This window comes from SAR86 cluster bacterium, assembly GCA_029268615.1.
Taxonomy (GTDB): domain Bacteria; phylum Pseudomonadota; class Gammaproteobacteria; order Magnimaribacterales; family Magnimaribacteraceae; genus JAQWNM01.
The window spans coordinates 57,672-114,465 of the sequence record JAQWNM010000013.1 but is presented as its reverse complement, the minus strand read 5'-3'; the positions used below and the strand labels follow the sequence as shown (position 1 = coordinate 114,465).

The following is a 56,794-nucleotide window of genomic DNA, read 5'->3' as shown; positions in this document are numbered from 1 at the left end:
TCAGAATATGTTGTAGGTGAAAGCGTCAAAAATATTGATACTAGTATAATATTTATTTTGTTCATAATGATAACTTCTCCTATAGGTTTAATCTTTTAACATTACACACTATTATTTAAAGTCTAGGAAGTGTTATTATAAAATTTTTGAGCGAGCTAGAATGAAAACAAAAATTTGTTCCGACCTTGGTATTGAATATCCTATTTTTGCTTTTACGCATTGTAGGGATGTGGTGGTAGCTGTTAGTAAAGCAGGAGGCTTTGGAGTTTTAGGCGCAGTAGGTTTTTCGGCTGAAGAGTTAAAAAAAGAACTTGATTGGATAGACTCTAAAATAGGTGATAAACCTTATGGAGTTGATGTCGTAATCCCTCAAAAATATGAAGGGATGGATGAAATGGATTCGGATGTGTTAGAAAAGCAAATGAATTCTATGATCCCTGAAGAGCATAAACAATTTACTGAAAAACTATTAGTAGATAATGGAGTTCCACCTTGGCCAAATAAAGAAGAAAAAATGGGTTTGTTTGGTTGGACGCTAGCAACTGCAATGCCACTTGTTGAAGAAGCTTTAAAAAGACCTAATTGTAACATGATAGCTAATGCATTAGGAACTCCACCTAAAGAAGTAATTGATCTTATCAAGTCAAGTGGCAGATTGGTTGGAGCCTTATGTGGAAAACCTAAGCAAGCATTAGCACATAAAGAAGCTGGTATAGATGTTGTAATTGCTCAAGGGTATGAAGGAGGGGGCCATACGGGAGAGATAGGTAGTATGGTTTTATGGCCACAGATAATCGAAGTAGTAGATCCTATTCCAGTTTTAGCAGCTGGAGGTATAGCTAATGGAAAGCAAATGTTAGCAGCTATGTCTATGGGGGCTGCAGGAGTATGGACAGGGTCATTATGGTTGGCAGTAGAGGAGGCATTTGCCCAACCAGAACAAAAACAGTCATACTTTGATGCTGATAGTTCAGATACTGTGAGGTCTCGTTCCTGGACAGGAAAGCCGGCGAGAATGCTTAAAAATTCTTGGACCGAAGCTTGGGATCAGGATAATACTCCTGAACCTCTTGGAATGCCTCTTCAAGGTTTATTGACAGCAGATGCAATGAGACGAACTCATCAATATGCATCTAAAGGTAATGCTCAAGAAGTATCTTTTAATGCAATTGGACAAGTCGTTGGCCAAATTAATGAGGTTGAGACTTCCAAGGCGGTTATTTCTAGGATGGTTAATGAATATATTGATGCCTTAGAAATAGTTAATAATTTAATGCCCGATGTCTAAAGGAATAGATTTATTATTGTCAGAAAGGGATATAACTAACACATTATATAACTATGCCAAGGCGTGCGATGAAAAAGATTGGCTTCTATTAGATAGCGTTTTTTACGAATCAGCTATAGCAATTTATGGAGACCCTGATGGTTATGAGTGCAATGGGTTGAAGGAAATTAAATCGTTTCTTGCTGAAAGTCTCCAGCCTGTAGGAGATGCGCAACACTCTTTAACAAATTTACAAATAAAGATAAGTGAAAATAATGCTTATGTAACAAGTTATCTTGCTGCAATGCAGATGAGCAATGATATTAGTGCAGATCCGACGCAAGTTTGGGGTAAATATCAGGATCATTTAGTTTTAGAAAATGGCGCTTGGAAGATTATTAAGAAAAAATTAAAGATCTTCTTTTCAAAGTAATATGAATTTAAGAAAAATAATTGGCTATGGTTTATTAATTATTTCTGTCCCGCCTTATATTATCCTTTTTTATGTTCCATTTATGGAGATAGAAGTTAAAGAAATGGCATCTTATGCTGCTATCCTTTATGGGGCAAGTGCAGTAGCATGGTATGTAGGATTGGTTTTACTTGGTCCTGAAATAGTAGCTAAACTAAAAGAGTATTATCAAAAATTCAAGAATAAATTAATAAGAAAAAAGATATGATATATAAGTTAGATGAAATCATGAGTGAGCATGAATATGCTTCTCCTAATGAAATGGCAGGGTATATTTTGCATGGAGGACTGGATAAAAATGGTAACTATATTTCTCCAAGAACACTAAAACGCTGGGAGGCTGTCAAGTCATGGAAATCTAATCTTTTAGAGCAAGGCTATGAGCTTATTGATGGCTCTACTGATCTTCTTAAATATGGAAATTATCCAAATATTTCTCAAGCAAAATATCTTTTAAATTTATCTTTTGGGCAGTTTCTTTGGGATAGTTTAACTGTAACTGGAGTTATTGAAGCAAGGGGTCAAGCTCTTGCTGAAATTACTGCTCCTGATTTTCAAAAAATAATAGTAGAAGATATTTCTGAAACTGCTACTGGACATATGAATTCAGGTTTATTTAAAGCTCATGGGTTTGATGAAGGTGGAGATCCTGACAGTGAAAAGGGTGCTCATGATCAGATGTGGTTTGCAGCGAGAGATCTACTTTTTGGTAAGAATGCTTTCCCAGAGCCTGCAATTCCAGAATCGTTGGCTAGACCTCAAGATTCGTGGGAGATGCTTCAAATTCCTAATGAATATGAGGGCATAATTTCTCTTTTAATGAATGTGCTCATGATAGAAATCCGGGCAGAAAGTTTTTTCTCATACACTATGGAATTAGCAAGTTCTCCGGATGTTTTTAAAAATAATAGGGTCAATGCAGATTTAGCTTCTGAAATGATCTCAAGAATTCAAAAGGATGAAGCTATTCATGTAGCATATCTTACTGCAATTATTTCAGAGCTAAGGGCTTTCACCTTTAAAACTCATAATAATCTAGAGATAAAAGGGTCCTTATTTATTGATCCAGTGTGGAAAAAAATGGTAGCTTGGCATGGAAAAACGAATATAGAAGAAAGTAAAATTATCAGTATTAAAAACTTTGAAAATTTATTACAAGAAAATCAAAAATCAGATACTAGAGTCAAGGAATTCCATGCATTAGCAGACTAGGTTTTTCATGCTGAAATCTTTAGATCATATAATAATAGCAGTAAAAGACCTTTCAAAATCTACAGAATTTTACTCTAATTTATTTGGATTTCCTTCAACTTGGGAAGGCTCTCATGCTGGCCTTGGAACTAAAAATGTACTTTTTGTATTTGAAAATATGTATTTAGAGCTTCTCAGTAAATCTGGTGATGGATTGGGCGGGGCTTTTGTAGACAATCACATTAAAAATCATGGGGAAGGCTTGGCTGGTATAGCACTTGAAGTTTCTGGTATACAAGAGGCAAAATCTATTTTAAAAGAAAAAGGAATAAAAATAAATAAATCTATAAATGGAGAAGGTGTAAGTAGTGATTTAAAAAGAATAAGAACTTGGGAAAGTCTAATACTAGATCAAGAGTTAACTAAAGGTATTTTTACTATATTAATAAAGCATACTTCAAAAAAAATGTTGCAGAACAAAAAGGGTCATCCTAGCAACATTAAGAGATTAGATCATTTAGTTATAGAGACGGCTGATCCTGAAAATGCAATTAAGTTGTACAGAGATATTTATGGTATTCGACTTGCTTTAGATCAGAAAGTAAAGGATTGGGGAGGCAGAATGCTATTTTTTAGACTGAATCAAACAACCATAGAGGTTATTGGAAGGCCAGATTCTAAAATACAGGATGATAATCTCTGGGGTCTAGCTTGGTGTGTAGATAATATAGAGGAAACTTATAATCGTTTGATGGGCTGTGATATTAAAGTCAGTGAAGTAAGACCTGGCAGAAAAGCTAATACTTTAGTTTGCTCATTAGAATCGACAAAATCAGTTATTCCGACTTTAATTATTCAGCATCTTTAGACGTTTATCATAAATCCAAAAAGGTAAATAAATTATTGCAAAGCAAATTAATCCAATACCTATCAAAAATGGAATATGCATGGGTGGTGAAGGCAATAGATTCATTATTGTGACGGCATCAGGCCTTGTTCCTAGGTACCAATAATTTGCGGGCGGACCTAAGACCTTATTTACTAAGAGCATAAAGGTCATAACGCCCAGTGAAACCAAGATACATTTTTTTACAGAATCTATGGTTGGCCTATTCTTTAAAGATATGCTGGCAAACCCTATCGCTATTAAAATAGCTCCATGACCCCAAAAGAAAGAAATAAAAAGAGGATGAGGAAAAGCTAATTTTACATCTGGAGTAATTAGAGCCATTGTTCCTCCGGCAGCTGCCCAAAAGAAAGCAATATCATAAAAAATTCTGATCCTAAAGATTAAAAAAATAGCAATACTAAAGGTAGTGAGGTGGCACATATGCATTGGTAGAACTTGCATAAAAGGGTAATCAAAATAGAAGTGAAGATAGAAGGGTTTAAGTAATTGGTCGATGACCATAATTACAGATAAGATATATCCAAAATTATTCTTAATTATAAGGCTAGATTCCTTTAAATATAAAGGAAGAAATACAGATAAAATAAATATCATTAAAAGTGTAAGCAGGTGGCCTGTGCCGAATAATATAAAGGGTTGATATGCCATGAAATAATTTTTTTATTATTATAAATAACTTTATTATATGCATTGTAATTAAAATAGCATGGATGAATAAAAATTTATTTTTAGGTATTAATAGCCAAGAAATTTACCCACTTGTTAAAGCATTTATTTTTTTCTTTTTTGTTTTGGCTTCTTGGTATGTCTTGAGGCCAGTCAGAAATGAAATGGCTCTTCAGAGTGGCATTTCAAACTTGCCCTGGTTGCTAACTACCGTAATGGTCGTGATGGTTATTGCAAACTTGCTTTACTCATTTATGACCTCAAGAATTAAAATTTCTCTAATAATTCCTTACTGTTATGGTTTTTTTATACTAAACCTGTTTATTTTTTTGTTTTTATGGTCTGTCAATGATGATAATTCAAGAATTTGGGTTGGCAGGGCATTTTATGTTTGGTGCCAGATATATAGCTTTTTTATAGTGTCTGTATTTTGGGTTGTTATAATTAATTTTTTTCGAAATGAAGAGGCAAAAAGATTATTTGGTATTATAAGCGCAGGCGGTTCTTTGGGAGCTTTCTTCGGGTCTTCAATTGCTAGATATTTTTCAACCAATATTTGCGGATCAAGCTCCATATCAGATTGGGGTCCTTTTTTATTAATTATTTTCTCAGCTATCTTTTTATTGATAGCTATATTCTTTTCTTATCAATTTAATTCCTCAAAAGAAGAGAGTGAAATAAATGATCAAATAAAAATTGGAGGTTCATTTTTAGATGCTTTTAAAAACTTAATTAATGAGCCCATAATTAGATATCTAGGTTTTTATATAATATTGTGGACAGGATTAATGACAGTTGCATGGATGATATCACTAGGAATAGTAGAAAATTGGTCTTCTGATACATGTGAGCGAACAGCTTTTTTTGCTCGTATTGAACAATGGGTAACTCCTTTGACGTTATTAGTACAACTTTTCCTTACTTCCAAAGTATTGAGATATATAGGTTTGATGCCAGTTTTAGTTGTTTATGGATTAATCTTTATAATTATCTTCTTAGGTTATGGATTATTTCCCAATATTACTTCTGTTTTAGTTTTAACAATTCTCATAAGAGTATTTGAGTATGGTTTCAATAAACCAGCAAGAGAAACTATATATACTGCTTTGCAAAAACAAGATAGGTATAAATCAACTGTAATGTTAGATACATTAATTGCCCGTTCTGGAGATGTAATTGGAGGCTGGTTTGTAAAGGGACTTACTTTATCAGGTGTCTTGATTTTATCCGTGACTTGGGCAGCTTTGCCTTTAGCTTTTTTAATTTCCTTAACAGGCTATAAGATATCAAAAGCTATTAAAATTTAGTTTTGCTCTTAACTTATAAATTTATTAGATGTATTCTGTTTTAATTCAATGGAGAAAAAATGAATAAAAGTATTTTTGAAGGGTTAGATTTGAATTATGAATTATTATGTACGGCTGTTATAAATGTTGATCCGGTAACAACACCTGGACCTATTGGTCCAGCGCCTTGGAATAATAGACTTATAGCTTATATTAGTGAAGGTGAGTTTGAAGGCCCTAAACTGAAGGGCAAGGTTCTTCCAGGTGGAGGTGATTGGATTCGTATGGATCCTAATAGACCTAATGCTCGTATCGCAGATGTTAGAGCTGTTTGGGAGACGGATGATGGAGCTAAATTATATTTGTATTATACGGGTCGTATTATCACTCCTGAAACTCCGCCCGGCCAAGATCCTGTAGACGACTCGACTAGGGATCCTAGCGAATATTATTTTAGAGTTGCACCTAATTTTGAAACAGCAGACCCAAGATATTCATGGTTAAATGACATAATTGTAGTTGGGGTAGGCAGGATGCTTCCAGCAGGTGTTGCTTACAATATGTATCATATTAAATAATTTATTTTTTTATTGGAGGGATTTTATGGCCAGATTAGAAGGGAAAGTAGCTCTTATTACAGGAGCTGCTAAGGGTTTAGGTGAATCTGATGCAAGGTTATTTGTTAAAGAGGGCGCAAAAGTAGTATTAACAGATATAGACTTTGAGCAAGGAAAAAATCTAGCAGATGAGTTAGGTAAAGATTCAGCTTTATTTTTAGAACAAGATGTCAGAGATGAAGATAGATGGAAGGAAGTTTTAGAACAAACCGTTCAACATTTTGGGAAATTAAATATTTTAGTAAATAATGCCGGGATAGTTATTCCTGGAAATATAGAGACTCAATCAACTGATGAATATCGTTTAATTATGTCAGTTCATGTAGATAGTGTTTTTTTTGGAAGTAAATATGCCATTCCACATATGATTGAATCTGGAAGTGGTTCTATAATTAATATGGCTTCAATTGCAGCAATCCAGGGTGAAAGATATGTAGTAGCTTATTGCGCAGCTAAAGCAGCGATTACCGGATTGACAAGGGCTACAGCTGTTCATTGTGCACAAGAAAAACATAATATTCGGGCTAATTGCATTGCACCTTCTGGTATGGATACTCCTATGGTGCAGAATTTTGGAGAGCAAATGCTCGAAGCTGGACTTATATCAGGTAATGAAGCCTCTTCACCATCAGGAAAAGCTGATGATATAGGTTATATGGCTCTTTATCTTGCATCAGATGAATCTAAGTTCGTATCTGGGACTACAATGGTTGTAGATAATTCAATGACAATAACAACTGGGGCTGTACCTAGTTAAAAACCAAATATTACAGTTAGTTTTTTTAGATAATATATCATTATACGAAGGAGAAAATATGCAAACTTTGAAAGGAAAGGTTGCTTTAATTATAGGAGCAACTTCGGATCCTGGAATTGGGTCGGCTATTGCTAGAAAATACGCAGATGAAGGTGCAATTGTAGTTATAAGTGGAAGGAGGCAAGAGGCCCTTGATAAGCTTTCAGTAGAATTAGATTGCCTAGCTGTCAAGGCAGATATAAGTAATGATCAAGAAATTTCTTCTCTTGTAGATCAAGTTATAGAAAAGCATGGTAAATTAGATATTGCAGTTAATTCTGTAGGAATTTATGATCCAGTAACTATAGCTGACATGACAAGGGATTATCTTCAGTTGTATTCAGACCTGCATTTTATAAGTCCTACGTTATTCATCCAAAAATGTGCAGCTGCCATGAAAGATGGCGGATCTATTATTACTTTGTCATCATTGACTGTTGAGCTAACAAGTGCTGGCTTAGGAGGATATGCCGGAGCTAAAGCTGGCGCAGATAAAATAGTACAAATAGCTGCTTACGAATATGGCCCTTTAGGCATCAGAGTTAATAGTTTGTCGCCTGGACTCGTAGATACAGAGATGACTGATGGTCTTTTTTCTATACCTACGATGATAGATGCCTTTATAAAAGAGATTCCAGTTGGTAGAATGCCAACATTAGATGATGTTTGCCATGCAGCACTCTGGTTAGCTAGTGATAATTGTATAAGTACTGGCGATAATATTAGAGTGAGCGGAGGAAGTCATCTACGAAGGTTACCAACAACAGAAGAATTAATGGGGGAATAAAATATGGCTATCAATCCAAAAGATAACTACTTTACAGATACTTCTAAGGCACCAGAGCCAAAGTTAGGTGATAAACCTATTCTTGGTGAACGGTATACGTCAGTTGAATTCATGGAACTTGAATGGGAGCATATGTGGACAAAGGTTTGGCAAATAGGAGGCACCGTTCAAGAGCTGCCTAATGTTGGTGATTATATTACTTATAATTATGGAAGAGAGTCTATCCTAATGACTAAAGGTCAGGATCAAAAGATTAGAGCTTTTTATAATGTTTGTCAGCATAGAGCAAATAGACTCGTTCAAGCTGAAAGAGGAAATTCAGACTCATTTTCATGCGGTTATCATGGATGGAAATATGCTTTAGATGGAGAATTAATACACGTCAGAGATGAAGAAGATTTTCTTCAAGGTAGTCCGTGCGGAAAGTTAAGACTTGCAGAGATACCTTGTGATTTATGGGGAGGCTTTATTTGGTTCAACATGGATGAAGCTTGTAATTCCTTGGATGATTTTTTAGCTCCTCACAATGAACACCTAAGTGTTTATCCTTTAGATAACATGATGAGAACTGATTGGATAACTATTGAGGGTGATTTTAATTGGAAAACTGTTCAAGATAACTTTAATGAGTCTTACCATATTCCAGATGTTCATCCTCAATTAAAATATTTTTTAGATGAACGCTATCAGTCTTGTCAGTTCGATTTATATCCTAATAGCAATGTTAGAATGTTGATGCCTGGTTCTGTTCCAACTCCTAGAGCTCTTGATGAAGAAGATATGATTATCGAGTACATTAAACATGATGCAGAAATGTGGGAACTTAATGTTGAAGATTATCGAGGAAGGTTCGAAGATTTCAGAGTAGACCTTCAGAAGCAAAAAAGAAAGTTAGCCGAGTCAAAAGGGTATGATTTTTCTAAATTTAATGATGATCAATTAACGGATAATTATCATTACGGTTTTTTTCCAAATGTTTATTTTAGTATGAAACCTGACGGAAATATCTTCTTAAGAGGGACACCTCATGCAACAGATCCAAACAAGTGTTATTTTGATATGTGGTACTTTACTTGGTTCCCAGATGCTCAAGAAGAGTATTACTCATTTACTATGGAAGAGTATAAAAGTAAAAGTACTCCAGTCGATCATATTGTTGGAAAATTTGGAGAAGTGTCGGCAGGGCCTGGTATTGATCAAGATGTAGGGGTTTGGGAGAGTCAACAGCAGGGACTGGCATCTAGAGGCTTCAAGGGGGATTATATGCCTAATCAAGAAAGGCGTATAAGGTACCACCACGAGTCTATTGATAGATACATTGATGGAACTCATGAATTTTTACAAAAGAAATAGTTTTTTAAAAGGTTGTGACAGAAAAGGATTTCATACCAGTAGCAGACCTAACAGACATTGAAATAGGGCAATCTGTTTCTATGGAAGTGAATGAAGTGCAAGTTTTGATTTGTAATACAACACAAGGTGTATTTGCTGTAGAAGACAATTGCAGTCATGCCAACTTACCTTTAGAGGGTGGAAGAATCCAAGGTAATCTAATAAGTTGTCCCGTACATGGTGCTCTTTTTGATCTTAGAACTGGCGAAGCGAAAGGCAGACCAGCATCAATTAAAATAAAAACATTTGATTTAAAAATAGAAGGGACAAGTATCTTAATAGATAAACCGATAAAAGAATTAAAAATAGCCCCCGCTTGGGGTCCAGGTTTTGTTCCCCCTAAGCCTAAGAGTTAATTTGATATGAATGATTTTAATTATCTATTAATTGATGAACCCGCTAAAAATGTTCGGAGGATTTTATTAAATAGACCAGAAAAACGAAATGCAATGTTTAATCCCTTAAGGAAGGAATTATTTCAAGCGTTAGAAGAGTCAGATCAAGATAAAGATATAAGGGTTATCATTTTAGGCGGGTCAGGAAGTTGCTTTAGTGCTGGGTATGATCTTGGTTTTAATGTAGCAAATGAATTGCCTTATCATACTAGTACAACTGACGGCTTTTGGCCTAGGCATGTAGTGGAGGGTGCGTTTAAGATTTGGGATTTATCTACTCCCGTTATAGCTCAAGTTCATGGTTATTGTTTAGCTGGAGGAACAGAGTTAGCTACATCATGTGACTTAATTTATACTTCAGAAGATGCCAAAATTGGCTATCCAGTGGTCAGAGCTATAAGTCCCCCAGACAATCAGTTTTTTCCTTGGATAGTAGGTCTTAGAAATGCTATGGAAATGATGTTAACAGGAGACTCTATTTCTGGTAAAGAAGCTGTTGAAATGGGTTTTGCAAATAAGTATTTTGCAGAGACTGATTTATCCGAGGAAGTATTAAAGATTGCAGAAAAAGTAGCCAGAGTCCCACCTGATATTCAAGCTATTAATAAAAGAGCAGTTCACAGACAAATGGAAATAATGGGATTGAGGACTGGTATAAGACAAGGTACAGAAATGCAAGCGCTTGCTATGCATACCAAGGCAACAAGAGAGCATTTAAAAGAATTGTCTGAAGGTATAACAAAGGCATTAACTAGTAGAGATGAAGAGTTTGGAGATTATCGCACTTCTAAAGATAAAGATTAGATTACTAGCTGTAATGATAAGTTTTATATTTAGTAGCTGTTCAGAATATTCTGATATAGATGGAGCTACTTGGTCCGGATCTGCAGATTTTATGGAAATATCTGATGATAAAATGAAAATGTATTATGGAATGAAGATTCCTTCTAATAAAGTTTTTATAGGCGGTTTATTTGAAGTCCTGCAGGCTGGGACTAATCAACATTTTACAAAATTAAAAGTAACAGATATTGAATTTGAAGAAAGAATGGATGGACTTAAATATTGCCGGATATGGGGCAATGTAGAAGGTTCAGATATACCAAGTTACTTTCTAGCCAATGAGTGCAAACCTTTTTATAATTAACTATTAATGATATGAAAAATTCAGGAACTTCAATTGATACTAAACTTTTTGATTGGCCGTCTGATAAACCCCATTTAAAAGGGTCTGAGTGCATAAACTGTGGTGCAATAACTTTTCCTATACAAAATGGATGTCCAAGATGTTGTGGTGTGGAAATGAAATTAATACCTTTAAAGACTAGAGGTACTTTATGGAGTTGGACGATTCAAGGGTTTCCTCCTAAATCTCCCCCATATGGGAAAGTAGAAACACCAGAATCTTTTATCCCTTATGGAGTAGGTTATGTTGAATTAGAGGGTCAGGTGAGGGTTGAGAGTAGATTAACTGAAAATAATCCTGAAAAACTTTCAATTGGCATGGAGATGGAATTAGTAATCGAGAAATTTATTGAAGATAAGGATGGCAATGACATAATGATATATGCATTCTCACCTATAACAGGAGATTAAAAGATGACAGAAGTAGCGATAGTTGGAATAGGAATCCATCCTTTTGGAAGAACTGAAGGGGTTAGTGGACAAGAGCAGGGTATATTTGCTGTAAGAGAAGCATTAGAGGATGCTGGAATTGATTGGAGTGATTTACAGTTTGCTTATGGAGGAAGTGCTGCTGCAGGTTCTGCTGATAGCATGGTCAGTAAAATGGGCTTAACAGGCTTACAGTTCATCAATGTAGCTAATGGTTGTGCAACAGGAGGAAGCGCACTCCAATCTGCTTATATGGCAATTAAGTCAGGAGCATTCGATGTAGGAGTAGCTGTAGGTTTTGACAAACATGAACGTGGAGCTTTTAGGGTTGACTCTCCAGATTGGTATGGTCAGTCAGGTTTAGCTCTAACTACTCAATTTTTTGGTATGAAAATCCAGAAATATATGTCAGATTTTGGGATAACTGATGACACACTGATAAAAGTAGCTGAAAAAAGTTTTAAGAATGGATCTTTATCACCGACAGCTTGGAGAAAGAAACCCCTTAGTTATCAAGAGATAAAAGATTCACCAGTATTGAGTCATCCACTAAGAAAGTACCAATTTTGTTCACCAGCTGAAGGAGGGGCAGCAATAATACTTTGTAGAGCTGATATGGCTGAAAAATATACCAATAAACCTTTGTACCTCAAAGCGGCAGTTATGAGAACAAGGAGGTATGGATCATTTGAAGTTTTTACCCAAGGACAAGCAGTAGAGCAAGCAGAGAGTCCAACTGTAGATGCATCAAAGGCTGCATTTGAAATGGCTGGTTTAGGCCCAGATGATATTGATGTAGCTCAACTTCAAGATACAGAGGCAGGTGCAGAAATTATGCATATGTCCGAGAACGGCTTCTGTAAAGATGGAGATCAAGAGGAATTGATACAAACTGGAGCAACTCAGATTAATGGTAAATTTCCAGTAAATACTGATGGAGGTTGTATAGCAAATGGAGAACCTATAGGAGCTTCAGGGTTAAGACAAGTGCATGAAGTGTGCACACAACTTCGGGGTGATGGAGGTAAAAGACAAGCTTCAGGAGACCTAAAGACAGGGTATACTCATGTTTACGGTGCACCAGGATTAAGTGCGGTAACGATTATCCAAAGATAGATATTTATATCAATCCATAATGATCTAAAGGGTGATGCAGCCAACTTACCAATAGGCCCTGATTTAATGATCAGAAGTTTGTAGTCTCTATACATTTATTTCTTTAAGTTTTTCGTGCATAGAAGAAATTTGATTTCCTCCTGTAATTTCTGCATCAAGATCCTTCAAGCCTTTTTCTAATATTGGGTGTGAATGATTAATTAAAGCTTCATTAAAGCTAAGCCTTTTTTTTGCTCTATTATAATAATTAACAACATTTTTCTTTTTGTTGGTTAACAAATGAAGTAGTTTAAGTTCTTCAAGTCTGTGGAGGATAGTTATCCAGATTACGTCTGCTAAAGTATATTGATCTGCGATTATCCATTCCCCTTGATGGTTAGCTAAAAGAATTTCTAAATCATTTAAATGTCTATTCATAATTTCAAATGATTTAATGATCACTGTTTCAAGGGTACTTTTCTCTTGAAATAATTTTACACCTAAGGCTTTCATTACTAGAAATATTATGGCTCTTTGTTTTATGGGATGAAATAAAAGACCTATTATAATTTTTTTAAGTGGGACGTAACTTATCATGCAGGTAAATAAAGGGGGAGTAAGGAGGGCAACACAGTTTCCCGCATATTCTAATAAATTTTCATCTGGCTTACCTTTAAGAGATCCTTTGTTTATCCAGTATTTCATATCACTTAGATCTTTATCGCCGGTAGGCATTAATTTTCCACCAGTCTTTAAGTTTTCCGCTAAATATAATAGTTGTTCATGAGATTCATAAACTGGTCTTCCAAAATGCAATAAAACAGGAACAGTACCTTGCGGATTTATTTTCAAGAATTTTCTTGAAAGAGTTTCATAATTTCCGGTTTCAATTAAATTGATATGCTTAGATTGATAGCTAATGTTATATTCAGCCAAAGCAATTCTTATTTTACGAGAGCATAAAGAAAAGTTATTGTGGTAAAGGACCCATTCCTGGTTTGTTATTTCTACAATATCACTTCCTATTCCTGGGCAAGTTTTAAAAGTCTTTCTGTTAGATTTTTCATAAATAAACCATAGAAATGGTAAAAATAAAAGAATCATTAAGAGCAAAGAGATTATATTCACATTTAGGTAGCTAAATGCCATCCTCCATCTAAGATAAGTGTTTCACCAGTAACTACTTTGGAACCATTAATGAAAGAATCTATTGCTATTGCAACATCTTCTGGGGTGCAAGTTAGCTTTAAAGGAGTAGTTGTTTCAAAATTCTTCATGGCTGCATTATATATTTCTTCGCCTAATCCATTTTTTAACCATTCTCCTTGAATGAACCCTGGGCACACCGCATTTACTCTTATAGGCCCAAGATTTCTAGCCATAGAAAGAGTCATCGTATTTAAAGCTCCTTTTGAAGTAGCGTATGCAAGTGAGCTACCTACTCCTTTCACTCCAGCTATGGAAGAAACATTCACTATGCTTGCATCTTTACTCTCTAATAAGGCCTTTTTTGCGTGCTTTACCATCTGGAAAGGGCCAATAACATTTACAGAATAAATATACTGAAAATCTTCAGCAGTAAGAGCATCTAAGTCAGCATGGTGAGCAAATTTAGTAGTACCAGCATTATTCACTAAGCAATCAATCCTTTCCCATTTATTTAAAGTTTTATTTATAGTTTCTTGGCACGCACTTTCATCAGAGACATTTGCAGATATTGCTAATCCATCTACTCCTATTGATTTACACTCATTTATCACTCCTTCTGCTTCATCAATAGAAGATGTGCAAGTTACAACAATATTCCATCCTTTTGTTGCTAGTAATTTAGCAGTTGCTGCTCCTACTCCACGACTGCCCCCAGTTATTATTGCTACTTTATTTTTAGATGAGGCCATTCTTATTTCCTTATTTCATTAAAAACTATTAATTATTTTTTCTTTTTTCCTTTTTACCATTTTCTCTAAATATTTCAACCTAGGGAAGAATAAGTAAATATATTAATGTGCCAGAGAGTTAATGCTTTCATTCTTATTTAAAAGATTGTGACAAGTTTGTTACAACAATTTATTAGTTAACATTTTATCTAAATTTAATGACATAATGTCGAAACTTATGAAATTAGTCACCTATACACACAAGAATTTTACTGGAATAGGGTCGTTATTTGAAGGGAGTATAATTCCTTTTTCACAAAATAGTACTCTTCCAAATAACATGCTTGAATTCATAGAAGGAGGAGATGATTTAATAAAAAAAAGTCAGGAGCTATGTGCTAATCCAAAAGAACTAGTGTCTTTAGATGAAGTTATTTTAAAGGCGCCTATCCTTAGACCTCCTAAAATAATTGCTGTAGGCTTAAATTACAAAGATCACATAGAAGAAGTTCAGGCATCAGGAAGAGAGATGGCAACTCCTGAAGTGCCAATGATTTTTAATAAACAGTCGCTTTCTGCAACTGGACCATACGATGAAGTACATGATCCCAAGGTATCTAAGATGCTTGATTACGAAGGTGAGTTAGCTATGGTTATTAGTAAGAAGTGTCGACATGTCCCTAAAGAAAATGCGACTGATGTCATTGCTGGATATTGTGTAGCAAATGATTTAAGTGTTAGAGATTGGCAACTTAGAGTCCCAACTTTTACTATTGGAAAATCTTTTGATACTCATTGCCCTTTTGGTCCAGCAATAGTTACCTCTGATGAAATCTCTGATCCTCATAACTTAAGTATTATTACTTCTGTAAATGGAGAGGTTAGACAAGATTCAAATACCAAATATTTATTATTTAATTGCTTTAATCTTATAGAGCATATATCCACTGCTTTTACTTTAGAACCTGGAGATTTAATTCTAACTGGCACACCAAGTGGTGTAGGAGGGCCAGAAGGTAAATTTTTAAAAAAAGGTGATGTCATCAAGATTTCAATATCTGAATTAGGATTTATAGAAAATGAAGTTATAGATGAGCCAAGTTCAACAATTATTTATTAGTATTAAGAGACAATGTCAATTATTAAAATTAGAGATGTAGCGTATCCCATCTTGCAAGTTCCAGATCTAGATTTACAGGAAAAATTTTTAGTAGATTTTGGAATGAAGAAAGTTTTACTTGAAGATAATTTTCTTTATATGAGAGGAGCAGGAGATCAACAATTCCTTCATTTAACTCGCAAAGGAGATAAGAAATTTATTGGTTTAGCTTTTTATGCTCAATCAGAAGAAGACCTTCAGACATTAAGTGAATTAGATAATTTTTCAGGTATAGAGGATTTAAAGTCTCCGGGTGGTGGGAAAATGGTGTGGACAACTGATCCTGATAATATAAGAATCGAAGTTGTATTTGGAATTAAAAACCGTCAGCCGGATATAGATCAGTTTTTGTCTGCAGGGGATAATATTGGAGGAATTAAAAAAGAGAACCATAGAAGATTTAATCAAACAAAACGCGTTGGAAAGTTAATTCCTTCAAAAATAAAGAAACTAGGCCATATAGGTATAAATATATCTGACGTAACAAAAAGTTTTAATTGGTATAACCATCATTTTGGTATTTTAATTTCTGATAAGATTGAAATAGAAGAAGGTTTTTATGGAGCCATGTTTTGTAGGTGTGACTTAGGAGAAGAGCCTACAGATCATCATTCTCTTTTTATTTCTTCAAATCTTACATCGGGTCTTCTTAGCGGTTTAAATCATCTATCTTATGAGGTTATTGATATAGATGATATTTTTCTTGGGCATGAGAACTTAAAACAGAATAATTATAAACATGAATGGGGAATAGGAAGGCATTATCTGGGTAGTCAAATTTTTGATTACTGGAGGTCACCGTTTGGCCATGTACATGAACATATGACTGATTCAGATGTTTATGATAACACTATTGAGGCAGGTATTTCTTCAATAGCAGAAGCAGCTGGTATGCAGTGGGGGCCTGATATAACTGCAACTTTTGGTAATGAAGAGGGGGTCTGACATGACTATAAAAAAAATAAATAAAAAAGTAATTAAATTGAAGCCTTTATCAACAAGAGATAAATTGGTAAATGCAGCTATAGAACACTTAAATACTCATGGCAGGGAAGGTATGACAGTTAGTAAATTAGCGGAAGATGCTAATGTTGGTTATGGTACTTTTTACCATTATTTTAAGTCGCCTGAAGATATATTTATAGCGGCTCTTGAAGGTTCGGTATCAGAACTAAGTATTCAATTACGTGATTATTTTAAAGATGAAGAAGATAAGCTTTATGTAATCATGAAAAGCTTCCAGGTAATGTTTCGGAATCTTATAGATAATCCAGCTACTCCGTGGCTTTTAACTAATCCATCACATTTAGTAGATGTCATATCAAATGCTAATGCAGAGCATGTTTATAGAGACGTTGGAGATATCATTCAAAAAAATAACATGGTTTATGGTGACTATTTAAGATATTTTGATACTAAATATCGTGTGATGATTTGGGCTATTCTTGGAGGCATAGATGAAGTTTATAGAGGTAAAGATAGATTAGAAGTTGAGATAACAGTTTATAAGCATCTAGAATATACTTTGGATTTATATGGACAAAAGGCTATTGAAATAAAAGAGAGACTATCCTTAGATGCTTGATCCTTATTCATTCTTTTTAAAGTTAAAAACTTTATAGAATTTTTGTCCTTTTTATTTAGGTAAACTTATATGACCGCTACTTATAAGTTCTGAGTATTCCAATTTCCATGCATGAAATGGATCTGAATGACAGTCTAAAACATATTTATTGAATGAGCTGTAAGCATCAATTATTTTTTTTTCTTTTATCAAGGGATTGATGTTGATGCTCTTTCTGTAGCTATCTTCTTGAACTATCAGGCGTGAGCATAAGAAGGAGTTGTACCAATCATTTGTGACTTCATAGTCTTTCAAAGGGGTTCTTAGGCCGTTCAAAACTTCATTGTACCAGGAAGCTGTATACATCCCAAGGCTGACTAATGATGATACTTGCTCAGATGAATTATTTTCTTCAAAGGATTCACCTAACAATCTATTTGTTATACATATTTGCTTAAGGTGTTCGTATAATTCTCCTGAAATACCTTCTTCATTGATCCAATTATTAGAATCATTATTTTTATTTAAAAGAAGTATCTCATGTTCGGCTCTGATATTTGTTGTCTCACTAATATGTCTCCTTAGCGCAGAAATTTGAGCAAGAGAGTCTTCTTGGGAAGCAATAGAAGTTATCATTTCTTCCATTTGAAGCCAGATTACTTTAAGTGTTTGTTCATCAACATGCTTTGAAAAGTTTTGTAAATTTTTCTCTAAAAAATTTTCCGCTAATTCTTCTCCCAAAGAGTAAATTGAATTATTGCTAAGCTTATTTTTTTTAAACCAATCTTTAATGGGCATTGACTAATTGTCTGGCGTCCAGTCTTCAAATCTTTCTTGTAATCTCTGCATTCCTTTAATCCATCTATCAGGATCAGCACCTTTTCTTTTTATGTATTCAAGTACCTCTTTATGGGGGGTGACTAAGAATCGTTCATTTTCTATAGAATCCATAACACATAATGCAACTTCTTTAGGTTCCATCATGCCATCTACTCCAGCCACGCCAGGACCTCCTCCTGTCATAGCTGTTCTCACAGCTTGAGGGCACAAACAAGATACACCTATACCTTTAGAGCCATAAGTAATTTTTATCCACTGAGCAAAACTAACTGCAGAAGCTTTAGTTACACTATATCCTGCTGCACCTATTTGAGTAAGCAGGCCTGCAGCTGAAGCAGTATTCATTAGATATCCTTCGCCCCTATCTAGCATTTGTGGCAACACATGCTTGGCAGCTAATATATGGGATAAAACATTTACTTCCCATATATTTTGCCAATCATCAATCTCAGCTTCAAAAAAACCTGGAGTTCCCATGATGCCGGCATTGGAACAAAATATATCTATTCCTCCGCAGTAGTCCTGAGATGCATCAATAATATTTAAAATATCAGATTCTTTGCTGACATCTGCAATTATAGAGATTCCTCCTACAATATTACTTGTTTCTTCAACATCTTTGTTTAGATCTACAGATATAATCTCATTTACTCCTGCTTCTTTAAAAGTTTCGCATAAAGCTTTACCTATACCGCTAGCAGCTCCTGTCACAACAACTCGTTTTCCTTTGATTTGCATAATCTTATTTACTTAAACCTAGTTCTATTATTGCATCTTCCCTCATTTCTTTTTTTGCAGTTTTACCTGATGCGATCTTAGGTAAAGAATCTATTTGTAGCCATATAATCTCTGGTACTTTAAAAGATGCAATTTTACCCTGTAAGAAATTTTGCAAGTCTAATTCATTTATCTTTTCAAGATCACTTACCGTGACCCTAGCTACTAACTTTTCTCCTAATCTGTCATCTGGAACACCAAAAACAGATACTTCTCTAACATAGGCATTTTCATGCATGACTGCCTCTACCTCTAAACAGGCTATATTTTCTCCGCCACGAATTACGATATCTTTTTTTCTGTCTTTTATAAAAAGAAATCCTTCATCATCAAGATATCCTATGTCACCAGATTTAAACCAACCTTCCTTGCTTAAGACTTCATCTGTTGCTTCTTTATTTTTCCAGTAACAAGTAAAGTTAGATGCTGTTTTTATTTCAATCTCTCCTTCCTCTTCAGCATTAAGAACATTATTTTGCTCGTCTACAATTCTAATTTCTGTTATTAGAGGCATTGGAAATCCAGCAGTAGAAGGTTTGTTAAGAAGAAATTGACCGCCGGCATTAGTTCCTCCAGCATTAGTTTCGGTTAACCCATATCCAATTAGAGCATTTTTGTCAGGAAATTCTTTCTTATGCTGTGCTAGTTGTTCAGGAGGTCTAGGAGCTCCTCCTGCACCTAAATCTTTTAGACTTGAAAGATCTTTTTCTGGATATAATTTAGAAGCTTGAAGAATTTCATGAGTCATTGTTGGTACACCATTAAACATTGTAATTTTTTCTTTTTCTATAATATCTAGAGCACTAACCGGATCCCATTTGTACATTAAGACTATTTTTCGCTTAATCAATAGAGACATCAAGAAAATAGAGTGTGAACCTGTAACATGAAAAAGAGGAACGGCAGCTAAAGTAGATGGATTTTCTGGCATTGAAGGGCCAGCCCCAGCATCTACTTTTGATGCCAACATTCCTAACATTATCCAAGTAACAGGAGCCATGATGATACTTCTATGAGAGGAAAGAACTCCTTTTGGATAGCCTGTGCTTCCTGAAGTATACATAATGCTCGCATTATCCTCAGGTTCAATCTCCACTTCTGGAAAAGAATCTTCTGGTTTTATAATATTTTCAAAAGCTAAAGAATTATCAGGCAAATACCCTTCGGTCCTTACTGCGATTCTAGATACTTCCGGAATTAGCCCTTCTATTTCTTTTAGACGCTCTTTGTCTCCAATAAATATTTTTGATTCACTGTGAGTAATCCCATACTCAAGTTCATCTCTTTTCCACCAGGAATTCAAAGGAACAGCTATCGCTCCTATGCAGGTCGCAGCTATATAAGTGATAATCCATTCAGGGTAATTGCGCATTGAAAAGGCAACACTATCTCCTTTTTTTACTCCAAAATCTTTAGAAAGCTTATGAGCCATTCCAGCTGAAAGTTTATAAATTTCATTAAAGGTATATCTTTCATTTTGATATATTAAGAATTCCCATTCTCCATGTACTAATCCAAAATCAAAATATTCTCTTAAAGTTTTTGGAGCATTAGCATAAACAAAATATTCATTATTCCTTATGTTTACTTTTTCTAGTTGAAATAGACCTTCACTGGTCATTTCTTTTACCAATTCTTCTCTAACTTGAGGTTTATTTAAATCAGGCATATTTATTTTCCAGTGAATTTAGGATCTCTTTTTTCAATGTAATGAGCAACGCCTTCTTTGAAATCATCGCTGTCAAAGCTCAGTCTCATTTCTTCTACAGCACTCGCAAGACTCACTTCAATATCTTCTGTTTGAGAGCTATATATTTGTGTTTTCATAACCCTAAGGGATCTAGGAGATACTAATTTAGAAAGATCTTTAGCATATTGTAAAACTTCCTCTTCAAATAACTCATCATTAATTGCTCTGTTCACTAGACCCATCCTTTCAGCTTCAATGGCATCAAACTTTCTGGATGAAAACAATATATCATTAGCATGAGCTAGACCTACCAATCTAGGCAGTATCCAAGCGGAGCCATATTCAGCAATTAATCCACGTTTAGCAAAAGCACTCGAGAAGACTGCACTTTTTTTAGCAAATCTAATATCACAGAAAAGGGACATCACAAAACCTACGCCAGCAGCTGGTCCATTTATTGCTGCAATGATTGGCTTGGGAAGTGAAGGAAAATAATTATAAGTACCTTCCCAATTAGACAACCCGTTGGATTCGTAGTCTCTTTCCTCGGGAGTGAAAGTAGTCCTACTCCCACCTTTAGTTACATCAGATAAACCTTGCATATCTGCACCAGCACAAAATCCTCTTCCTGCTCCCGTTAGGATAATAACTTTAACCATTGGATCTTTACATGCATCATCTAGACTTTGTTTTAATTTCCCTGTCATCTCCTGAGTTACTGCATTTAACCTATCAGGCCTATTTAAGGTTACTTTTGCAATACCTTCAGAAACTTCATATAAAATTACTTCATCACTCATATCCTAAACTCCCCATTATATTATGCTCCCCCCATCGACAACTAACGTGTGACCATTTACAAAACTTGCCGCTTTAGAGGCTAGAAAAACAGCTGCCCCTGCTATTTCATCTGGTTCTCCTATCCGCTTCATGGGACATCTAGCAGTTGAGGCTTTTAAGATATCTGGATTTTCCCAAAGAGCTTTAGCAAAATCAGTTCTAAAAAGGCCTGGGGCAATAGCATTTGTTCTCACATTGTGTTGGCCAAACTCAGCAGCTAAGTTTTTTACAAGCATTATATCTGCAGCCTTAGTGACATTATATGCTCCTATAACAGTACTAGCTTTAATACCTCCAATGGAAGAAATCATAGTAATACTTCCTTCTTTTCGTTCAACCATCTCTGGAATTACCATCTGACAAAGTAAGATATTGGATTTTATATTATTATCCATAACTTTATCTATAGCTTCTTCAGGTATATCCTTGATAGACCCAAAGTGTGGGTTTGTTGCAGCATTACAAACTAGGATATCTATTTTTCCAAGTTTAGCTTTTGTTTCATCAACTAGCATTTGTAACGCAGCAGTGTCAGATATATTACAAGGAATTACAATTGCTCCTCCTTTTTCTTCTTTGTATTTTTCATTTATTTCATCTGCAACTATTTTACAAGCATCAGCTTTTCTACTCGAGACAACTACTTGAGCTCCTTGTTCGGCCATAGCAAAAGCAATAGATCTTCCAATTCCTTTAGAGGATCCAGTTATAATTGCTGTCTTACCTGATAAATCAAACATTTTAAAATCTCCTTTTTAGTAAAAATAAGTCTACCGATATAATTACAAACATCAACAGACTTACTTTGATATGATATTTTTATAATTCTATGATAAAAAAAGTTTTACTTACCTTTGGGCTATGCATATCAATTTTTTTTGTTTATATTTTTTTAATATCAAATGGAATACTAGGAAAATATGAATCTTCTGGGGTAATAACTGAAGTTAATTTACCTTCTTTCTTTACAGAAAGTAAAACTATTAATCAAATACAAGCTTCACAAGAATTAAACTTGAGTAGTAATAAGCAAATCTTATTTGGAGATTTTCACGTACATACCACTTACTCTGGCGATGCTTTTTTAATGAGTCTACCTATGCTATCTGGTGAAGGTACGCATCCTCCAGCTGATGCATGTGATTTTGCAAGATTTTGTTCTTCTATAGATTTTTGGGCAAATACTGATCATGCAGAAGATCTTAATACCAATGCTTGGAATGAAATTATAAGTAGTGTGAGGACTTGTAATAAAGTAGCAGAAATGTCAGGAGTGCCAGATGTAGTTGCTTTTTTAGGCTGGGAATGGAGTAATGTGGGTGGATATGATTTACCACATTATGGACACAAGAATGTAATTTTTAAGGACTTAGAGGATGAAAATATCCCTAGTCGACCAATTGGTTCTGAAGGTTTACCAGGACTCTTAGAAATGGATAAAGTTGGTAAAACTATTTTATCAGCAACCAGGCCCTTTGATACGAGAGTTCATGATTTAATGCGTTTTATAAAAGAAAGAAATGGTCCAAGATGTTCTAAAGATATAGCAGTTAGAGAATTGCCATTAAATTGCAAGGAAACAGCTTCATCGCCTGGAGAACTTTTTGATAAGCTTAATGATTGGGGTCACGAAGCCATTGTAATACCCCACGGGACAACTTGGGGTAATTATACTCCTGAAGATTCAGATTGGAAATCTCAGTTAAACGATGATCAACAAGATCCTTTTATGCAGATTTTAGTAGAGGTTTATTCCGGCCATGGAAATTCAGAAGAATTTAGAAACTGGAATCATTTTAATATAAGTGCATCAGGCAAAAAAACTTGTCCAAATAAAACTTCAGATTATTTACCAGGCTGTTGGCGAGCCGGTGAGATTATTCAAATGCGCTGCTTATCAGAAAATTTGCCTTCAAATACTTGTGCCCAAAGAGTTAAAAAAGCTAGACAAGATTATGTGAATGCTGGCATAGGCGGGCATTTTACTATACCAGGAGAAAAGCCATCTGAATGGTTAGATGCTAACCAATGTAAAGATTGTTTCTTACCATCTTTTAATTACAGACCAAAAGGTTCTGCCCAATATATGCTGGCTTTAAGAAATTTTGATAAAGATGAATATACAGATAGATTCAAGTTTGGTTTCATAGGTTCAAGTGATTCTCATACAGCAAGACCTGGAACAGGATATAAAGAATTTGCTAGAAAAGGCATGACAGAAGCAGTCGGGCCAGCAGATATAGGAGCATATATTCTTGGAGTTCCTGATAATGATCCTCCCGTAAGTTCGTCGACTACAAAATTATATACTTTAGATAATGTGCCAAGGGGTACTGGCCTCATAGAAGTTGAAAGAATTTCATCTTTTTTTCAAACAGGAGGATTAATGGCCGTACATTCAGAAGGAAGGACAAGAGATAGTATCTGGAGAGGTATAAAAAGAAAAGAAGTTTACGCGACAAGCGGACCTAGAATACTTCTTTGGTTCGATCTGATTAACTCTCCTTCTGGAGATCCAGTCGCCATGGGTTCTGAGATAAAAATGAATCAAATCCCACGTTTTTTAATAAGAGCTATGGGTTCTTTTAAACAAAAACCTGGATGTCCTGATTATTCTATAAATGCTCTAGATCCAGATAGGCTGGAGTCCTTATGCAAAGGGGAATGCTACAACCCAAGTAATATAAGGCATAAAATAACTAGATTAGAGGTTGTAAGAATCAGGCCTCAGATCTTAGAAGGAGAGAAAATAGAAATTGGTAAGGGTAAGTTAATAGAAGATCCTTGGAAGATAATTGACTGTAACCCATCAGAATTAGGATGTATTGCTTCTTTTTCAGATCTAGATTTTGACAAAGATAAAAGAGACACTGTTTATTATGTTAGAGCCGTAGAGGAATCAAACATGATTATAAATTCAAGAAATTTAAGATGTGAATACAATAGTTTAGGTGAATGTATTCAAGTAAATATTTGCAGTGGAAGTGTTTTAAATACACCCAAAGAAGATGACTGTCTATCTAGAGGTGAAGAGAGAGCATGGTCTTCACCTATATTTATAGACTATGATGATTTATAAAAAAAGATGCTTTATTAGTGCATCTTTTTTTATTGAGTTATTTTCCTTTCCAATTAGGCGGTCTTTTTTCAGCAAAAGCCACAGGACCTTCTATAAAATCTTCACTTTTAAATAAGTCTGCTACTGCTGGGTATTGGCTAGTCATAGATTTCTCTAAACTCGCTTCAGAAAGGCTATCATAGGCCACTTGTTTAGTAGCTCTTATAGACATGGGTGAGCAAGCTTCAATTTGTTTAGCCCAATCATTTGCCGTAACTATCAATTGTTCTAAAGGGACAACTTGATTTACTATCCCTAATTCTTTGGCTTCAGCAGCTTCTACATGTCTACCAGTTAACATCATTCCCATTGCATTTTTCATTCCGATTTGTCTTGGAAGTCTTTGCATCCCTCCTGCAAGAGCAGCTAAACCTACTTTAGGCTCCGGTAAAGCAAATCTAGCATTTTCTGATGCAATTATTAAATCACAAGCAAGTGCAATTTCCATACCGCCGCCCATAGCTACTCCATTCACGGCAGCTATGACTGGCTTCGTCAAGTTAAAACGACTAGTTAATCCTGCAAATCCACTTTCAGGTATAGCTGCCATGCCACCGCCGGCAGCCTGATATTTTAGATCATTACCAGCAGAAAAAGCTCTTTCACCTGAACCTGTAATAATACCAACCCATAAATTCTCATCAGCATGAAATTCATTCCAAACTTCATGGAATTCCTGTTGCGAAGGTGGGTGCAAGGCATTCATAACTTCTGGCCTATTAATTGTAACTGTCAACACATGGCCTTCTATTGATGTTGTTAAAAATTCGTAATCTGTTCTCATTATTTCTCCTAAAATTTTAATGGTGAAGGAAATATTTCTTAATCTCTCATATTGAAGGTATAGAATATAATGCATAATGACAAAAAAGTTAACTATAGGAGTACTAGTTGCCGATAGTGTCCCCGATAAACTAAAAATTCAATTTGGGGATCAAGCGTATTGGTACCGAAATTTGTTTAAAAAGATAGATCAAAATATAGATTTATTTTTTTATGATGTTTATCAAAATAAATTTCCAATAAATATTGATGAATGCGATGGTTATCTCATTACCGGGAGCAGAAATAGTGTCTATGATAATGAAGAATGGATTCATCAACTGTTTAATTATGTAAAAGAACTAGCTATTAAAAATAAACCCTTAGTTGGTGTCTGTTTTGGGCATCAGATGATTGCAGAATCCTTAGGCGGAAAAACAGAAAAGTCATCTAAAGGCTGGACTGTTGGAATGCAAAAAGTTGTTCTTAAAGAGCCTGAAAGATGGGGAGCAAAAGTCATTAATTCAGTTTCGTTATTACATAGTCATCAAGATCAAGTTACTAAGCTCCCAATAGGTGCCGAAGTAGTAGCTGGAAATAAACAAGTTCCTTTTGCTATCTATAAAGTTGGTGAAACTATTTTCTCTCATCAGGGGCATCCAGAATTTTCTCATGAATACGCAGCTAGTGTTTATAAAATGAGAAAAGAAATTTTAGGAGACAAAATATATAAAGAAGCATTAAACAGCATCAAAGAATATCAACAAGATGATCTTCTGCTTGTTAATAGATGGGTAGAATTCTATCTGAAAGCCCAAGCTTAGAATTTATATCATTGATCGCATTTTAAATTACTTGAATAGAATTTTAAGTTGTTATATTATTTCAAAAATCGTGATTTGATCCTATTGCCGCGATTTAAAATAAAGAGCTAAAACGGAATTAAATACTCCCAGGATTTAATTTAACTTGAGGTTCAATTATGAAATTCTTTGTAAATGTACGTTATTTACTGGTGCCTGTAATGTCTTTAGTAACTATTTATAGTATTTTCTTAGGGAGTGTATTTTCTTGGTTAGGGGTCTTACTTTTTGGAATTAATACTATCATTGATACTCTAACTAAAGATATCCATCTTAAAGCTGATTTTGATAGAGATGGAAATTCATATGGAATAAAAATATTTCAATATCTTGTCATGTATCTTATGTTGCCTATTTTTATTTTGTTACAGATAGTCCTAGCTTGGAGGTTATTTCACTACACTTCTGCAGTTCCAGTAGATAGTGCAATTTATCTAGGAATTGTTTATCAGGCTGGGATATCTGGATTTAATTTAGTTGGAGCTATTTTATCAACAGGATTATGGGCAGGCCTAGGAATTATTTATGGTCATGAACTTTCTCATAATAAGAAGGAAGGTTTTCTTACTTCAAGACTAATTATGGCCTTGAGTGGTGCATCCCATTTTACATATGCTCATGTTTATAATCACCATCTTGATCTTGGTCATGAGGATGATCCTGCAACAGCGCCTCGAGGTAGAAATGTTTATGAACATGCTTGGCTTTCTCATATGGGCCAATCTAAGTTCTCTTATGATTTAGAACATAAAAGATTAAAAAGACAAAATAAATCACTTATGAGTTTTGATAATAGGTGGATCATAGGCTATCTTTATAGTCTCCCTAGCATATTTCTTTTTGTGTGGTCTGGAGGCGCAGTTGGAGTTTTATCGCTTTTGATAGTTTGGGCTATCTCCAATTTCTTACTTGAAGCTCTAAATTTTATGGGCCATTATGGATTGATTAGAAAAGAAGGGCCTGTTGAGCACAGGCATTCCTGGGATAATGATAACGTATTTACAAGTTGGTTTTTTATAGAAATTGGAAGGCAATGCGATCACCATGTCAGAGGAGAAACTTATTTTTGGGAACTTGATGATGTCAAGGGGCCTAATTATGGAATAGGGTATTTTTCTCTATTTATTCTTACATTAATACCTAGTTTATTTAGAAAATTTGTTCAAAAGCATCTAGATGATTGGGATAAAAATTATGCTACAGAAGACGAGAGACATATAGCAAGTTTGTTTCCTAAAGTACCAGTAAAACCTTAAGTTATTGTGTTTAGTATATTTAAAAAGAAAGACAGAAATTTTAGTGTTGAGCTTTTAGAATCAGATATCAAATTTCAAGTAAGTTATGGAGAGAATTTATTAGCTACAGCTTTGTCAAGGGGCATTAATTGGCCCTATAAATGTAAAGTTGGAAGCTGTGGTACTTGTAAATATCAACTTATTAAAGGAAGTATAAAAAAGGAACTTGATTTCAGTTATGTCTTAGGTTTAGAAGAAATAGAGGGTGGTATTAGCTTAGCTTGCCAGACAACACTAAAGTCAGATATCCAAATTAAAGTAGCTTTATTAAAATGAAAGAGGAAAAAATGAAAAATTTAAAATCGATATTATTAATGTCTATTTGGACTTTGAGTATTATTTATATATTGTATTTATTAGGAGCCCATTTGTATTATCAGAATGTATTTATAGCAGTATTGATAGGAGCCATATTGTTGCTCACACATATGGTAAATATGTTGATATATTTTAAGATAGCAGGAAAAGAACCATATAAGTGGTTTATTGGATAAAGATAGATGAATAAATTTTATATCTCAATTAGCTTGTTACTTTATCTAGGAGGTCAATATATTATGGCTTCAGATATATTAAATATTCCAGATCATGAAGTTTTAGTAAACCCTTTACCTTTGCCATACGAGCGACGGGAAATTAAGGAAACACAAGTCCTTGATTTTATTAATCAAAGTAGAATTGGCAATCAGTCTATCATTATTTTCGGGGCTAATTGGTGCCCTGATTGTAGAATCCTTCAAGGAACATTGAGCCTCCCAACTGTTCAATCTTTTATTGAGGATAATTTTTCACTAATTCATATAGATGTTGGGAAGTATGACATAAATATGAATCTATTAGAGTTATTAGGCATTCCAAGACAAGAAGGTATACCAAGAGTAGTAATTTTTGGAGAGAAAGATAATATCCTCAATTTAGACTCAACAGATAAATGGAGATCTGCAAGACAGAATAAATCACAGGAAATTTTTGAATATTTTCAATCTTATGTTCTAAGGAAATAACATTTCCCCTATTTAGGAGAAGAAATGTCATCAATGGTAATTCTTTCCATGCGTCTTAATTGCGGCCAGTAGTCATTCTCTGGTTTGTGAATAACGGATCTATTATCCCAGAATGCTATTGAATTATTCTTCCATTTAAATCTGCAAACGTACTCTTCTTTTTTAATATGATTACAGAGAAATTCTAAGAGTTCATTGGATTCTTCAGTTGTTACACCATTAATTTTTTCAGTAAATAAAGAGTTTACAAATATCAATTTATTACCAGTTTCGGGATGTGTTCTTATCACTGGATGTATCACAGGAGGATTATTTTTTACTGCTTTTTCAAGTTTTTTCTTACCTTTAGCTTCTTCCAAGCTCTCTTTAAAACCGTAGGCAAAGCTATGTGTCGCAGTTAATTTATCTAGCCTTTCTTTTAGCGTATCTGGTAAATCATTATATGCTGCTGAGAGACTAGCAAATAAAGTATCTCCACCTAATTTTGGGATAATTTTTCCTATAAGAATACTCCCTAATGGAGGGATTGATTTAAATGTCATATCTGTATGCCACTCTTCAATCTTAGAAGGTCTGAGCTTATCATTTTCTAAAATAGTGATTTCTGGAAACCCTTCAATGGTAGGGTATACAGGGTGAGATTGAAGGGCACCAAAGATATTGGCAAAATCTTTGTGTTGTTTAGGGGTGATATCTTGGTCTCTAAAGAATAAGACTTGGTATCTTGCTAGAGCTTCTTTAATAACTGTTTGGTCTTCAGGTGGAATTTCTTTTGAAAGATCTATATCTTTTATAGTTGCTCCTAATGGAGAAGGTTCTTTAATAATTTTTACCATACTTTTAAATTTTCTTTAGAATAAATATTATTTGACCACAATATTACCTAATAATGAAAGTATGTTATTTCAAATATTATTTATCTTTGATAAAACTAAGACCAAAAGTAGTACTTCTTTTTATAGGATTTAGTTTTATTTCTTGTGGAGGTGGTGGAGGAGAATCTTCTTCAGAAATATCAGTTATATCAACAAACTCAACTATTCAACAATCAGGACCAAATGTATCTCAGCCTACTACTGAAACTTGGCCAGGGTCTACGTGGAATGAAGTTGATCCGGAAGAAGTGAATATGGATCAAGCTAAGTTACAGTTAGCATTAGATTATGCATTTGAACCAAAAAGAAACACTCAAGGTGTAGTAATTATAAGACATGGAGTGATAGTTGGAGAGCAATATAAAGATGTAGAGGACAAAGAAACAATTGCTACAAGTTGGTCAAGTGCTAAAAGTATTTCCAGTGCTTTAATAGGAATCGCTATTGATCAGAAGTTGATTAACTCTGTTGATGATAAGGCCTGTGAATATTTAACTGAGTGGAATTGTAATCTAAGAAATCTTATGCCATTAATCTCTATACGTGATCTTTTGGAGATGCGTTCTGGCCTATCTAGCAGAAATGGAATATCAATATATGGGGATGCTGATGATCAACTGGCATATAGTTTAGATAGAAGTGCTGGTGAGTCAGGTGTAATTTTTTCTTATTCCAATGAAGACTCCATGATACTTTCAGGAATTATAGAAACAGCAACTGGATTATCTGCACAGGAATATGGCGAAAGAGAATTATTTTCAAAAATAGGAATGACTGCTGATTGGTGGTCTGATAAAGCTGGACATACAATGACTTATTGCTGCATAGATACTACGTCTAGAGATTTTGCTAGATTTGGACTTTTATATGCTCGCGAAGGAAATTGGCAAGAAGGGCAACAAGAAAGATTAGATTCAATTGTTAGCAAGTTGTGGGTAAATGAATCTACAAAACTAGCTCAAGGTTTAAATGACTATGGCCTTCATTGGTGGGTTTTTCCTGATATAGGATTCATAGGAGCCCTAGGTTTACATTCAAATGATATATGGGTATCCAAGGAATTAGACCTTGTGGTGGTTAGAAATAGTGAATATCAAAGATACGGAGAGGATAGCATCAGATCTGGTATCAATATTCAAGTCACCCAAGCCCCTGATTCATGGGATAATAGGGAATTCTTAGGTCTCATTGTTAATTCAATAAAAGAATAATAAATTAGTAGATTCCGTTATAAAATATTGAATATGAAGAAAGGAATAACTTTTGGAGCTTTTGATTTATTTCACGCAGGACATGTTTTGATGATGGAGGAAGCTAAATCAGTTTGTGATTATCTCATAGTCTGTGTGCAGACAGATCCAAGTTTAGATAGAGAAGAAAAAAATTCACCTGTTCAATCTATCTTGGAACGCCAAATACAAGTAGAAGCATGTAAATATGTTGATGAAGTAATTATTTATGATACCGAAGCCGATCTGATAGAGATTTCAAAATCAATAGAATGGGATGTCAGGATTTTAGGTGATGAATACAAGGATAAATATTTTACTGGAAGAGATGAATATTTAGATAAATGTTATTTCAATAAAAGGCCTCATGACTTTTCGAGCTCAGAGCTTAGAGAAAGGGTTGCACTTAATCAATTTAAGATAAAAAAATAATTCCTTTTGATGAACTTTTTTGATCTAAATCAGTATGAAGGAATTAGTGATGGATTTTATACTGAGGAAATCAGAAGATTGCAAATAGAGTTTCTAAAATTTCAAGAATGGGTTATTAAGAATAAAAAGAGAATTGCTATAGTTTTTGAAGGACGAGATGCTGCAGGTAAAACAGGGATTATTAATACAATTAAATGACAGAACATATTCTTATTATAGAAGACGAAAAAGAGCTAATTCCTAAACTTAGGTATATTTTTAGAATAGGGCAAAATGGTAATTAAAGGTTTTGCATTACTTGTATTGATTTGTTTAGGGATGTCTCTAAGCTCTGAACCTAAGGTGTATGGAAAACTTTGGATAACAGTTGAATCTCAAAACAAGGAATCTGGCTCTAAAATAGATATGGTAAGCAATGCATCACGTTTAGGCATGAAGGGTAATATGGGAATTGGAGAAGACATAGAAGCTATTTATCAGGCTGAATATGAAGTTGATCCAGTAGATGGGACTGCTGATGAAAAAAAACAAAGAACATTCAAACAAAGGAATAGTTTTGTAGGAATAAAAGGTTCTTATGGTACTTTTTTTATAGGCACGCATGACACTGCTTTTAAAGAATCAGGAGCTAAAATAGATCTATTTAATGATTTAGCAGCTGGGGATATTAGAAATATCTTACAAGGAGAGAATAGGATGAGTGATTTTATAGGATATAGAACTCCATTGTTTGGAGACATTATTTCTGCAACATTTAATGCCATAAAAGGGGAAAAAGGATTAGGAGACAATAGTATATTTGGTTCTAGATCTATCTCAGTAAACTATAAGACAAAATCATTTTATGCTGCTCTATCAGTTGATTCAGAAATAAAGGGATATGACAGTATTCGTCTTTCTTTAAAGATGCCTTTTAATAGGACGCAAATAGGTTTTATTTATCAAGACACAGAAAAGATCAATACAGGAGAAAAAGAAGATGGTTATGTTGTAAGCTTGTCACAAAAAATAGGAAATAAAGGAATCTTTAAACTCCAAATTGCAGAGTCTGATATGAAGTTGCAATCTGGTAAACAGGCTTCTATAGGTTATGATTATAAATTAAGTGCTAAATTCAAAGTTTTATTCTTCTTTACTGATCTTTCTTTAGATACAAGGTTAAAACAACAGGAAGTTGGAGCGGTAGGTTTTGAGTATAAATTTTAAAAAATTACTAAATGAATAAACTCATTTTTTATTTTTTTATATAGTAAGTTAACTTAATCATTTTGTATTTGTAACTATCTTGTATAACTAAGTAAATAAAATAAAAATATTATTAATAAATTAGAAATCATTGAGTTAAAATTTTTAAATTTGATATAGGTATAAATATGAAATCTACAGGATTCCCAGATTTAATTAGAAAATCTCCATTTGGTCCAATACAGCAACATATGGAAAAATCTAGATTATGTGTAAATGCATTATTAAGTTTTCTAGATGCTGTATCTTTATCTGATTGGGATAAGGCGATTCTAGCAAGAAAGACTATATCAGATCTAGAAAATGAAGCTGATGCATTAAAAGCAAAAACTAGAGAACTTCTTCCTAAAAGCCTATTCTTAGCTGTCCCCAGAGAAGATATTTTAGATTTAATTAAGTTAGCTGATGATATACCAAATACTGTTAAGGATATTTCTGGTCTTATGCTTGGACGAAGAATGGAAATACCTTCTGAAATTTGTTCTAGTTTTTTACTATTTGCTTCTGAAGCTTCAAATATTGCTAACGCTGCTTTTGATGCTATTAATCAACTTGGAGAGCTTTTTCAATTTTCATTTGGAGGTAATGCTGCTGAAAAGATGCAAGATCTTCTTAATCAACTCGATGGATTAGAAGGTCAAAATGATCAATCTGAGGTAACTCTAAGGGCTGAACTATTTACGATAGAAAAGGATCTTCCGCCTATTAATGTCATGTTTCTTTATAACATTATTAATAAGATTGGAGAAATTTCAGATAGATCTGAGCAAGTTGGTCATAGAATATCATTAATATCATCTAGATAAAGAGGAAGAGTAAGCTATGGATGTAATTATTCAATATGGTCCTTATTTACTAATTAGCGGATGCATGTTTGGCTTTTTCATGGCTTGGGGAATAGGAGCTAATGACGTTGCCAATGCAATGGGTACCTCAGTAGGTGCTAGGGCCCTTACTCTTTCACAAGCTATACTTGTAGCATGTATTTTTGAATTTGCTGGCGCGTATTTAGCAGGTGGAGAAGTAACTTCAACTATCAGGAAAGGCATTATAGATCCTAATTTATTCGTAGCATCTCCGGATTTGTTAGTTTATGGAATGTTAGCTTCCTTATTGGCAGCAGGCACTTGGTTATTGGTAGCGTCATATAAAGGTTGGCCAGTTTCCACGACTCACTCTATCGTAGGTGCAATAGTTGGATTTGCTGCAGTTGGAATAAGCGTAGACGCAGTGAGTTGGTCTAAAGTAACTTCAATTGTATCCAGTTGGGTAGTCTCTCCTATTATGGCAGGTACTATCTCTTTTATTATCTTCAGAAGTGTTCAAAAATTAATTCTTAATACTTCAAACCCTTTCGATAATGCTAAAAAATATATTCCAGGTTATATATTTTTAGTTGGCTTTGTTCTATCGATGGTAACCTTGTTAAAAGGTTTAAAGCACGTAGGCCTTAGTCTGAGTTTTGAAGAAAGTATTTTTTATTCTATTATTATTGGCCTTGGTATTTCTTTGCTAGGATCTTTAATTTTACGAGGAGTAGATAATACTTTTCAGCAAAGAGGAGACGTTGTTTTCAATGGGGTTGAAAGAGTTTTTGCCGTGCTTATGGTCTTTACTGCCTGTGCTATGGCCTTTGCCCATGGCTCAAATGATGTTGCGAATGCTGTAGGTCCTTTAGCTGCAGTAGTCAGTATTGTTCAAACTGGAGGAGAGGTTGCCAGTAAGTCTCTTTTGCCATGGTGGATATTACTATTAGGCGGCTCAGGTATTGTAGCTGGCTTGGCTATGTTAGGTTATAAAGTAATTGAGACTGTAGGACGAAATATAACTGAGTTAACCCCTAGTAGAGGTTTTGCAGCTGAATTGGCAGCAGCTACAACAGTTGTTTTAGCATCTGGTACAGGTCTACCTATTTCTACAACTCATACACTTGTTGGAGCTGTATTAGGAGTAGGGCTGGCAAGAGGACTTTCCGCCATTGATTTAGGTGTTGTGGGAAGGATTATTATTTCTTGGGTTATAACTCTTCCTGTAGGGGCTGGGTTATCAATTCTATTTTTCTTTACCCTTAAGGGGATATTCATATAAATATTATTTAATTTTTTCTTAAAAATAATTTATTCAATTAATTGTTAAAGGCATAATCAATATACAAGAGATTGCTAAAAAAGTTCCAAAGGGTATCTCCATGTTTAGACTTTCATTTAGACTTTTTTTGTTTATCATTAATAAAATTATAAAGAACAGGATACCTAGAAAGGCGGCCAAAAAAATAACTAAAGGTAAGTAATTAATACCCACCCAGGCGCCGATAGCTGCAACAAGTTTTGCATCCCCTCTGCCTAAACCATCTATTTTCTTTATCATGAAGAAAGCTTTTTCTATAAACATGAAAAGTAAGAACCCTCCAACACAGCCTAATATTGAATATCGTAATATTGTCATCTCAAAGAAGTAATTAATTAACAATCCTAAGCAAATTAAAGTATATGTAATGGAATTTGGAATTATAAAATGCTTAAAGTCAATAACGGCTATTACTATTAATGTGCTTGAAAGAAAGCACATAAAAATAAGAAAGTTTGAAAAACCTAAGAGTAGAGTTAACCATAAAAAAGTAACTCCTGTTAATATCTCAAGAGTTGGATATTCTAAAGATATAAAAGATTTACAATGGTGACATTTACCTTTTAAAATAAAATAGCCTATAACAGGAATGTTGAAGTAAAAAGGGATGATACTATTGCAGTTTCTGCAATGGGATCTTGGTTCGCCTATATTAAACCTTTTAAATTTATCAACTCTTTCAATAATACCCAGCATGATAGGCAATCTATAAATAACTGTATTCAAAAAGCTTCCAATTATTACCCCCAACAGGAAAGTGAATATCAGTATAGCGATTTGATTATTGTTAATAATAAAAGAGTACATATTGATTAAAAGACAACTAAGGTTATCTTTACTTGCATGTAGGATACAATATGTGATCTAAAAGTTGTTAAACTAGTTTTAGAGTCAATGTGTTAAGAGCATGAATAAATTACAAAATAATTATTATCTTATTTCTTTTAAAGCCTATCTTGATAGCAGAAAAGATAAACTATTAGAGATTAATAATCTTATTAAACCTTTTTTAATAATTATTCTTCTTCTTCAATTTCTTAATATTGGTTTTAATCTAATTATAGATAGAAATTTTGATATTAAATTTACAATTAGTCCGGAAGGCTCAGAAGAACTAACAGAGGTGCTTTTTAGTAAAGAGATAGATCCGTTTAAACCAAAAAATAAAATTATAGGTAACATAAATCTGGATCAAGAAGTTCCGCCAACTTCGTTACCTTTGCACCTCTATGGAATTCGATATTCAGATCAAGGGGTAGCAGATGCCGCTATTTTAGGGTTTGATAAGGGCAAACAAGCAATTTATTCAGTCAATGATGTGATAGAAAGAGACACAATTTTAGAGTCTATCTTGAAGCATAAGGTAGTTATTTCTAGAAATGGAGTTAGAGAAAGTGTTGCTTTTAATGACACTTCATTAATTTCTAGCATTGCATCTTATAATCCTAAGTCAGTGAATTTTGTTAAAACTAAGCCAATAAATATATCTTCACAGGATGTAGTTTCTTTCGAACCTTATTTTTCTAATGGATCTATGAAAGGATTTAAAGTATTTCCTGGCCTGAATATAAAAGCTTTTGAGGAGAGCGGACTGCAGTCTGGAGATCTACTTATAGCTGTTAATGGAATCTCAGTAAATGATCCTATTATGACTGTGGAGATGTCCAATTTCTCGAATCAAGTAGATCTAGATATCTTAAGAGGAGAGAATAGTATGTCTTTGCGAGTTGAACTTAATTGACATGAGATTCATAACTTCACAACTTAAGATTAGGAGTATTTTAAGCCTCATTCTTCTTTTACAATTAAGCATCTTATCTTCAGCTACAATTAACCTGAGAGATGCAGATATACGAGCTTTCGCATCAGATATTGCTAAAATTACTAATAAAACAATAGTTTTAGATCCAAGAATTAAAGGAATGGTGACGGTTGTCTCAAATCAAGATCTAAATAATCAAGAGGCCTATGCTGTATTTTTATCTGTTTTAAAGGTCCATGGTTATTCAGCTATTGAAAATAGTGGAGTTGTAAAAGTTATGCCTGAATCAAGTGGGAGGCAAGATTTTTCGTCAGGAAGACCTGACTTAGACAGCCTGACAACTGAAGTTATACGTTTAAAACAAGCTAATGCCAAAAATTTAACTCCTCTATTAAAGCCTTTAATCAATAAACAAGGTCATATTGCAGCTTATGAGGCAACTAATTCCCTGATCATTGCTGACTATGTTGGGAATTTAATTAGAATAAAAAATCTTCTAAAGGAATTAGATAAAAGTCCAGCTGATTTTTTTGAATTAATTCCGTTAAAAAATACTTCTGCAAATGAGATTTCAAGGATACTTAATTCCATGTATCAGGGATCAAATTCTTCCTCCTTAAATTCATACAGTGTTATAGCCGTAGATGGAAGTAATTCTTTATTACTTAGGGGTCAAAAAGCTTTAGTTAATCAATTAAAAGACGTTATAAAAGATCTAGACAAGTCAGATTTTGAATCTAGCAATTTAAAAGTAGTATATTTAAAATATGCTCAAGCCGAAGAAGTTGCTAGCATCCTTAAGGATGTAGCAAAAAATTTAGAAGGTCAAAAAGAATCTTCAGGAGAATTAAAAGGTTTTAATGCTAGTATTAGCTTTCATCTGGATACTAATTCATTAGTAATATCAGCTCAACCAGAGATACTAAAAACCTTAGAATCAATAATTTCACAATTAGATATCAGGCGAGCACAAGTTCTAGTAGAAGCTTTGATAATTGAAGTTTCTGATAAACTTGCTCAAGATCTTGGAGTTCAGTTGCTTTATTCTGGAGATGGTAAAAATTCACCAGCTCTGGCCCAGAGGTTTGGTAGTCCAAACCCAGACCTTATTGCCATTACTGGATCTCAAATTAATGATGATAATATTTCTTCGAATCTGTCTTCAACTGCATCTAACTCTCTATTAGGCTTAGAAGGTATGGCTGCTGGTATAGCAAGAGTAAAAAATGATAGTGAAAGCTTTGCAGCCATATTAAATATTGTGACAAATGATGCAGATTCAAATGTCCTCTCCACACCTTCTATTATGACTATGGATAATGAGCAAGCATCCATAATAGTTGGGCAAGAGATACCAATCACAACTGGTGAGACTCTTAGTACAAATAATTCTAATCCTTTCAGGACAGTTCAAAGACAAGAAGTGGGAGTTAAACTCACTGTAACTCCTCAAATTAACGAAGGAAATGCTGTTAAATTGTTAATTAACCAAGAAGTTTCAAGTGTTGTGGGTCCCATAACCGCAACTACAACTGACTTAATAACTAGTAAAAGACAAATTCAAACAACAGTTTTAGTAGAAGACGGTGATACGATAGTTTTAGGGGGATTGATTGATGATGATGTGCAAGAATCAGAAAAGAAAGTACCAATTCTAGGGGATATTCCATTAATAGGAAGGTTATTTAAATCAAGTTCAACTTCAAGATCAAAAAGAAATTTAATTGTCTTTATGAGGCCAAAGATAATAAGAGATACTGCTTCATTAAGAGCAGTTAGTAGTAGAAAATATAATTATTTCCAGGCTATTCAAAATAGTTTAAAGAAACAAGGGCGTATCACCCCTGAATTAAGTATTATGCAAGAAGTCATAGAATCAAAAGATCCTAGTAATTAGCCGATGGATGAATTATCTCTAGATACAACTACTCCAGAAATACCTTATAGGTTTGCTAAAGATCATCAAGTGGTTGTCTTTAAAGTTTTGACTACGGAAGTGAAGCTTAAATGTACTCAAAATACATCACTTCAGGCACTTTCTGAAATAAATTCCTGTTTTGCTAGGCCACTAATTATTGAAAGAGTGAGCATAGAAGAATTAGATATAATTATTTCAGATATCTATGGTAATTCTTCTACGGCTTCCTCTGCTTTAGCTGAAAATATAGATGATAATTATGATTTAACTGCTTTAGCTGAGAACTTACCTCAGACATCTGATTTATTAGATACAGATAATGACGCGCCTGTTATCAAGTTAATTAATGCTATTTTATCCGAGGCAATAAAAGCGAGTGCTTCAGATATACACATAGAACCTTTTGAAAATTATCTTTCAATAAGGTTTAGAGTAGATGGTGTACTGCAAGAGATCCTCAAGCCTTCAGAAAAGATGGCTCCAATGATAAATGCTCGGATTAAAGTTATGTCACAGCTGGATATTGCTGAAAAAAGGATTCCACAAGATGGACGAATGTCATTGCAATTAGGAAAAAAATGGATAGATATAAGAGTTTCTACCTTACCTTCTAGTTTTGGAGAAAGGCTAGTCTTAAGAATTTTAGATAAGGCAGAAACTCAATTAGGGTTAGAGCAATTAGGTATGTCTTCAAACACATTAAGTCAAGTTAAGAAAATCCTAAAGAAGCAGAATGGAATTGTTTTAGTTAGTGGCCCAACTGGATCAGGAAAAACTACTACTCTTTATTCAGCTTTAAATATTTTAAATGATAAGACAAGAAATATTTTGACTGTTGAAGATCCTATTGAATACGGTCTAGAAGGGGTTGGGCAAACTCAAGTAAATACAAAGGTAGGCATGACTTTCGCTAGAGGTTTAAGGGCTATACTAAGGCAAGATCCTGATGTTGTGATGGTGGGAGAAATTAGGGATTTAGAGACTGCAGAAATATCAATTCAAGCAAGTCTTACAGGTCATCTTGTTTTATCCACTGTTCATACGAATGACTCAGTAGGAGTAGTAACGCGCTTAAGAGATATGGGAATAGAATCTTATTTACTTTCTTCATCTTTAAAAGGAGTCTTAGCACAACGACTAGTGAGGAGATTGTGTGTTAAATGTAAAAAACAAGAAACTGTATCAGATAATGTTCATCTACCTGATTCGTCTGAAGTGTATGTAAGTGTTGGTTGCGAAGAATGCCATGAAACTGGTTATTTGGGTCGAATTGGTCTTTTTGAATTCTTTAGTATTGATGACATGGTAAAAGAAGCAATAAATAGTAATGCTTCAGAAGAAGAATTAACTGAATTGAGCTTTTCAGAAGAAAATAGGTTGTTTGAATCTGGACTAGAACTAGTTATGCAAGGTCTTACTTCGCTTGACGAGGTTTTAAGGGTAACTAAAGAGTTGTAAATGGACGGATATAATTATGTTGCCATAGATCAAGATGGCAATCAAAAAAAAGGAATTATGTCTTCAGATAATCCTGATGCTGTCAGAAGAGATTTAATAAGCAAAAACCTTTCCCCCTTAAGTGTGGAAAAAATAAATAATAGATTTATATTTAAAATATTTAAAAAAGGAATAGGGCTTAAGAATACAATCCTTATGACAAGGCAGCTATCAGCTTTATTATCGGGCGGCGTTCCATTAGATGAAGCCCTGCGGGCAATAGCTGACCAATCTTCTAATCAGAAGGTTAAAGAATTATCTTTAGTCTTATCGTCAAAAATTAAAGAAGGCGTAAGCTTTAAGCAATCTTTAAAAGAATTCCCGGAGACTTTTGATAATTTATATGTTTCTTTGATTGCCGCAGGAGAAGAAAGTGGAGAATTAGAGGAAATACTAGAGAATACTGGGAATTATTTAGAACAAAGGAATAAAATACAACAAAGCATTGTAGCTGCATTGATCTATCCTCTGGTGCTAATATTTATGGCTTTAATTATAGTAGGTCTTTTACTCGTATTTGTAGTTCCAAGTATAATTGATCAATTCTCTAATACCGATCAAGCTTTACCTGTTTTAACCCAAGGATTAATTTCTTTTTCTAGTTTCTTGACTGGAACCGGCCCTTGGCTTTTAGTAATTCTTGTTATATTTATAGTTATTATTACTAGGTACTTTGGAAAAGAAATCTTTGTTAGTTTTTTTGATAAAATTCTACTTAGATTACCTTTAATTAAAACTTTTATAATCAATTCTAATCTTACTCGTTTTACTAGTTCCTTGAGTATTTTAAGATCTAGTAATATACCAATATTGCATTCAATAAATATTTCTTCAGAAACATTAACAAATTCAGAGTTGAAGACAAAATTAATAAAAAATTTAGTAAAGGTAGGAGAAGGTGAGTCCTTATCAGCATCTCTTGCTTCAGTAAAAGAAGTTCCGCCTATAGTAATCCAAATGGTAGCAAGTGGAGAAAGAAGCGGAAACTTAGAAAAGATGTTGGTAAAAACTTCTTCATATCTAGATCAAGAGTTTGAACAGTCCACTAAACTTATGATGAGTTTCTTGGAACCTTTAGTTGTAGTTATCATGGGAGGTATAGTTGCAGTAATAGTGGCAGCCATCCTTTTACCTATGATGCAAATGAATAATATTTCTTTAATAAGTTAAAAAAGTTATGAAAAAAAAATATAAGATCTTAAATAAGTTTGAACATGGATTTAGTTTAATAGAAATCTTAGTTGTACTAATGATTATTGGACTCTTAACAAGTTTAGTTGCTGTGAATGTTATGCCTAGTCAAGAGAGGGCTCGTATAGAGAAAGCTAAAGCAGATATAGTAATATTAGAGAACGCCCTAGAAATGTATAAATTGGAAAAATATACCTACCCCTCTGAAGATCAAGGCTTAAGTTTCTTGGTTTCATCTAGCCAAGATAAAACAAATAATTCTTCAAGAAGATATATAAAGAGACTTCCTGATGATCCTTGGGGTAACCCATATCAATATAATATTCCAGGAGAAAATGGAGATTATGATCTTTTTTCCTTAGGGGCTGATGGGGATATAGGTGGCGAAGGCGATAATTCGGATATAGGTAATTGGTAAAAGTGATCAAGCCATTAGAAAAAGGCTTTACTTTGGTTGAAGTGCTTGTAGCTTTTGGAATCTTATCTTTTGCTTTAATATCTGGATTGAAAATATTTTCTTCCAATGCAATTTTTTCTGGTTTTATGGAAGAAGATTATTTAGCAGGGATAGTGGCTGAAAATATCTTAATTCAAACAATGCTTTCAGAGGACGGATTAGTATATGCATCTGGTACTTCTATGCAGGCAGATAGAGAATTTTCGTGGATTAGAGACATTGATTTTTCTGAAGATGGGAGAGCTGCTCAAATTAATATTACTGTTAGTAGACAAGATGGCAAAGAGATTGCCTCCCTTTTAGGCTATAAAACTTTGTAATGGGAGAAAAAGGTTTTACTTTAGTAGAGGTTTTAGTTTCTATCTCATTATTAGGTCTTTTAGGTGTTTTATTATTTTCAGGCCTTTCTACTAGCCTTAGTTATAATGCTGAAGTTTCTGAAAGATCTAAATTAATCAATAGATTAGAATTAACAAATACGCAACTTAGCCAAGATCTCATACAGTCCATCAATAGAAGGGCCAGAGACAATAAAGGAGATTATATTGATTATTCCTTTAAAGGTAATAATCAGAGTGAATTAGATGATTCACCTTTCCTATCATTTAGTATTAATACCCTCACAGTAGATAAAACAAAAGGAGCGGTCAGATGGATAGAGTATTTTTTGATAGATGGTAACATTCAAAGAAAGGAATATTTTTATGCAGATAGAACAGAGGATACCCCTGTCTATAGCCAGATTTTATTATCTCAAGTTGAAGAAGTAGAGGTGAGGTTTTATAAAGATACTATTTGGACCGATCGATGGCCAGATGTAACTGACTTAGATAACAATAAACTTCCTAAGATAGTTGAAGTTATATTTAGAGTTCAATCTATAGGGGCCATAAAAAAGTTGTTTATTTTATCTAATACAACTTTATGACTATTTCAGTCAAGGAAAGAGGCGCTGCTTTGATTCTTGTTCTAATGGTTGTTGCTATTATTACCTCCGTAGGTGTTTTTTCCTCTAATAATCTTATTAATTTATCTAAATTTTCTAATGATCTGAAAAATAGGCAACAAGCCCAATGGTATGCAGTGGGAGTTGAATCAACTGCTTCTAATTTCTTAGAGCAAAGAGTAAGAGAAAAAAATAGGTCTAAAATTATTGCAGATAATGATTTACCTGTAATTAAAGTTACCCTGGAAGGGGCCCAAATAGAAGGAAGCCTTAAAGATTTAAATGCATGCTTTAATGTGAATAGCCTGATTAGAAAAGACGAAATAAGTGGAGACTCAATTATTAATCAGGGTGGTGTAGATCATTATAAGAGGTTATTAAAAGTTTTAAGTTTTAATGATTTTGAGATAGGAGGTTTAATATATCCTTTAGTGGATTGGCTAGATAGTGACGTTTTTTATTCTGATTCTTTAGGTGCTGAAGATGATTATTATATTAGGAAAGACCCCTCTTACAGAACAGGAAATCAACCTATATCGGTATTATTAGAATTAAACAGCATTAAAAACTATTCGATGGAAGTTGTAAAAAATTTATCACCTTATCTTTGCTCTTTGCCATTAATAGGTAATACGAGCGTAAATATTAATGCCATCCCTGAAGATAAACCGGCCTTATTAGCAATGTTTTTTGGAGAAAATTTTTCTTTAACAAGTGCAAAAAATATTTTGAGAGATCGTCCAGAAGGTGGTTTTTTAGATATAGCTGAATTTTGGGCGCACCCAGAACTTGAAGACGTTATAGTATCAAAATCTGTAAGATCGCAATTGAGAGTAAATTCATATTTTTATCTTTTAAAAACTAAGGTCCTGGCTCAAGGATATCCTTATTACATGGAATCCGTTATGAGCCTAGAAGACTCAGGATTTGTTTCCATCTTATCAAGGAATATAGGAGTCTACGATGGATAATTTATTTCTCATTTTAGATACACATGATCATGATTTCATTGATTTCTTAATAGATGATGGAAACAATTCGTACAAGAGAGTTTCTTTTGTAGAAGAAAACTTTCAGGGATATGACCAATTTAAAATTCATCTGATTATTTCTAATTCTGGAACAAGATTTAAGAGAATAAAAGTTCCGCCAGTTAATAAATCTCAATTAAATAAAATGATACCTCATTTAATCGAAGATATAACTTTAGGTAATATGAGTGATTACCATTTAACTTTTACATCAAGAGATGAAGATGGCTTTTTATTAGTTTCAATTACTGCAAAAGCTGTCATTGAGAAATGTTTATCTTTGATGCAAGGCATTTACTTGCATCCCAAATCTATAATACCAATAGAATCTTTCATATCTAGTAAAACCAATGAAGGTTTTCTAGTCTCATATAAGGATTCTTCTTTTGTTAATTATGGAAATAAATGGAGGTGGAGCTCAGATAAAGTAACTATATCTTCTCTTGTTCAAGAGGGTTTATCTGAGTATGGAATTTCTAAGATGTCTGTATATCATGATGGTAATCCTAAAGTAGATTTTGGAGATGTAGTTTTTCAGATTAAGCATCTGGCAGATTTTATTAACTTAAATGTAGATAACTTCTTTTTTGAATTAAACTTATTGACAGGCAATTTTCTACCAAAGGTTTCATGGAATAAGCTAATAAAAAGTTGGTATATAGTTATTCTTTCAGTTTTTAGTATTTTTCTTTTACAGATATTAAATATGACTATCTCAGCTTATAAAAATGAATCTTTAACTAACAATTTTAATAATTTGTCTATCAAATCTTATCAAGAGCTTTATCCAAATGAACCTCTTACTGGCAATACTACACGTCAAATTAAGAAGAAGTTAAAGGGTATCGAAGAACAAGGAATAGGAAGGTTTATGGATACTTTTTTAATTTCTTCAGAAATATTATCTAATAATTTAGATGCTTCTATTTTCTCAATAAATTTCGATAAAGAAAATAATTTATTTTTACTAGAAATTGAGAGCCCTGAATTTGAAAATTTAGAGGAAATTAAGCGCGAATTCATTGATCGAGGTTTTGTAGTTGAAACCGGTTCCTCTAGAAGATCAGGAAGTTCTGTAATCAGCGAGATATTAATTAGACAGAAATGAAATATTACAGAAATAAATTAGATCGAAATCAAGAAATTTTAGTTGTTTTTACTATATTTATGGCTTTAGTATTAGTCTTAGGAGGTCTCTATCAAGGAGTTTATTCTTGGAAAGAGAAGTCAATTCAAGATTTAAATGATGAAAGAATTCTTTTTTTAAAAATCAAAAAGGTAATGGAGTCATCACCCATTAGTACATCTGGAGAGCTAACTGCTGAAAATTTTGCTTCTAAAGTAGGTACTATAGCTCGTAAAAACGGGGTTCTAATAGACAGATTGCAACCTATTAAACAAGGAAGTTTATCTATTACTATTAAAAATGTGAATTTTATTGATTTATTAAATTTACTAAGAGATTTAAAAAGTCAGGGCTTGGTATCAATTTCTAATGCTTCATTAAGACGTAACATATCAGGGGGCAAACACATTGGACTAAAGGCGCAGATAGTACTATCACTGTAAGATGAAACTCAGATATGCAATTTTATTGATTCTTACTTTCTTGATGACATCAAGTTATTTTATTCCTATGAAATCTTTAAGTAGCCTTCTTCAATTGAAGTATGAAGATATACATATAGAAAATGAAAATGGAAAGTGGTGGAGTGGATCGTTACAAGGAGTTCAATATTTAGATACCGATCTAGGAAATATTATGCTTATCTATGATCCTAAACTTCTTTTTGAAGGTAAGTTAGGCTTTAGTGTTATAGCTAAAAACAAGAACTATGATTTTAAAGGTATATTTGCTTATAACCATTCTCAAAATTATCTTCTAGAAAAAGCATTTTTAAGAATTAAAATAAATAAAGCATTTATAAATAATACAAAATACCCTTTAACTTTATCTAATATATCCATCGACCTTCCTATTTTAAATTTCAATAAGTTAGGCTGCAATCATGCCAATGGAAAGATGACAGGCAACTTGTTAGATGTATATGGTTTTTTTAATCAAGAAATAGGTCTTAAAGCCTCAATCGAATGCAAGAATAAAGAGTTAACTTCTACTTTTAGATCTACACCAAAAGAAAACCTATTGTTTGGAAAATTTACCTTAAATACTCATCTGGATTATTACGTTGAAGTCTCTTCAGGTAAAGTAGTATCTAAATTACAAAGATTTGCTAAATTTAATTTTTCTTCTGAGCCGTCTATTAAATTTTCAGGAAGTTTAAAAGATCTTTTAAATTGAAATAACGGCTAATGCAGATCTTTTAGCATCATTTATCGTTCTTGAGTCAATCAAACCTTTAGACCTTAAACCATGACCTAGAACAGCAAAAATTATTTGCACAGCAATCATTATTTTTTCCCCATCAAATTTAATATTTTGTTCGTTTAATAATGTGGAAAAGGAAATTGCTAAATGTTCTTGATGATTTAATGACCGCTCAATTGAATGGAAATTCATATTTAGATTAATAAATAGAAAAGATAGGTAGCGTTGTTTATTGAGAAAGATAGATGATACATCTATGAAAATTTTAAGATAGTATTCTAGTTCTTGGGATTTAACTTGGTTAAAGTTACTTTTAATTAAATTAAGAAGTTCTTTAATGTAGAGTTCGCTTAGGGAAAATATTATAGATTCAACACTAGGAAATAGTTTATATAAAGAAGGTCTTTTTAAGTTTGCTCGTTCTGCAACATTTTTTAAAGTTAACGCATCTGGACCAAGATCTTTTATGATTCTTTTAGATGTCTCTAAGATCAAAGCCCGTTTTTTTTTACTTCTCTCTTGTTGGGGTATCTTTGGAAGTTTCTTTAAAAGATTCATTATATTTTATTATAGAATAATTAGTTCTAACTTTTTTATTGTTTTAAACTAGACCTAATAAAATGAAAAATTCTCTTAACCTAGATAATTACTGGATGCCTTTTACCGCCAACCAGTTATTTAAGGAAAATCCTAGATTACTTGTCGAGTCATCTGGTATGTATTATACCTCTCATGATGACAGAAATATTTTAGATGGTGTAGCTGGGCTTTGGTGTTGCAATGTAGGTCATTGCCATCCTACGGTTGTTTCAGCTATTCGAGAACAAGTTGGAAAGTTAGATTATTCCACTATCTTTAATATGGCTCATCCAAAGATTTTTGAACTTGCAGAAAAGGTTTCGTCTTTAACACCAGAAGGCTTAGATAGAATTTTTTTTGGAAATTCAGGATCGGAAGCTGTTGAGACTGCAATGAAGGTTGTGCTCGGCTATCATGCTCTTAGAGGTGAACCTAATAGGACTAAATTCATAGGTAGAGAAAAGGGTTATCATGGAGTAAATTTTGGAGGAACTTCAGTTGGAGGCATTCCTTTGAACAAGGATATTTTTGGCTCTCTTTTCTCAGATGTAGATCTTATTCCCCATACTTGGAATCCAGCCTATATGGCATTTTCTAAAGGAGTGCCTTCATGGGGAGGGCATTTAGCTGATATTCTAGAAGAAAAATTACTAGTTCATGATCCGTCTACAGTAGCAGCGGTTATTATTGAGCCAGTTACTGGTTCAGGTGGGGTAATTGTTCCGCCGGAAGGTTATTTAAAAAAAATAAGAGATATTTGTGACAAATACAATATCTTGCTGATATTTGATGAAGTAATAACTGGCTTTGGTAGACTTGGCCACTCCTTTGCTGCTGAACGATTTCAAGTTAGACCAGATATAATAACAATGGCCAAAGGACTTACCAGTGGAGTAATACCCATGAGTGCTGTAGCTTTCAGGAATGATATTCATCAAGAATTTATGAGTGCCTCTCCCGATTCAATAGAATTATTCCACGGTTATACCTATTCTGGGCATCCTGTTGCTTCTGCAGCGGCTCTAGCTGTATTAGAGGTATATGAGGAAGAAGATTTATTCAATAGAGCATTATCGTTAGAGACTCTTTTTGAAGATACTCTTCATTCTCTAAAAGGTATTAATGATTCTGTTTTAGACATAAGGAACATTGGCCTGATGGGAGCAATTCATTTTAATGATAACAAAGGACCTGCTAATGCAACTTCGATGAAAGTATTTCAAGAATGTTATGATCAGGGACTTCTTCTTAGATCTTCTGCAGACTATTTAGTTATTTCTCCTGCTCTGATAGTCCAAGAGGAGCAAATATTAAAAATAGGTGAAACTTTAAAATCTGTAATTAATAAATTATAAAATGGATATTCCTAGTTGGTTCAATGATTTAGTTGCTATTAAGTCTTCACGCCATAGCGTGAGAGTAGATAGTGCAAATATATCTTATCAAAAATGGGGAAATCCAAACAAGCCTGGCCTTTTATTTATACATGGATATGCTGCTAATTCGCACTGGTGGGACTTTATAGCTCCTTGTTTTTTAGATGATTATTCTGTTGTTGCTATGGATTTATCAGGTATGGGAGATAGTGACCATAGAAGTAATTACTCTCAAGATATATATGCATTAGAAATTAAGAGCGTTATTGAAGACATGGGCTGGAAAGAGGCAAAAATAGTTGCGCATAGCATGAGTGGACCAATATCAGTTAAAGCTGCAAGTCTTTATCCGGAGTTGATTAGTTCTCTTTATATAATAGACTCAATGGTTGTCTTACCTCCTGATAAATTAGATGCTTTTAAAAATAGTGGACGAAGCATGATAAGAGCAGATTTTATCTATAAAGATTATGATTCAGCTATAAAAGCATTTCGGCTATTGCCCCCTCAGCCTGTTCGTCATAATTTTATTCTTAATTACATTGCTGAACATTCTTATAAAGAAGAGCATGGAGGTTGGGTTTTAAAATCTGATGGCAAGATTATGAGTACTTATGAGGCAGAAGATTTAACTGATATTTTTATGAACCTAAAATGCCCAATTTACATAGTTTATGGTTTAATGAGCCAAATTTTAAGTGCTGGGATATTAGAATATATGACTTATGTTGGTCAAATACCTAAGTCTAGGCAAGTTGGTATACCTGGTGCTATGCATCATCTTTTCCTGGATGAGCCTACTATTTTTGCAAAAGAACTAAGAAAATTACTTGGAGATAAATAATGATAAAGGGACCTTCTGAAGAAATTTCAGAGATTAAAAAAGGCTTTCAAAAACTTAAATATATTTGTAACGACCAAATAGCAACAGCAGTTTATCTAGCAAAAGCTTTAGATAAACCTATTTTAATAGAAGGCCCTCCTGGAGTTGGAAAGACGGAATTAGCTAATACAGCGTCTCTTTTTTTTAATAAAGAATTATATAGACTTCAATGTTATGAAGGGCTTGATGAATCTAAAGCGCTGTATGAGTGGCGATACGGAAAACAACTTCTTTATACTCAGATTTTAAAAGAACAATTGGGTGATGTATTAAAAGGAGCTAAAGGTTTAAAAGAATCATTAAGTAAACTTATGGATTTTGAAGATATTTTCTTTTCAGAAGATTTTCTTGAATCAAGACCTTTATTACAATCCCTATCAAATAGAGATGGTTCAGTTCTATTGATAGATGAGATAGATAAATCAGACGAAGAATTTGAAGCATTACTTCTAGAAATATTATCTGAATTTCAAGTTTCTATTCCAGAGTTGGGAACTATTAAAGCAGAGCAGCGACCTTTAGTTTTCTTAACAAGTAATAATAGTCGAGAAATTGGTGATGCTTTAAAAAGAAGATGTTTGCATTTATATATTCCATTTCCTGATGCAAAGTTAGAAAGAAAAATTGTAAAGTCTCGAGTTCCAGATTTAAATCAAAATATACAAAAACAATTAGTTAGTTTTGTGCAAGGTTTGAGAGATCTAGATTTAAAAAAAGTTCCTGCTATTAGTGAGACAATAGATTGGGCAAGAACTCTTATTTTATTAAGTGCTGAAGAGTTAAATGAAGATTTAGCTCGAGAGACATTAAATGTTCTGCTGAAATATCAGCAAGATATAGAGGTTTCCCAGAAAGAAATACCAAGACTTATTAAAGAGTCTACCGCTCGATAATTTTATGGATAGAGTTTTAACAGACTTTATTAAGGTTTTAAGAAATTCTAACATACAGGCATCTCCAGCTGAGACAATAGATGCTATTGAAGTTATAAATAATATTGGTCTAGAGGATAAAGAGCTTTTAAAAAGGTCTTTATCTCTAACTCTTTCAAAAACTCCTCAAGAAAAAGATGATTTCTATAAATGTTTTGAAGATTTTTTTAATTCAGAAATGATTCTTGATAATTCTAAATCAGAATTACCAGAAATAAAAAATAATCAATCAATAGAAGTTAATTCAGATTTAGGCAATCTCTTATTAAAATCTGATCAGGCTGAAACAATGTTAGCTATAGCAGAAGCAGCTGAAGATGCTAATATTTCAGAAATTAAATATTTTACTCAAAGAGCTGTTTTTACTAGAAGAATACTTGAAAATATGGGTGTTTCTGTTTTAGAAGATGAAGTCAGGTTAATGTCGGGTGTAGGGCAAGATGGACAGCCTTCAGCTTTAGAAAAAGAACTTCGTTTAAATCTTTCTAACTTGAGAGAAAAAGTTTCAGATTATGTAGAAAAACAATTTTTATTACATGGCGATGTTTCTGGAGAGCATTTAAGAGAAAAGATATTTAAATCTCTCAATATGGGTCAAATAGATAAATCTTACATGCATGAAGTTCACTCATTAGTTAGAAAGATGGCAAAAAAGTTAGCAAATCTTCATTCTAGGCGAAAGAAGAATCATAGAAAGGGTAAGCTAGATATCAGGAAAACATTGAGAGAGAATTGGTCAAATCAAGGAATTTTATTTGGACTTAATTGGAAATATAAAAAAGTAGACCGTCCAAAAATCTATGTCATTTGTGATGTCAGTGGTTCTGTAGGGGCATATGCAAGGTTTATGCTTATGTTCCTTTTTAGTCTTACGGAGGTTGTATCTAAGATACGAGCTTTTGTTTTTTCATCTGAACTCGGTGAAGTAACTGAAGACTTTAAAAAACAGCAGTTAGAGCCAGCAATAGAGCATGCTTTATCTAGACATGGGGGTGGTTCTACAGATTATGGTCAAGCTTTATCTGATTTTGTAAGTTTATGTTTAGAGGATATTGATAGAAAAACTACTATTGTTATTTTAGGAGATGCTCGAAATAATTTTGGACCTGATAAATCAAATTTACTAAAATTAATATATGAAAGATCTAAGCAAGTTTATTGGCTTAATCCAGAAGGAGAATATAGGTGGGATACGGGCGATTCAGTAATGACTTCTTATTCTGCTCATTGCACTAAGGTTATGCAATGCGGAACTTTAGATCAATTAGAAAGAGTTATATCGACATTGTTGAGGACCGCAATTTAAGCAGTTGTGTAACCCCCATCTATTGGAAAAAAACTACCTGTGATGAATTCAGCATCTTCAGAGCTAAGATAATAAATAAGATTAGCTACTTCGCGAGGTTTTGCTACCCTACCAATGGGAGTTTGTGAAGACAGCATTTCCTTAGTCTTAGGATCTGCCAATATTTCTTTAGTCATATTAGTCTCAATAACACCTGGACCTACGCAATTAACTCTTAAACCCTGTTGGGCATAATCTAATGCTGTCGCTTTAGTAAGACCAACTATCGCATGTTTACTTGCTGCATAACCAGAGGTTGTAGCATTTGCAACGACTCCTAAGACTGAAGAAATATTGACAATAGAACTATTGCTATTTTCAAGAAGAGCAGGTATCAGATATTTCATCATATAGAAAGATCCATTTAAATTTATATCAATTACTCTTTTCCATTCTTCGATGTCATATAAATGAGTTGGCATAGGGTTAGGGCTAATTCCTGCGCAGTTTATTAGTGCGCAGGGAGAGCAGAGATTAGAAATTAAATTCTGGGATATTTTCTCTACTATCTTATAATCACTTACGTCAACTTGGTATGCTCTGCCATCACTATTAATTAATTTAAGGGTATTTTTAGCTTCCTGAAGGTCAATATCTAGGCAGGCAACTTGGTATCCATTTTCTTGGAATTTGATTGCACAAGCTCTTCCAATGCCTGATCCTGCTCCAGTAATAACAACGAGTGGTTTATTCATTTTATTTTCCTTACAATATATTTTTTAGAATGATAACTTGATTCTTAATTTTACCTAAATTCTATGAATGAAAAAAATATTTTAAGAGCTAATTTTGACTTAGGATTTACTTATACTAGGTCTACAGGCCCAATAGTTGGGCATTTCCTTACATGTCTTCAATCTTGCCAGATTATGGGCATCAAAAATAGCAAGGGTAAAGTGCTAATGCCTCCAGTAGAATTTGATCCTGATACAGGAGAAGAACTATCTGAATTCGTTGAGTTAGGTAACATAGGAACAGTAAAATCTTGGTCTTGGGTTCATTCCCCTCTAGATAAGCACCCAATACAGGAATCGTTTGCCTGGGCATTAATCTTATTAGACGGCGCTGACACTAATTTTTTACATGCTATTAAAATCTCTTCAGAAGATGAGATGAAAATAGGAATGAGAGTTAAGGCTTGCTGGGCACTTCCTCCAAAGGGATCTATCAAGGATATTTGTTATTTTGAAAAAATATAATTAGATGAGTGAAGACAATAAAATAATTGGATTTGAAGCACCTATTCATTTTAATTATAGCTATACAGCTGGAGCTGCTACGACATTATTCTTACAAAAAATGTTAGAAGGTAAAATAGTTGGACAACGTTGCCCCATATGTAAAGGGGTTTATGTTCCGCCAAGAGGCTCTTGTCCTAGAGACGGAGTGGCTACAGAAGAAGAGGTTGAAGTAGCTCATACAGGTACGGTGGAATCTTTTACAATTAATTATATTCCGATTCCAGGTGGTGCTGTAGATCCTCCATTTGTTTCCGCTAATATTGTCTTGGATGGAGCAGACTTGTCTTTTATGCATCTTATAAGCGGAATCCCTCATGATCAAGTAACGATAGGTATGAGAGTAAAAGCTTTATGGAGACCTAAAAATGAGTGGAAACCTAGCCTGGAAAATATAATTTATTTTGAACCAACAGGAGAACCAGATCGAGATATAGATAATCTTTGGGATAAATTTAAAAATGCATAAAGTTGGAATTATAGGTTACGAACAGACTCCTATGATGAGAGATACAGGAGCCCAGAATGAAGTTGAACTCATTATGTCCGTTATTCATAAGGCTTTTGCTGAATTAAATATTACTCAATCTGATATTGATTTTACTTGTTCTGGAAGTTGTGACTATTTACAAGGAGTGTCGTTTGCATTTGTGGATGGCTTAAATGCAGTAAGTGCAGTTCCTCCTATTAAAGAATCTCATGTTGAAATGGATGCAGCTTGGGCTCTTTATGAATCCTGGTTAAAAATACAATCAGGTCAGGCTGAAGTAGCTTTAATTTATGGTTTTGGTAAATCCTCACCAGGGCAAGTTAGGGAGATATTAAGTTTACAGTTAGATCCCTATTACATGGCTCCTTTATGGCCTGACAGTGTAAGTCTTGCTGCTTTACAAGCTAGATTACTCCTAGAAGAAGATATTATTTCAGAAACAGAGATGGCTCATGTAGTAAAAGAAAGTAGAAGTTATGCTTTAAATAATCCCAATGCACAGTTATCTGGTAATATTTCAATTAAGGATCTACTTAATGAACCATATTTTGTATCACCACTCAGAAAACATGACTGCCCACCTATCACTGACGGAGCTTCGGTTATGGTTATTGCTTCAGAAAAGAAAGCAAAGGAGCTTCATAAAAGACCAGTTTTTATAACTGGTTTTGATCACAGAATAGAAACGGGACAAATTGGAATGAGAGATCTTACAAAATCTCCTTCTATCCAAATATCTGCAAAAGCATTAAATCTTGATAAAAAACTCATACAGGTAGCTGAATTACATGCACCTTTTTCACATCAACATTTATTATTAAAAAAAGAATTAAATTTATCTGATGATGTTTTAATAAATCAGTCAGGTGGACCATTAGCAGGTAATATAATTATGACAGCAGGACTCGATAGGGTAGGGTCTATTTTTCAACAACTTCAGTCGTCCTCACTAAATTGTGGTCTTGCACATGCAACTTCAGGGCCTTGTTTGCAGCAGAATATGTTGGTTCTTTTAGAGGCTACTTCATGACTGCTTTAGCAGCTGTAGTGGGAGTTGGTCAGACTCACCATAAATCAAAAAGAGATGACGTATCTATGGCCGGATTAGTAAGGGAGTCAGCTGATAAGGCTTTAAAAGATGCTAATTTAGATTGGAAGGATATAGATGCTGTCATACTTGGAAAGGCGCCAGATATGTTTGAAGGAGTAATGATGCCAGAATTATATTTATCTGATGCTTTGGTTGCTAACGGCAAACCTATTATTAGAGTCCATACAGCAGGTAGTGTAGGAGGTGCTACAGGTATAGTTGCAGCATCGTATATACAAAGTGGTCTTTTTAAAAGAGTTTTAGTTTCTACATACGAAAAGCAATCAGAATCTAATGCCATGTGGGCATTATCTACTACTGTGCCTTATGCTCCTTTGATTAATGCAGGTGCGGGTGGCTACTTTACTCCCTATATGAGGGAATATAAACGAAGACATAATGTTCCAGATAATATCGGTAGACTTGTTGCTGTTAAAGATAGATTAAATGCATTAAAAAACCCAAATGCACATTTAAAAATAGAAGGCATAAATGAAGAAATGGTAGAAAAATCACCTATTTTATGGGATCCACTAACTTTCTTAGAAAGCTGCCCATCATCAGACGGTTCCTGTTCTTTAGTCATCTCATCTGAAGATTGCGTAGATTCTAATCAAACTCCTGCCTGGATCTTAGGTACGTCAGCAAGATCAGAGCCTACTATGTATGCAGGTAGAGATGTTGTGAATCCTGTAGCTGGCAAAATGTGTGCTCAAGATGTTTATAAGCAGGCTGGAATCTTAGATCCAAGGAAAGAAATTGATTGTGCTGAAATTTATGTTCCTTTTAGTTGGTATGAACCAATGTGGCTAGAAAACTTATTACTTGCTGACGAAGGAGAAGGTTGGAAGATGACTGAGAATGGAGATACTGCTTTGGAAGGAAGATTTCCAGTAAATATGTCAGGAGGTGTGCTTTCTTCTAATCCTATAGGTGCTTCTGGGCTTATTCGTTTTGGTGAAGCTGCACAACAAGTTAGACAAAAGGCTGGAGAGTATCAGGTTTCAAATGCTAAGATTGCAATGGGACATGCTTTTGGAGGAGGAGCACAATTCTTTGCGATGTGGATAGTGTCATCAAAAAAACCTTAATTTGCAGAAGTATACCTATAAAAATTATATAAAATAAATAATAACGAGACGATAATATGAAATATATAAACGTAAAAAGACTTTCAATCTTTCTCTGTTTTTTTTGCTTAAACCTTTACTCGTATTCTTTGCAAGATGCTATTGAGAGTGATTTGAGATCTAGCGTTAATCAAGAAAGAGATATCTTCAGACATCCATATGAGACTCTTTCTTTTTTTGGAATTTCTTCTGATATGACTCTTGTAGAACTATCTCCAGGGTCGGGTTGGTATACAGAGATATTAGCTCCTTATATAGGAGCTGGCTCAGGAAAGTTCATAGCAGCTGCACATGATGCAAGCAAGGGTTCTTATCAAAAAAGATCTAGAGAAAGATATGAGACTAAATTATCTACCAATGGGGCATTTGATAAAGTTAGTATTGTGAATTTAGGAGAAGTTTTGGCTGAAAAAGGCTCAGTTGATGCTGTTTTGACATTTAGAAACCTGCATAGCTGGTTAGGTCCAAATATGGGTTCTATATTTAGTCAATCTTTTGACGCTCTAAAGTCGGGCGGTATTTTTGGTATAGTTACACATAGAGCTAATCCTGGGACTTCTGTTGATGAGATGAAAAAAAGCGGTTATGTGACACAAGAACTTGCTATAGAAGAAGCTAAAAAAGTAGGTTTCATTTTAGTTAAAACTAGTGAAATTAATGCTAACTCTAAAGATACTAAAAATTATGAGAAAGGGGTCTGGACTTTACCTCCAGTCTTAAGGTTAAAGGAAGAAGGTAGGGCTAAATATATAGAAATAGGTGAAAGCGATAGAATGACTTTATTGTTTAAGAAACCTTAATAAATACTTGTAATTAATATAATATTTTATGGAATTATCTGATCAACATGCAATTATAGAAAAAAAAGATCATATTCTCTTAGTCCAATTAAATAGGCCTGAAAAGAAAAATGCACTCAGTCCTGACATGTTAATAAATGTATATGATGCTTGGCGAGAACTTGATGAAGATGATAATTTAAGATGTGCAATTATTACTGGAACAAAAGATGTATTCTGTGCAGGAGCTGACTTAACTGCAATGTATAGCGGTGATCAAGGCAGTAAGGAAATTATTAAAAGAATGGAAACTGTTCCAGATCTTCATTGGCAAGCTCTACTAAGACACAATAGACCATATAAACCTATCATAGCTGCTGTAGAAGGATTTGCTCTAGCTGGAGGCACTGAATTCTTGCATGGAACAGATATAAGAGTAGCAGCTGAAACAGCTACTTTTGGTTTAACAGAAGCTAAAAGAGGTTTATTTCCGTTAGGTGGAGCAACTGTTAGAATTAGGAGGCAAATTCCATATACTCTGGCTGCAGAAATGTTATTGACAGGAAGACGAATAACCGCAGATGAGGCTAAGGAGTATGGTTTAATTGGTCACGTTGTCCCTGAAGGAAAATCATTAGATAAAGCCTTTGAATTGGCTAGACAAATAGTAGAAAACTCTCCAGTGGCAATTAAAGCAATTATGAAAAGCCTAAGGGATCTAGGCGAGGGAATACCAGAGGAAGAGGCTTTAAAAAAAGAGCTAGAATTAGGTTGGCCAGTATTTGAATCTGATGACTCTAAAGAAGGCTTAGCTGCTTTTGCAGAAAAACGAACACCAAAATTTACTGGCAAATAAATGGCCTCTTCAAGATGGGAATGTGTCATTTGCGGGTATATATATGATGTAGAAAAGGGCATACCTGAAGATGGTATTCCTCCAGGTACATTATTCGAAGATATTCCTGATGATTGGTGTTGCCCAGATTGTGGTGTTAGTAAATTTGATTTTGAACTTATTGTTTCTTAACTTAAGTTAAATACTTTGGTAGCATTTTCTGATAAAAATTTAGGCCATACCTCTTCTTTGAAAGGAACCTGAGGCATTTCTAAAAAAATCCTCTCCAAGGTCAATCCCATAGGAAAATATCCTGCATACATTATTTTTTCAGACCCTCTGCTGTTAGCATAATCTATTATATCTTTTGGGTAATATTTTGGCGTAAATGCACTTGTCATATAGTAAAGATTAGGATATTTAATCATTAATTTTACTGCAAGGGCGGTCCATGGCTCTCCACCATGCTTGATTACAAATTTTAGTTCCGGAAAGAACCAGCAAACTTCGTCTATTAATTCTATTTTTTGAGGCTCCATTGGTAGTCTTGGTCCTGGTACTCCTGCGCAACACGAAAAAGGAATGTCTAGTTCTACACACGTTGCATATATTGGATACCATTTTTTATCATTAATGGGAACTTGAGGACAAAGGCCTGATGGGAAAGCATCAACTCCTTTAATTCCATATTTCTTATGAAGCCTTCTTATATTCCTAACTTCTTCCATTCCTCTGTTAGGATTGGCTGGATAATTAAAGAAGAATCTATCTGAGTGGTCCTTAAAAGCTCTTTGAAACTCC

66 protein-coding genes (2 of these 66 only partly in view) are annotated in these 56,794 nt (G+C 34.0%); 51 read left to right on the top strand and 15 right to left on the bottom strand.

Annotated features, from left to right (window positions below; translation table 11 throughout):
* Positions 1-65, bottom strand: partial view of an NIPSNAP family protein gene (locus P8J93_07235; GenBank protein MDG2061591.1) — the start only. Its footprint begins 628 nt before the window's first position; the window shows 65 of its 693 coding nt (coding positions 1-65); it begins with the start codon at positions 63-65; the stop codon falls past the left edge of the window.
* Positions 66-160: 95 nt separating this feature from the next.
* Between P8J93_07235 and P8J93_07230 the strand changes: the two genes are divergently transcribed.
* From P8J93_07230 to P8J93_07210, 5 genes are read left to right on the top strand one after another with little or no spacing between them, the layout of a single operon-like run.
* Positions 161-1,288: a nitronate monooxygenase family protein gene (locus P8J93_07230; protein MDG2061590.1), complete on the top strand. Its 1,128-nt coding sequence runs from the start codon at positions 161-163 to the stop codon at positions 1,286-1,288.
* Entirely contained in the window at positions 1,281-1,700 is a 420-nt protein-coding gene (locus P8J93_07225; GenBank protein MDG2061589.1) for a nuclear transport factor 2 family protein, read from the top strand. The genes P8J93_07230 and P8J93_07225 overlap by 8 nt, the downstream gene beginning before the upstream one ends.
* Position 1,701: 1 nt before the next feature.
* On the top strand, positions 1,702-1,947 hold the full coding sequence (locus P8J93_07220) for a hypothetical protein (protein ID MDG2061588.1): 246 nt from the start codon (positions 1,702-1,704) through the stop codon (positions 1,945-1,947).
* Complete coding sequence (locus P8J93_07215) at positions 1,944-2,951, top strand: hypothetical protein (GenBank protein ID MDG2061587.1); 1,008 nt, start codon at positions 1,944-1,946, stop codon at positions 2,949-2,951. Before P8J93_07220 ends, P8J93_07215 begins: the two co-directional genes overlap by 4 nt.
* 7 nt (positions 2,952-2,958) lie before the next feature.
* Positions 2,959-3,798: a VOC family protein gene (locus P8J93_07210; GenBank protein MDG2061586.1), complete on the top strand. Its 840-nt coding sequence runs from the start codon at positions 2,959-2,961 to the stop codon at positions 3,796-3,798.
* On the opposite strand, the gene P8J93_07205 is transcribed toward P8J93_07210, so the two are convergent.
* A complete protein-coding gene (locus P8J93_07205; protein ID MDG2061585.1) occupies positions 3,778-4,488 on the bottom strand; it encodes a TIGR02206 family membrane protein in 711 nt (236 codons plus the stop codon). The two genes, P8J93_07210 and P8J93_07205, sit on opposite strands and share 21 nt — an antisense overlap.
* Before the next feature lie 62 nt (positions 4,489-4,550).
* Between P8J93_07205 and P8J93_07200 the strand changes: the two genes are divergently transcribed.
* From P8J93_07200 to P8J93_07155, 10 genes are read left to right on the top strand one after another with little or no spacing between them, the layout of a single operon-like run.
* A complete protein-coding gene (locus tag P8J93_07200) occupies positions 4,551-5,813 on the top strand; it encodes an MFS transporter (GenBank protein MDG2061584.1) in 1,263 nt (420 codons plus the stop codon).
* 59 nt (positions 5,814-5,872) lie between these two features.
* Entirely contained in the window at positions 5,873-6,370 is a 498-nt protein-coding gene (locus tag P8J93_07195; protein MDG2061583.1) for a DUF3237 domain-containing protein, read from the top strand.
* Positions 6,371-6,395: 25 nt separating this feature from the next.
* Positions 6,396-7,166, top strand: coding sequence for an SDR family oxidoreductase (locus P8J93_07190; GenBank protein ID MDG2061582.1), 771 nt, complete (start codon positions 6,396-6,398; stop codon positions 7,164-7,166).
* Between the two features lie 58 nt (positions 7,167-7,224).
* Entirely contained in the window at positions 7,225-7,992 is a 768-nt protein-coding gene (locus tag P8J93_07185) for an SDR family oxidoreductase (protein MDG2061581.1), read from the top strand.
* 3 nt (positions 7,993-7,995) lie between these two features.
* A complete protein-coding gene (locus tag P8J93_07180) occupies positions 7,996-9,345 on the top strand; it encodes an aromatic ring-hydroxylating dioxygenase subunit alpha (GenBank protein MDG2061580.1) in 1,350 nt (449 codons plus the stop codon).
* Positions 9,346-9,359: 14 nt separating this feature from the next.
* On the top strand, positions 9,360-9,740 hold the full coding sequence (locus P8J93_07175) for a Rieske 2Fe-2S domain-containing protein (protein MDG2061579.1): 381 nt from the start codon (positions 9,360-9,362) through the stop codon (positions 9,738-9,740).
* Between the two features lie 6 nt (positions 9,741-9,746).
* Positions 9,747-10,583 carry an enoyl-CoA hydratase-related protein gene (locus P8J93_07170; protein ID MDG2061578.1) on the top strand — a complete coding sequence of 279 codons (837 nt, stop codon included), beginning with the start codon at positions 9,747-9,749 and terminating at the stop codon, positions 10,581-10,583.
* Between the two features lie 13 nt (positions 10,584-10,596).
* The gene (locus P8J93_07165; protein MDG2061577.1) at positions 10,597-10,926 is read left to right on the top strand and encodes a hypothetical protein; all 330 of its coding nucleotides are present in this window, start codon (positions 10,597-10,599) and stop codon (positions 10,924-10,926) included.
* 11 nt (positions 10,927-10,937) lie between these two features.
* Positions 10,938-11,375 carry an OB-fold domain-containing protein gene (locus P8J93_07160; protein MDG2061576.1) on the top strand — a complete coding sequence of 146 codons (438 nt, stop codon included), beginning with the start codon at positions 10,938-10,940 and terminating at the stop codon, positions 11,373-11,375.
* A 3-nt stretch (positions 11,376-11,378) separates the two neighbouring features.
* Positions 11,379-12,509: a thiolase family protein gene (locus tag P8J93_07155; protein ID MDG2061575.1), complete on the top strand. Its 1,131-nt coding sequence runs from the start codon at positions 11,379-11,381 to the stop codon at positions 12,507-12,509.
* An 87-nt stretch (positions 12,510-12,596) separates the two neighbouring features.
* Here P8J93_07155 and P8J93_07150 read toward each other — a convergent pair whose 3' ends face one another.
* Both P8J93_07150 and P8J93_07145 read right to left on the bottom strand, forming a co-directional pair.
* Complete coding sequence (locus P8J93_07150; GenBank protein MDG2061574.1) at positions 12,597-13,637, bottom strand: glutathione S-transferase family protein; 1,041 nt, start codon at positions 13,635-13,637, stop codon at positions 12,597-12,599.
* The gene (locus P8J93_07145) at positions 13,619-14,386 is read right to left on the bottom strand and encodes an SDR family NAD(P)-dependent oxidoreductase (GenBank protein MDG2061573.1); all 768 of its coding nucleotides are present in this window, start codon (positions 14,384-14,386) and stop codon (positions 13,619-13,621) included. The genes P8J93_07150 and P8J93_07145 overlap by 19 nt, the downstream gene beginning before the upstream one ends.
* Before the next feature lie 217 nt (positions 14,387-14,603).
* Between P8J93_07145 and P8J93_07140 the strand changes: the two genes are divergently transcribed.
* Genes P8J93_07140 through P8J93_07130 form a run of 3 tightly spaced genes read left to right on the top strand, consistent with a single transcriptional unit; the run spans position 14,604 to position 17,109 of the window.
* Complete coding sequence (locus P8J93_07140; protein ID MDG2061572.1) at positions 14,604-15,485, top strand: fumarylacetoacetate hydrolase family protein; 882 nt, start codon at positions 14,604-14,606, stop codon at positions 15,483-15,485.
* Between the two features lie 12 nt (positions 15,486-15,497).
* Entirely contained in the window at positions 15,498-16,469 is a 972-nt protein-coding gene (locus tag P8J93_07135; protein MDG2061571.1) for a VOC family protein, read from the top strand.
* Position 16,470: 1 nt separating this feature from the next.
* A complete protein-coding gene (locus P8J93_07130; protein MDG2061570.1) occupies positions 16,471-17,109 on the top strand; it encodes a TetR/AcrR family transcriptional regulator in 639 nt (212 codons plus the stop codon).
* Between the two features lie 51 nt (positions 17,110-17,160).
* Here P8J93_07130 and P8J93_07125 read toward each other — a convergent pair whose 3' ends face one another.
* From P8J93_07125 to P8J93_07105, 5 genes are read right to left on the bottom strand one after another with little or no spacing between them, the layout of a single operon-like run.
* Positions 17,161-17,886, bottom strand: a complete 726-nt coding sequence (locus P8J93_07125) for a hypothetical protein (protein MDG2061569.1) — start codon at positions 17,884-17,886, stop codon at positions 17,161-17,163.
* A 3-nt stretch (positions 17,887-17,889) separates the two neighbouring features.
* A complete protein-coding gene (locus P8J93_07120; GenBank protein ID MDG2061568.1) occupies positions 17,890-18,666 on the bottom strand; it encodes an SDR family NAD(P)-dependent oxidoreductase in 777 nt (258 codons plus the stop codon).
* Between the two features lie 4 nt (positions 18,667-18,670).
* Entirely contained in the window at positions 18,671-20,374 is a 1,704-nt protein-coding gene (locus tag P8J93_07115) for a class I adenylate-forming enzyme family protein (GenBank protein ID MDG2061567.1), read from the bottom strand.
* A 2-nt stretch (positions 20,375-20,376) separates the two neighbouring features.
* Entirely contained in the window at positions 20,377-21,195 is an 819-nt protein-coding gene (locus P8J93_07110; GenBank protein ID MDG2061566.1) for an enoyl-CoA hydratase, read from the bottom strand.
* A 15-nt stretch (positions 21,196-21,210) separates the two neighbouring features.
* Positions 21,211-21,975: an SDR family oxidoreductase gene (locus P8J93_07105; protein ID MDG2061565.1), complete on the bottom strand. Its 765-nt coding sequence runs from the start codon at positions 21,973-21,975 to the stop codon at positions 21,211-21,213.
* 89 nt (positions 21,976-22,064) lie between these two features.
* Between P8J93_07105 and P8J93_07100 the strand changes: the two genes are divergently transcribed.
* Positions 22,065-24,314 (top strand): DUF3604 domain-containing protein, encoded by a 2,250-nt coding sequence (locus P8J93_07100; GenBank protein MDG2061564.1) that lies wholly within the window; start codon positions 22,065-22,067, stop codon positions 24,312-24,314.
* 37 nt (positions 24,315-24,351) lie between these two features.
* Here the strand turns inward: P8J93_07100 and P8J93_07095 are convergent, their stop codons facing one another.
* Entirely contained in the window at positions 24,352-25,137 is a 786-nt protein-coding gene (locus P8J93_07095) for an enoyl-CoA hydratase-related protein (GenBank protein MDG2061563.1), read from the bottom strand.
* Between the two features lie 76 nt (positions 25,138-25,213).
* On the opposite strand from P8J93_07095, the gene P8J93_07090 reads away from it, so the two are divergent.
* The 4 genes from P8J93_07090 (at position 25,214) to P8J93_07075 (ending at position 28,277) form a co-directional block, all read left to right on the top strand.
* Positions 25,214-25,939, top strand: coding sequence for a GMP synthase (locus tag P8J93_07090; GenBank protein ID MDG2061562.1), 726 nt, complete (start codon positions 25,214-25,216; stop codon positions 25,937-25,939).
* A 158-nt stretch (positions 25,940-26,097) separates the two neighbouring features.
* Positions 26,098-27,234: a fatty acid desaturase gene (locus P8J93_07085; protein MDG2061561.1), complete on the top strand. Its 1,137-nt coding sequence runs from the start codon at positions 26,098-26,100 to the stop codon at positions 27,232-27,234.
* Between the two features lie 6 nt (positions 27,235-27,240).
* The gene (locus tag P8J93_07080; protein MDG2061560.1) at positions 27,241-27,549 is read left to right on the top strand and encodes a 2Fe-2S iron-sulfur cluster-binding protein; all 309 of its coding nucleotides are present in this window, start codon (positions 27,241-27,243) and stop codon (positions 27,547-27,549) included.
* A 224-nt stretch (positions 27,550-27,773) separates the two neighbouring features.
* Entirely contained in the window at positions 27,774-28,277 is a 504-nt protein-coding gene (locus tag P8J93_07075; GenBank protein ID MDG2061559.1) for a thioredoxin family protein, read from the top strand.
* Positions 28,278-28,285: 8 nt separating this feature from the next.
* Here the strand turns inward: P8J93_07075 and P8J93_07070 are convergent, their stop codons facing one another.
* Positions 28,286-29,113, bottom strand: coding sequence for a TauD/TfdA family dioxygenase (locus tag P8J93_07070; GenBank protein ID MDG2061558.1), 828 nt, complete (start codon positions 29,111-29,113; stop codon positions 28,286-28,288).
* Positions 29,114-29,199: 86 nt separating this feature from the next.
* On the opposite strand from P8J93_07070, the gene P8J93_07065 reads away from it, so the two are divergent.
* The 6 genes from P8J93_07065 to P8J93_07040 all read left to right on the top strand — a co-directional run bounded on the left by P8J93_07065 (position 29,200) and on the right by P8J93_07040 (position 34,146).
* Positions 29,200-30,363 (top strand): serine hydrolase, encoded by a 1,164-nt coding sequence (locus P8J93_07065; GenBank protein ID MDG2061557.1) that lies wholly within the window; start codon positions 29,200-29,202, stop codon positions 30,361-30,363.
* A gap of 33 nt (positions 30,364-30,396) precedes the next feature.
* The gene (locus P8J93_07060) at positions 30,397-30,813 is read left to right on the top strand and encodes an adenylyltransferase/cytidyltransferase family protein (GenBank protein MDG2061556.1); all 417 of its coding nucleotides are present in this window, start codon (positions 30,397-30,399) and stop codon (positions 30,811-30,813) included.
* A 9-nt stretch (positions 30,814-30,822) separates the two neighbouring features.
* Entirely contained in the window at positions 30,823-31,011 is a 189-nt protein-coding gene (locus P8J93_07055) for a hypothetical protein (protein MDG2061555.1), read from the top strand.
* 75 nt (positions 31,012-31,086) lie between these two features.
* Positions 31,087-32,019, top strand: a complete 933-nt coding sequence (locus P8J93_07050) for a porin (protein MDG2061554.1) — start codon at positions 31,087-31,089, stop codon at positions 32,017-32,019.
* 167 nt (positions 32,020-32,186) lie between these two features.
* On the top strand, positions 32,187-32,864 hold the full coding sequence (locus P8J93_07045) for a TIGR00153 family protein (protein ID MDG2061553.1): 678 nt from the start codon (positions 32,187-32,189) through the stop codon (positions 32,862-32,864).
* 16 nt (positions 32,865-32,880) lie between these two features.
* Complete coding sequence (locus P8J93_07040) at positions 32,881-34,146, top strand: inorganic phosphate transporter (GenBank protein ID MDG2061552.1); 1,266 nt, start codon at positions 32,881-32,883, stop codon at positions 34,144-34,146.
* A gap of 33 nt (positions 34,147-34,179) precedes the next feature.
* On the opposite strand, the gene P8J93_07035 is transcribed toward P8J93_07040, so the two are convergent.
* A complete protein-coding gene (locus P8J93_07035) occupies positions 34,180-34,992 on the bottom strand; it encodes a prepilin peptidase (protein ID MDG2061551.1) in 813 nt (270 codons plus the stop codon).
* A 100-nt stretch (positions 34,993-35,092) separates the two neighbouring features.
* Here P8J93_07035 and P8J93_07030 point away from each other — a divergent pair, with 100 nt between their 5' ends.
* The 11 genes from P8J93_07030 (at position 35,093) to P8J93_06980 (ending at position 45,289) form a co-directional block, all read left to right on the top strand.
* On the top strand, positions 35,093-35,926 hold the full coding sequence (locus tag P8J93_07030; protein MDG2061550.1) for a type II secretion system protein N: 834 nt from the start codon (positions 35,093-35,095) through the stop codon (positions 35,924-35,926).
* A 1-nt stretch (position 35,927) separates the two neighbouring features.
* Positions 35,928-37,844 (top strand): type II secretion system secretin GspD, encoded by a 1,917-nt coding sequence (gene gspD / locus P8J93_07025; GenBank protein ID MDG2061549.1) that lies wholly within the window; start codon positions 35,928-35,930, stop codon positions 37,842-37,844.
* A gap of 3 nt (positions 37,845-37,847) precedes the next feature.
* The gene (gspE, locus tag P8J93_07020; GenBank protein MDG2061548.1) at positions 37,848-39,323 is read left to right on the top strand and encodes a type II secretion system ATPase GspE; all 1,476 of its coding nucleotides are present in this window, start codon (positions 37,848-37,850) and stop codon (positions 39,321-39,323) included.
* Positions 39,324-40,532 (top strand): type II secretion system F family protein, encoded by a 1,209-nt coding sequence (locus tag P8J93_07015; GenBank protein ID MDG2061547.1) that lies wholly within the window; start codon positions 39,324-39,326, stop codon positions 40,530-40,532.
* Positions 40,533-40,539: 7 nt separating this feature from the next.
* A complete protein-coding gene (gene gspG / locus P8J93_07010; GenBank protein MDG2061546.1) occupies positions 40,540-40,971 on the top strand; it encodes a type II secretion system major pseudopilin GspG in 432 nt (143 codons plus the stop codon).
* A 2-nt stretch (positions 40,972-40,973) separates the two neighbouring features.
* Positions 40,974-41,330 (top strand): type II secretion system minor pseudopilin GspI, encoded by a 357-nt coding sequence (gene gspI, locus P8J93_07005; GenBank protein ID MDG2061545.1) that lies wholly within the window; start codon positions 40,974-40,976, stop codon positions 41,328-41,330.
* Entirely contained in the window at positions 41,330-41,938 is a 609-nt protein-coding gene (gene gspJ / locus P8J93_07000; GenBank protein ID MDG2061544.1) for a type II secretion system minor pseudopilin GspJ, read from the top strand. The genes gspI and gspJ overlap by 1 nt, the downstream gene beginning before the upstream one ends.
* On the top strand, positions 41,935-42,927 hold the full coding sequence (gspK, locus tag P8J93_06995; protein MDG2061543.1) for a type II secretion system minor pseudopilin GspK: 993 nt from the start codon (positions 41,935-41,937) through the stop codon (positions 42,925-42,927). Before gspJ ends, gspK begins: the two co-directional genes overlap by 4 nt.
* On the top strand, positions 42,920-44,095 hold the full coding sequence (locus P8J93_06990; protein ID MDG2061542.1) for a type II secretion system protein GspL: 1,176 nt from the start codon (positions 42,920-42,922) through the stop codon (positions 44,093-44,095). Before gspK ends, P8J93_06990 begins: the two co-directional genes overlap by 8 nt.
* A complete protein-coding gene (gspM, locus tag P8J93_06985) occupies positions 44,092-44,556 on the top strand; it encodes a type II secretion system protein GspM (GenBank protein ID MDG2061541.1) in 465 nt (154 codons plus the stop codon). The genes P8J93_06990 and gspM overlap by 4 nt, the downstream gene beginning before the upstream one ends.
* Positions 44,557-44,623: 67 nt before the next feature.
* A complete protein-coding gene (locus tag P8J93_06980) occupies positions 44,624-45,289 on the top strand; it encodes a hypothetical protein (protein MDG2061540.1) in 666 nt (221 codons plus the stop codon).
* On the opposite strand, the gene P8J93_06975 is transcribed toward P8J93_06980, so the two are convergent.
* A complete protein-coding gene (locus tag P8J93_06975) occupies positions 45,281-45,874 on the bottom strand; it encodes a TetR/AcrR family transcriptional regulator (GenBank protein MDG2061539.1) in 594 nt (197 codons plus the stop codon). The two genes, P8J93_06980 and P8J93_06975, sit on opposite strands and share 9 nt — an antisense overlap.
* A gap of 62 nt (positions 45,875-45,936) precedes the next feature.
* On the opposite strand from P8J93_06975, the gene P8J93_06970 reads away from it, so the two are divergent.
* Genes P8J93_06970 through P8J93_06955 form a run of 4 tightly spaced genes read left to right on the top strand, consistent with a single transcriptional unit; the run spans position 45,937 to position 50,392 of the window.
* The gene (locus P8J93_06970; protein ID MDG2061538.1) at positions 45,937-47,250 is read left to right on the top strand and encodes an aminotransferase class III-fold pyridoxal phosphate-dependent enzyme; all 1,314 of its coding nucleotides are present in this window, start codon (positions 45,937-45,939) and stop codon (positions 47,248-47,250) included.
* A gap of 1 nt (position 47,251) precedes the next feature.
* Positions 47,252-48,115: an alpha/beta hydrolase gene (locus tag P8J93_06965; protein MDG2061537.1), complete on the top strand. Its 864-nt coding sequence runs from the start codon at positions 47,252-47,254 to the stop codon at positions 48,113-48,115.
* Entirely contained in the window at positions 48,115-49,047 is a 933-nt protein-coding gene (locus P8J93_06960; protein MDG2061536.1) for a MoxR family ATPase, read from the top strand. Before P8J93_06965 ends, P8J93_06960 begins: the two co-directional genes overlap by 1 nt.
* Positions 49,048-49,051: 4 nt before the next feature.
* On the top strand, positions 49,052-50,392 hold the full coding sequence (locus P8J93_06955) for a VWA domain-containing protein (GenBank protein MDG2061535.1): 1,341 nt from the start codon (positions 49,052-49,054) through the stop codon (positions 50,390-50,392).
* Here the strand turns inward: P8J93_06955 and P8J93_06950 are convergent.
* Complete coding sequence (locus P8J93_06950) at positions 50,389-51,126, bottom strand: SDR family NAD(P)-dependent oxidoreductase (GenBank protein ID MDG2061534.1); 738 nt, start codon at positions 51,124-51,126, stop codon at positions 50,389-50,391. The genes P8J93_06955 and P8J93_06950 overlap by 4 nt on opposite strands.
* Before the next feature lie 63 nt (positions 51,127-51,189).
* Here P8J93_06950 and P8J93_06945 point away from each other — a divergent pair, with 63 nt between their 5' ends.
* The 7 genes from P8J93_06945 (at position 51,190) to P8J93_06915 (ending at position 56,185) form a co-directional block, all read left to right on the top strand.
* Positions 51,190-51,630 (top strand): OB-fold domain-containing protein, encoded by a 441-nt coding sequence (locus P8J93_06945; GenBank protein ID MDG2061533.1) that lies wholly within the window; start codon positions 51,190-51,192, stop codon positions 51,628-51,630.
* A 4-nt stretch (positions 51,631-51,634) separates the two neighbouring features.
* Positions 51,635-52,138, top strand: coding sequence for a Zn-ribbon domain-containing OB-fold protein (locus tag P8J93_06940; GenBank protein ID MDG2061532.1), 504 nt, complete (start codon positions 51,635-51,637; stop codon positions 52,136-52,138).
* Positions 52,131-53,189 (top strand): lipid-transfer protein, encoded by a 1,059-nt coding sequence (locus P8J93_06935; GenBank protein ID MDG2061531.1) that lies wholly within the window; start codon positions 52,131-52,133, stop codon positions 53,187-53,189. Before P8J93_06940 ends, P8J93_06935 begins: the two co-directional genes overlap by 8 nt.
* Entirely contained in the window at positions 53,186-54,340 is a 1,155-nt protein-coding gene (locus P8J93_06930) for a thiolase domain-containing protein (GenBank protein MDG2061530.1), read from the top strand. The genes P8J93_06935 and P8J93_06930 overlap by 4 nt, the downstream gene beginning before the upstream one ends.
* A gap of 152 nt (positions 54,341-54,492) precedes the next feature.
* Positions 54,493-55,179 (top strand): methyltransferase, encoded by a 687-nt coding sequence (locus P8J93_06925; protein ID MDG2061529.1) that lies wholly within the window; start codon positions 54,493-54,495, stop codon positions 55,177-55,179.
* A 28-nt stretch (positions 55,180-55,207) separates the two neighbouring features.
* Positions 55,208-56,014 (top strand): crotonase/enoyl-CoA hydratase family protein, encoded by an 807-nt coding sequence (locus P8J93_06920; GenBank protein ID MDG2061528.1) that lies wholly within the window; start codon positions 55,208-55,210, stop codon positions 56,012-56,014.
* Entirely contained in the window at positions 56,015-56,185 is a 171-nt protein-coding gene (locus P8J93_06915) for a rubredoxin (GenBank protein MDG2061527.1), read from the top strand.
* Here P8J93_06915 and P8J93_06910 read toward each other — a convergent pair.
* Positions 56,182-56,794, bottom strand: the 3' portion of a protein-coding gene (locus P8J93_06910) for an amidohydrolase family protein (GenBank protein ID MDG2061526.1). Its footprint extends 260 nt past the window's final position; 613 of the gene's 873 nt are visible here — the last part of the coding sequence; its start codon lies off the right edge, out of view; its stop codon occupies positions 56,182-56,184. The two genes, P8J93_06915 and P8J93_06910, sit on opposite strands and share 4 nt — an antisense overlap.

Bases quoted from the DNA above. Each gene is read 5' to 3' on its own strand.
- P8J93_07230 (MDG2061590.1), top strand. From the start codon at position 161: ATGAAAACAAAAATTTGTTCCGACCTTGGTATTGAATATCCTATTTTT.
- P8J93_07225 (MDG2061589.1), top strand. From the start codon at position 1,281: ATGTCTAAAGGAATAGATTTATTATTGTCAGAAAGGGATATAACTAAC.
- P8J93_07220 (MDG2061588.1), top strand. From the start codon at position 1,702: ATGAATTTAAGAAAAATAATTGGCTATGGTTTATTAATTATTTCTGTC.
- P8J93_07215 (MDG2061587.1), top strand. From the start codon at position 1,944: ATGATATATAAGTTAGATGAAATCATGAGTGAGCATGAATATGCTTCT.
- P8J93_07210 (MDG2061586.1), top strand. From the start codon at position 2,959: ATGCTGAAATCTTTAGATCATATAATAATAGCAGTAAAAGACCTTTCA.
- P8J93_07205 (MDG2061585.1), bottom strand. From the start codon at position 4,488: ATGGCATATCAACCCTTTATATTATTCGGCACAGGCCACCTGCTTACA.
- P8J93_07200 (MDG2061584.1), top strand. From the start codon at position 4,551: ATGAATAAAAATTTATTTTTAGGTATTAATAGCCAAGAAATTTACCCA.
- P8J93_07195 (MDG2061583.1), top strand. From the start codon at position 5,873: ATGAATAAAAGTATTTTTGAAGGGTTAGATTTGAATTATGAATTATTA.
- P8J93_07190 (MDG2061582.1), top strand. From the start codon at position 6,396: ATGGCCAGATTAGAAGGGAAAGTAGCTCTTATTACAGGAGCTGCTAAG.
- P8J93_07185 (MDG2061581.1), top strand. From the start codon at position 7,225: ATGCAAACTTTGAAAGGAAAGGTTGCTTTAATTATAGGAGCAACTTCG.
- P8J93_07180 (MDG2061580.1), top strand. From the start codon at position 7,996: ATGGCTATCAATCCAAAAGATAACTACTTTACAGATACTTCTAAGGCA.
- P8J93_07170 (MDG2061578.1), top strand. From the start codon at position 9,747: ATGAATGATTTTAATTATCTATTAATTGATGAACCCGCTAAAAATGTT.
- P8J93_07165 (MDG2061577.1), top strand. From the start codon at position 10,597: ATGATAAGTTTTATATTTAGTAGCTGTTCAGAATATTCTGATATAGAT.
- P8J93_07160 (MDG2061576.1), top strand. From the start codon at position 10,938: ATGAAAAATTCAGGAACTTCAATTGATACTAAACTTTTTGATTGGCCG.
- P8J93_07155 (MDG2061575.1), top strand. From the start codon at position 11,379: ATGACAGAAGTAGCGATAGTTGGAATAGGAATCCATCCTTTTGGAAGA.
- P8J93_07150 (MDG2061574.1), bottom strand. From the start codon at position 13,637: ATGGCATTTAGCTACCTAAATGTGAATATAATCTCTTTGCTCTTAATG.
- P8J93_07145 (MDG2061573.1), bottom strand. From the start codon at position 14,386: ATGGCCTCATCTAAAAATAAAGTAGCAATAATAACTGGGGGCAGTCGT.
- P8J93_07140 (MDG2061572.1), top strand. From the start codon at position 14,604: ATGAAATTAGTCACCTATACACACAAGAATTTTACTGGAATAGGGTCG.
- P8J93_07135 (MDG2061571.1), top strand. From the start codon at position 15,498: ATGTCAATTATTAAAATTAGAGATGTAGCGTATCCCATCTTGCAAGTT.
- P8J93_07130 (MDG2061570.1), top strand. From the start codon at position 16,471: ATGACTATAAAAAAAATAAATAAAAAAGTAATTAAATTGAAGCCTTTA.
- P8J93_07125 (MDG2061569.1), bottom strand. From the start codon at position 17,886: ATGCCCATTAAAGATTGGTTTAAAAAAAATAAGCTTAGCAATAATTCA.
- P8J93_07120 (MDG2061568.1), bottom strand. From the start codon at position 18,666: ATGCAAATCAAAGGAAAACGAGTTGTTGTGACAGGAGCTGCTAGCGGT.
- P8J93_07115 (MDG2061567.1), bottom strand. From the start codon at position 20,374: ATGCCTGATTTAAATAAACCTCAAGTTAGAGAAGAATTGGTAAAAGAA.
- P8J93_07110 (MDG2061566.1), bottom strand. From the start codon at position 21,195: ATGAGTGATGAAGTAATTTTATATGAAGTTTCTGAAGGTATTGCAAAA.
- P8J93_07105 (MDG2061565.1), bottom strand. From the start codon at position 21,975: ATGTTTGATTTATCAGGTAAGACAGCAATTATAACTGGATCCTCTAAA.
- P8J93_07100 (MDG2061564.1), top strand. From the start codon at position 22,065: ATGATAAAAAAAGTTTTACTTACCTTTGGGCTATGCATATCAATTTTT.
- P8J93_07095 (MDG2061563.1), bottom strand. From the start codon at position 25,137: ATGAGAACAGATTACGAATTTTTAACAACATCAATAGAAGGCCATGTG.
- P8J93_07090 (MDG2061562.1), top strand. From the start codon at position 25,214: ATGACAAAAAAGTTAACTATAGGAGTACTAGTTGCCGATAGTGTCCCC.
- P8J93_07085 (MDG2061561.1), top strand. From the start codon at position 26,098: ATGAAATTCTTTGTAAATGTACGTTATTTACTGGTGCCTGTAATGTCT.
- P8J93_07075 (MDG2061559.1), top strand. From the start codon at position 27,774: ATGAATAAATTTTATATCTCAATTAGCTTGTTACTTTATCTAGGAGGT.
- P8J93_07070 (MDG2061558.1), bottom strand. From the start codon at position 29,113: ATGGTAAAAATTATTAAAGAACCTTCTCCATTAGGAGCAACTATAAAA.
- P8J93_07060 (MDG2061556.1), top strand. From the start codon at position 30,397: ATGAAGAAAGGAATAACTTTTGGAGCTTTTGATTTATTTCACGCAGGA.
- P8J93_07055 (MDG2061555.1), top strand. From the start codon at position 30,823: ATGAACTTTTTTGATCTAAATCAGTATGAAGGAATTAGTGATGGATTT.
- P8J93_07050 (MDG2061554.1), top strand. From the start codon at position 31,087: ATGGTAATTAAAGGTTTTGCATTACTTGTATTGATTTGTTTAGGGATG.
- P8J93_07045 (MDG2061553.1), top strand. From the start codon at position 32,187: ATGAAATCTACAGGATTCCCAGATTTAATTAGAAAATCTCCATTTGGT.
- P8J93_07040 (MDG2061552.1), top strand. From the start codon at position 32,881: ATGGATGTAATTATTCAATATGGTCCTTATTTACTAATTAGCGGATGC.
- P8J93_07035 (MDG2061551.1), bottom strand. From the start codon at position 34,992: ATGTACTCTTTTATTATTAACAATAATCAAATCGCTATACTGATATTC.
- P8J93_07030 (MDG2061550.1), top strand. From the start codon at position 35,093: ATGAATAAATTACAAAATAATTATTATCTTATTTCTTTTAAAGCCTAT.
- gspD (MDG2061549.1), top strand. From the start codon at position 35,928: ATGAGATTCATAACTTCACAACTTAAGATTAGGAGTATTTTAAGCCTC.
- gspE (MDG2061548.1), top strand. From the start codon at position 37,848: ATGGATGAATTATCTCTAGATACAACTACTCCAGAAATACCTTATAGG.
- P8J93_07015 (MDG2061547.1), top strand. From the start codon at position 39,324: ATGGACGGATATAATTATGTTGCCATAGATCAAGATGGCAATCAAAAA.
- gspG (MDG2061546.1), top strand. From the start codon at position 40,540: ATGAAAAAAAAATATAAGATCTTAAATAAGTTTGAACATGGATTTAGT.
- gspJ (MDG2061544.1), top strand. From the start codon at position 41,330: ATGGGAGAAAAAGGTTTTACTTTAGTAGAGGTTTTAGTTTCTATCTCA.
- gspK (MDG2061543.1), top strand. From the start codon at position 41,935: ATGACTATTTCAGTCAAGGAAAGAGGCGCTGCTTTGATTCTTGTTCTA.
- P8J93_06990 (MDG2061542.1), top strand. From the start codon at position 42,920: ATGGATAATTTATTTCTCATTTTAGATACACATGATCATGATTTCATT.
- gspM (MDG2061541.1), top strand. From the start codon at position 44,092: ATGAAATATTACAGAAATAAATTAGATCGAAATCAAGAAATTTTAGTT.
- P8J93_06980 (MDG2061540.1), top strand. From the start codon at position 44,624: ATGAAATCTTTAAGTAGCCTTCTTCAATTGAAGTATGAAGATATACAT.
- P8J93_06975 (MDG2061539.1), bottom strand. From the start codon at position 45,874: ATGAATCTTTTAAAGAAACTTCCAAAGATACCCCAACAAGAGAGAAGT.
- P8J93_06970 (MDG2061538.1), top strand. From the start codon at position 45,937: ATGAAAAATTCTCTTAACCTAGATAATTACTGGATGCCTTTTACCGCC.
- P8J93_06965 (MDG2061537.1), top strand. From the start codon at position 47,252: ATGGATATTCCTAGTTGGTTCAATGATTTAGTTGCTATTAAGTCTTCA.
- P8J93_06960 (MDG2061536.1), top strand. From the start codon at position 48,115: ATGATAAAGGGACCTTCTGAAGAAATTTCAGAGATTAAAAAAGGCTTT.
- P8J93_06955 (MDG2061535.1), top strand. From the start codon at position 49,052: ATGGATAGAGTTTTAACAGACTTTATTAAGGTTTTAAGAAATTCTAAC.
- P8J93_06950 (MDG2061534.1), bottom strand. From the start codon at position 51,126: ATGAATAAACCACTCGTTGTTATTACTGGAGCAGGATCAGGCATTGGA.
- P8J93_06945 (MDG2061533.1), top strand. From the start codon at position 51,190: ATGAATGAAAAAAATATTTTAAGAGCTAATTTTGACTTAGGATTTACT.
- P8J93_06940 (MDG2061532.1), top strand. From the start codon at position 51,635: ATGAGTGAAGACAATAAAATAATTGGATTTGAAGCACCTATTCATTTT.
- P8J93_06935 (MDG2061531.1), top strand. From the start codon at position 52,131: ATGCATAAAGTTGGAATTATAGGTTACGAACAGACTCCTATGATGAGA.
- P8J93_06930 (MDG2061530.1), top strand. From the start codon at position 53,186: ATGACTGCTTTAGCAGCTGTAGTGGGAGTTGGTCAGACTCACCATAAA.
- P8J93_06920 (MDG2061528.1), top strand. From the start codon at position 55,208: ATGGAATTATCTGATCAACATGCAATTATAGAAAAAAAAGATCATATT.
- P8J93_06915 (MDG2061527.1), top strand. From the start codon at position 56,015: ATGGCCTCTTCAAGATGGGAATGTGTCATTTGCGGGTATATATATGAT.